The sequence below is a fragment of the Paraprevotella sp. genome, from assembly GCF_986071375.1.
The window spans coordinates 1-57,671 of the sequence record NZ_CFQRNQ010000014.1 but is presented as its reverse complement, the minus strand read 5'-3'; the positions used below and the strand labels follow the sequence as shown (position 1 = coordinate 57,671).

Below are 57,671 nucleotides of genomic sequence, written 5' to 3'. Positions count from 1 at the left end.
TGGCAGAAAGTCGTAACGGCCGACGGGCTTTCCGCCCGCGACTGTGCTTTAGTGGAACCCATGAGCGTGGGCTTCCATGCCGTGTCGCGTGCTCAAATTACGGACATAGACACGGTCATGGTCATCGGCTGCGGCATGATTGGCTTGGGGGCTATTGTCCGTGCAGCCCTGAGAGGGGCAAAGGTGATTGCCGTGGATTTGGATGACGAAAAGCTTGAGGTGGCGCGTTCCTTGGGGGCTACCTGCCTTCTCAATTCCAAAACGGAGGACGTGCATGCCCGGCTGATGGAATACACCGGAGGCTTAGGCCCGGACGTAGTGATTGAGGCTGTGGGCAGTGCGCCGACATACGTCATGGCCGTTCAGGAAGTATCCTTCACCGGACGTGTAGTGTATATCGGATATGCCAAAAGCGATGTCTCTTTCCAGACGAAGTTGTTCGTACAGAAGGAGTTGGACATACGTGGTTCGAGAAACGCATTACCGGAAGATTTTCGCGCCGTGGTCCGTTATTTGCAACAAGGACGCTGCCCGGTGGACAAGCTCGTTACCCGTGAGGTCTCCCTTGAACAAGCCGGGAAAGCGTTACAGCAATGGGCGGATGAACCGTCTAAGGTTTTCCGAATCTTGGTGAAGTTTTAAAAAGATTTACATTCATCTAAATGTTGGATTTATGTATAAAAGAAATATTCAATTATATATAATGAGAACCATTTGTATCATTTGTTTGCTAGTACATGTACTGTGCTTTCAAACAGCTTGTACAATTCTCAGTGAGACTCCCCGCGAAACAACCAACATCAATAATACTTGGAAGTACGCCCAAGGCGATTACACAGGAGCTGAACAAGTAGATTATGATGACAGCTGTTGGGAAAACATTGGTATTCCTCATTCTTTCAGCATACCCTACTTTATGGCAAAAGATTTCTATGTGGGGTATGGGTGGTATCGGAAACATTTGCAACTGGATGAAAAGGATTTGACGAAAAAGCTCTTCTTGGAGTTTGACGGTGTGTTCCAAGATGCGGAAGTTTTTGTTAACGGGAAATTAGCAGGCAGGCATGTGGGAGGATATACGGGCTTCTCAATAAATATCTCTGATTGTGCAAAGGTTGGTGATAACATGGTAGCGGTTCGGGTAAATAATTTATGGCAACCGGATGTAGCCCCCCGGGCAGGCGAACATGTATTCAGTGGAGGTATTTATCGCAATGTACGGTTAGTGAAAAAAACTCCCGTACACATTGCTTGGTATGGTACGTTTGTAACCACTCCGGAGTTAGAGGAACAGGATGGAAAAAGCTCATCGGTAAAAATTGAAACGGAATTGTGTAATGACAGCGATGAACCGGGAACCTACCGCTTGGAAACGCGTATTCTCAATGAATGGGGAGAAGAAGTGGCGGTAACGGAAACCACGGGAAGATTGGCCGCTAACGAGTGTAAGGTGTGGATGCAACAGACAGAACCGATTCAGGAACCTAAACTGTGGACACCTCAGACCCCTATCCTGTACAAAGCGGTTAGTTCGCTCTATAAAGATGATGAGTTACTGGACTGTATGGAAACCCCGTTTGGTTTCCGATGGCTCAAATGGACAGCCGACAAAGGTTTCTTTCTAAACGGTAATCGCTTGGTTATTCAAGGTGCCAATGTGCATCAAGATCAGGCCGGTTGGGGAGACGCTGTGACGGAAAGTGCCGCCCGGCGGGATGTGGCGATGGTAAAGGAGGCCGGATTTAACTTTATCCGTGGCTCACATTATCCACATGCTCCGTTTTTTGTTCAGGCTTGCGATGAACTGGGTCTTCTGTTCTGGTCGGAAGCTCCTTTTTGGGGCATAGGTGGATATGGAGAGGACGGTTCATGGAGTAGTAGTGCCTATCCGGTGGATAAAACTCATACGGCTGCATTCGAAGAAAGTGCCTTGCTGCAATTAGAGGAGATGATACGCATTCACCGTAACCATCCGTCCATTGTGGCGTGGAGTGTGTGTAATGAAGCCTTCTTCACCGCCCCGGAGGCTATGGATGGCATGCGCGGATTGTTGCGGAAAATGGTAAATCGAGTTCATCAGTTAGATCCGACACGTCCAGCAGCCATTGGAGGCGCCCAACGTCCTATCGGGGAAGGACGCATTGACCATATCGGAGATGTGGCAGGCTATAATGGTGACGGGGCCATTATTCCTGACTTCCAAAATCCGGGCATTCCCAACATTGTTTCCGAATATGGTTCCGAAATCTCGTCAGACCGCCCTGGAGAATATAACGCGAAGTGGGGATGCATAAAGCAGAATGAAGGGTGGAAAGGGTATCCTTGGCGCAGCGGACAAGTTAGTTGGTGTGCTTTTGACCACGGCAGCATAGCCGGAAGCATGATGGCCAAGTTGGGCATTATCGATTATTTCCGCATTCCAAAACGTTACTGGTACTGGTATCGCAATGAATATGCAGGTATTGCTCCACCGGAATGGCCGATAGATAGTGCGGCTGCAAAACTGAAATTGGAAGCTAGTGGTACGATTGTAAAAACGGACGGCACGGACGATGTACAGTTGTTGGTTACGGTATGTGACGTTTCGGGCAAATGGGTCAGCCAGTCGCCCGACGTGGAATTGCGTATTGTATCTGGTCCGGGTGAGTTCCCAACAGGACGTTCCATCCGTTTTGAGGCTGACAGCGACATCCGCATCATGGATGGGCAAGCCGCTATCGCCATGCGTTCCTACTATGCAGGCAAAACTATAGTAGAAGCCACGTCCGAAGGTTTGGAACCGGCACGGATTACGATTACGTTTGAGGGTGGTGAGGAATATAAAGAAGGAGTAACTCCGATAGTAGAACGTCCCTATAAACGTTATGTACGTGAGGGGAAGACGGAAGTTATACAAACTTTCGGGCGAAACAATCCTACTATTACCAGCAGCAACGCAAATGAACATACTCCCGGCATGGCTTCCGATGGAAATATTCGGACTTATTGGAAGGCTTCAGCGGAGGATAAATCGCCTTTCTGGACAGTTAATACGGAAAAGGGCTTGCAATTAAAGGAAATCCAACTGCATTTCCCCGATGAAGCGGCTCGCCGCTATATAGTGGAGGCATCACATGATAACAACACATGGGAAGTACTCTGTGACAAGAGTCAGAATATGCAAACAGAACAGAACCTGTTGTTGTCATTCTCTGAGGAAGTCCCTACCGGCCGTTTTGTCCGTATCCGTTTTTTGGAAAACGACAAGGCTGCATTGACGGAAGTGATTGTGAAAGGGATTGTTTTGGAATAAGAGAAATACAGGTCAATTAAATAAATGTATCTATGTTGGAATTGAATAAAACAACGGCCTCCAAGAGTGAAAGGCCAGAGAGAATCATACAGTTTGGCGAAGGCAATTTCCTGCGCGCTTTCGTGGATTGGATTATATCAAATATGAATGAGCGCAGTAACTTTAACGGCAGCGTGGTCGTGGTGCAACCTATCGAAAAGGGCATGGTGGATGTGCTCAACCGGCAGGATGGCCTTTACCACGTCAACCTGCAAGGGCTTGAAAACGGGCAGGTGGTAAACTCATACCGCCTGATAGATGTCATCAGCCGTGCGCTTAACCCCTATAGCCATTTTGACGAGTATATGAAACTGGCCGAGCAACCGGAAATTCGTTTTGTCGTTTCCAATACGACCGAGGCCGGCATCACATTCGATCCGGCTTGCAGGCTCGACGACCGTCCGGCTGCCTCTTACCCCGGAAAACTGACGCAACTGCTCTACCATCGTTTCCGTCATTTCCGTGGCGACAAAAGCAAGGGGCTGCTTATTTTTCCCTGCGAGTTGATTTTCCAGAACGGGCATCATCTGAAAAGAATCATCCGACAATATATCGACCTCTGGCAGCTTGGCGAGGATTTTGCGGCATGGTTCGAAGGGGCATGCGGCGTGTATGCCACGTTGGTGGACCGTATCGTGCCGGGCTTTCCCCGTAAGCACATCGAAGAGATTCAGGAAAGGCTGCAATACAAAGACCAGCTCGTCGTACAGGGCGAGGCATTCCACCTTTGGGTCATCGAAGCTCCGGAAAATGTGGCACAGGAGTTTCCGGCTGCGGAATGCGGCCTGAACGTACGCTTTGTGCCCGACGAAGAACCTTACCACCGGAGAAAGGTGACCTTGCTGAACGGGCCTCATACGCTACTCTCCCCCGTGGCATATCTTTCCGGAGTAGACATCGTGCGTGATGCCTGCCAAGACCCGGACGTGGGGCGGTATATCCACAAAGTGATGTTCGACGAACTCATCGAGACGATAGACTTGCCACAGGAAGAACTCCGGACGTTTGCCAACAGCGTGATGGAACGGTTTACCAACCCGTTTGTAGACCATCAGGTCACGTCCATCATGCTGAACGCCTTCCCTAAGTTCGCCACGCGGGATTTGCCGGGACTGAAAGAATACCTCAGGCGCAAAGGCACGCTCCCGTCCGGAATCGTGTTCGGCCTGGCAGCCCTGATTATTTATTATAAAGGTGGCAGCCGCGAGGATGGTACTCCGATTGTCCCGTCCGACTCCCCCGACATCATGGCACACGTGGCCTGCTTGTGGCAGGACGGCGACGAGCAAAAGGTGGCCACTGGCGTGTTGGAACGTACGGATTGGTGGGGTGAAGATTTGAACCGGATACCCGGATTGGGCGGACTCTTGGCACGTTACCTGAAAGACATCCGCTTACAGGGCATGCGGGAGGCACTGAAACACATGTTGGATTCATAGGATTTCTTTATGTTGAAATATATTATCATTCATCCGGCGGACAATGTGGCCGTGGCTTTGCAACCGTTGGAGGAGGGAGAAAGCATCACATACGGGAGCACGATTGTCAAGGTGAGGGAGCAGGTTCCGGCCGGCCATAAAGTCTCGTTCGCCCATATTGCCGCCGGACAGGACGTTATCAAGTATGGCAGCCCCATCGGGCATGCCACGGAAACGATAGAGCCAGGCCGGTGGGTGAACGAGCGGATGTTGCGTACCAACCTGAAGGGGATATCGGATTACCAGTACCGACCTGTACACATCCCGTGTTACCGCCCCGACCGACTGCAGACTTTCTCGGGGTATGCACGCCGGAACGGTGAAGTGGGCATCCGTAACGAATTATGGATTATCCCCACTGTGGGATGCGTCAACGGCGTGGCCGAACGTTTGGCGCGGATGCTCGAAAAGGAAACCCGTGCCGAAGGAATAGACGGCATCAGGGCTTACACGCATAATTACGGGTGTTCGCAATTAGGAGACGACCACGAGCATACGCGCCTCATCCTGCGCGACATGGCACTCCATCCCAATGCCGGCGGCGTATTGATAATCGGCTTGGGTTGCGAAAACAACCAGCCCGACGCATTCCGTGCCTTACTTGGAGACTATGACACGGAGCGCATACGCTTTATGGTCTGCCAACACGAGGAGGACGAGATGGAGAGCGGGATGACGATTCTCCGGGATTTATATGCCCGGATGGTGGGAGACAGCCGGACGGAAGTGCCGATGGGGAAACTGAAAATAGGACTCAAATGCGGAGGTTCCGACGGCTTTTCCGGCATTACGGCCAATCCGCTTTTAGGATGTTTCTCAGACTACCTCGTGGCACAAGGGGGCACCACGGTGCTTACAGAGGTGCCTGAAATGTTCGGTGCCGAAACGCTTTTGATGGCGCGTTGCAAGGATGCGGCGGTTTTCCGGAAGACCGTCTCGCTCATCAATGGTTTCAAGGACTATTTCATCAGCCACGGGCAACCGGTCTTCGAGAACCCCTCGCCGGGAAACAAGGCCGGGGGGATTTCCACCTTGGAAGAAAAGTCATTGGGATGTACGCAGAAATCCGGGACGACTGCCGTGTGCGACGTGTTGGAATATGGAGAAACCTTGTCTTCTCCGGGACTGAATTTGCTGAGTGCTCCCGGCAACGACCTTGTGGCCAGTACCGCTTTGGCGGCCTCCGGATGCCATATCGTGCTGTTCACGACCGGACGCGGCACGCCTTTCGGTACGTTTGTGCCCACCGTGAAGATTTCGTCCCACACCGGATTGGCGGAGAAAAAGTCTAATTGGATAGATTTCAATGCCGGCACGTTACTGGAAGGAGAACCCATGCCACTCGTATTGGAACGCTTCACGTCTTTCGTCCTCGACGTGGCCAGTGGGCGGCAGACGTTGAACGAAGAGAACGGTTATCACGAAATTGCTATTTTCAAGTCCGGCGTTACCCTATAAACCGGAATCATGCTTCCGGAAGATTTTCGCTTTCCGGAAGCTTTCTTTAAAGAAAAGACTTACCTTTGCGTAGTAAATAGCTTGATATGACGGACGACAAAGATAAACAATGGACGGTTTTGGAGAGTGAATACCTCATCCGTCGCCCCTGGCTGACTGCCCGGCGCGACAAGGTGAGGCTTCCCAATGGCGTGGAAAATGACGAATACTACGTGTTGGAGTATCCGGATTGGGTCAATGTGATAGCCTTGACCGAAGATGGAAAATTTATCATGGAAAGGCAATACCGTCATGGATTGCAGTGGACCGGTTATGAGATATGTGCCGGGGTGTGCGAAGAAGGGGAAACGCCGTTGGAATCCGCTCAAAGGGAACTGCACGAAGAAACGGGATTCGGTGGCGGGGTATGGGCGCACTTGATGACCATTTCGCCCAATACGTCTTCCATGAACAACCAATGCCATTGTTTTGTGGCACGGGGAGTGAAACGCATGTCGGCTCCCCACCGGGAAGCCACCGAGGACATCAGCGTGCATTTCCTAACCGTGGAGGAAGTGCGCAGCCTCTTGCAGCACAACGAAATCAAGCAGGCGTTGATGCTCGCTCCGTTATGGCGTTATTTTGCAGAGCACCATCTATGGTAGGTCAGGCTTCATCCGCTTCCGAATGGCAGGACATGCTGTCCGGTCGCCTTCCTATGCGGGAAGTCCGCGCCTGTGGGAAACGCTTGGCATACGATGGCATGTTCCGCGACACGCTGTACCGTATCATGGCGGATGGCGACAGCCGCATGGCGGAAAATGCTGCATGGATTTTCACGTATGCGGATACCGACCTTTTGCCAAGCCTCCCGCCGCACTACGTGGACACGTGGATGGAACGTGCCATGGATACCCGGAGCGAAACGCTCCGCCGCCTGTTGCTCACGCTCATTTCCCGTTCTGTGCTCCCCCACCCGTTCCGTACGGATTTCTTGGACTATTGCCTTATCGGCATGTCTTCTTCCCGGTATCCCTATAGCGTCCGTGCACTTTGTATGAAACTGGCCTATAAATTATGCCTCCCCCATCCAGAGTTGCTGGACGAATTGAAGTCAAATCTCGAAATCATGGAACCGGATCTTCTTCCGCCCTCATTGCGCAGTGTGCGCTGCCGTGTCATGGTTGGTATTGTTTCCCAAAAACGAGGATAAGGCTATTGACAAAATGTCAGTCTTTATCTATACGGGCCGCACATGCCGGACACAGTCCTTTGAGTACATAATTCACCCCGTGCAGGACGAATCCTTCCGGTGCCTGCACCACCGGGACCGCCTGACTCCGGAAACAGAAAGCCCGATGGCATCCTTCGCAATAGAAATGTACGTGTTGGTCGCTCACCGAACAAGTGCAATCGTCGCTGCATACCGCATATTTCAGTGCGCCTGACCCGTCATCAATGGCATGAATCAGGTGATGGTCCAGAAACAGCGAGATGGTGCGGAATATGGTGGATTTATCCACGGTTTGCAGTTTTTCTTCCAAGTCGGGTTGTGACACGGCACGGTTCATTTCCATCATCGTACGGAGAATAAACAGGCGGATGGCTGTGGGTTTCACGTTCCGTAAATTCAGTTTATGCAAATAGATGTCTTCTTCCATAATGTATATGCCTCCAATATAACCATGGGATAAAGGTACGTGCTTTATCCCATAGTATGGCGATGGTTTAATCTTTTTTATCACTCAACAGCCGGACGGCATTCAGAATGGCCAACAAAGCCACACCCACGTCGGCAAAGACGGCTTCCCACAAGGTGGCCGCACCGAAAGCACCCAGTACCAGTACAAGCAGTTTCACTCCGAGGGCACCGATGATGTTCTGCCACACGACGGCTCGTGTGCGGCGACCTATGCGAATGGCTTCGGCTATCTTCGACGGTTGGTCGGTTTGCAGGATGATGTCGGCCGCTTCGATGGCCACGTCGCTTCCCAACCCGCCCATCGCAATGCCTACCTTGCTGACAGCCAATACGGGCGCATCGTTCAGTCCGTCGCCGACGAAAGCCACACGCGCATGTTCTTCTGTTTGGAATTCTTCGATATGCCGCACTTTGTCCTCCGGCATCAGGTCGCCGAAATAACGGGAAATCCCTAATTGTCCGGCCAGTTTGCCCACCAATGCCGACTTGTCTCCGGATAAAATGCAGAGGTTGCGGATGCCCAGGCCATGGAGAGCCGCCACGGCACGGGATGCGTCGGGTTTCGGCTCGTCGGCCAACAGCAGGTAGCCGGCATAGCGTCCGTCGAGGGCCACAACCACAATCGTGTCGGGAATGTGAAGGATGTCTTCGGGATAAGCCACTTGGTTTTGAGCCAATAATGCCGCCTTCCCGACTAAAAGTTCGCCTCGGTCGGTCATGGCGCGCAGACCTAATCCGGCCCGTTCTTCCGTATTTCTTACCGCAGGAAGCGTTATGGCCTGTTGTTTGGCATATTCACCAACGGCACGGGCTATGGGATGGTTGCTTCCGGATTCCGCCGCTGCGGCCCATGCCACCAGTTCGTCGGCTGTGAGGCCGCCGGAAGGATGTATTTCCTGCACCCGGAAGACGCCGCAGGTCAGTGTGCCGGTCTTATCGAATACTACGGCATCTATATGGGTAATGGCATCCAGATAGTTACTGCCTTTGAACAGGATTCCCCGGCGTGAGGCAGCCCCGATTCCTCCGAAATAGCCCAACGGTATGCTGACCACCAATGCACAGGGGCAGGAAATGACGAGAAAGACCAACGCCCGGTAGAGCCATGCATGAAAATCGTAGATGAAACCGGGATGCCATGAGGCATAAAGCCAAGGCAACACGACCAACAGTGCGGCAAGTATCGTGACAGCCGGAGTGTAGACACGGGCAAACCGGCGGATAAACTGTTCGGTGGGAGCTTTGCGTGAAGCCGCATGCTGTACCATGTCGAGGATACGTGACAGGGCGCTGTCGGTATAGCCGCGTACAGTGCGTAATCTGACGACCCGTTCGGTCGGTATCATACCGGCCAGTACTTCTTCGTCTTGTCCAATCATGCGCGGCACGCTTTCGCCGGTCAATGCGGCGGTATTGAAAGCGGTTTCAGGCTCCAACAACACACCGTCCAAGGGGACGCGTTCGCCTGTCTTGACTTCAATCTCCTCTCCTACCCCCACGGTTTCCGGTGCCACCGTCTGCCATTGCCCGTCGCGCCGCACGGTGGCAGTCTGCGGCCGCACGTCCAACAACGACTTGATATGGCTCCGGGCTTTGTCCACCGCACGGTCCTGAAACATCTCTCCCACGGCATAAAAGAGCATGACCGCCACAGCTTCCGGATATTCTCCGATATAGAAAGCGCCGAGCGAGGCCGACAGCATCAGCGTAAATTCATTGAAAAAGTCCTTGTGGCGAATGGTTTCCCACGCCTCTTTCATGATGGGGAACGCTACGGGCAACCACCCCACGAAAAACCAACACAGCCGTACCCATGAAGGGCGAAAAAAGGCAGTGTCCATGCTTTGACATGTGATGCCGCTGATCAAAACTGCGAAAGAAAACCACAGACACAGGTTGGTTTTCCGATTGTTTTCCGTGTGGCAGATGCCGTGACCGCACCCACAGGTATGTGCTTTTGTTTTCATTATATGGCTTTTTTATGATTTCTATGGCAAAGTTATCCGGTTTTCCGTGCAACTTGGTTGCATAAAACATTTCGGCTAATGGAATAGCACACTTCCCATGTATACAAAAAATGCGGCTTTTCACAAAGCCGCATACATTAACCTAAAATTTTAATAATTATAAAAAGTTAACCTGTGCCACGTTTTTCACAAGACATGACACCCACATCTAAAAACATTAAAACCAAGGTATGCGGTTTTCGCAAATCACATACCACAAAATTAACCAATTGTATTACTCATAAAAATCTAATGTCCTTTGTCATTATATACGCGCTTCGGCAATATAGCCCAAAGCCTCTTTACATTTGTCGGTAATGTATTGCCAATTCCCGGCAGCAACTTCTTCTTTCGGGAACAATTTGGAACCCATCCCCACACAGTAGACTCCGGCTTTGACCCATGCGGTCAGGTTCTCTTTCGTAGGAGCCACGCCGCCCGTCACCATAAGCTTGGTCCATGGGCAGGGTGCCATCATCCCTTTCACGAAAGCCGGGCCGTACACGTCACCGGGGAAGAGCTTGCAAAGGTCGCAGCCCAATTCCTGTGCCTTGCCGATTTCCGATACTGTGCCGCATCCCGGACAGTAGGGCACCAAACGGCGGTTGCATACCGGTACGATGTCAGGATTGAACAACGGCCCTACCACGAAGCAAGCTCCTAACTGGATGTAGAGGGCTGCTGTAGGGGCATCCACAACGGAACCTATGCCCAAAGCCAGTTCCGGGCATTCCTTGGCAGCGAATTTCACGCATTCTGCAAACACATCCTGGGCAAAATCGCCACGGTTGGTGAATTCAAATGCGCGCACGCCACCATCATAGCACGCCTTGATTACTTTCTTGGCCGTTTCGGCATTGGAATGATAGAATACGGGAACCATGCCGGTTTCCCCTATTTTTTGCATGACTGCAAGTTTATCGAATTTTGCCATATCTTTTTCTTGTTATCGTTGGACGGGTTTATCTTTGTACACGACCGTTGGCAGAACCTCCGGCCAAAGCTGCCACTTCTTCGGCGGATACCATGTTGAAGTCGCCCGGAATTGTGTGCTTCAAAGCCGAAGCCGCTACGGCAAACTCCAACGCCTCGCCTTGGGTCTTCATTGTCAGCAAGCCGTGAATGATGCCTCCTGAGAAAGAATCGCCTCCTCCGACACGGTCGATGATGGGGTCTATGTCGTAACGTTTGGACACATAGAACTCCTTACCGTCGTATATCATGGCTTTCCACCCGTTGTGAGTGGCCGAGATGGATTCACGCAAAGTGGAAATGACGTACTTGAAACCGAACGTGTCCATCATGCCTTTGAAAATGCCTTTGTAACCCTCGGCTTCCGTGCTGCCCCCTTCTACGTCCGCATCCGGCTTGAAGCCCAGACAAAGTTCTGCGTCTTCTTCGTTGCCGATGCATACGTCCACGTATTGCATCAGAGGCTTCATAATGCTTTGGGCTTTCTCCGATGTCCAAAGCTTCTTGCGGAAATTGAGGTCGCAGGAAACGGTCACGCCGTGCTTTTTGGCTGCAATACATGCCTGGCGCAAACATTCGGCACTGGCATCTGAAATGGCCGGTGTGATACCGCTCCAATGAAACCAGTCGGCACCTTCCATGATGGCATCGAAATCGAAATCGTCCGGGCAAGCCTCTGCAATAGACGACCCTGCACGGTCGTAAATGACTTTGGACGGACGCATGGAGGCTCCTGTTTCCAGATAATATATTCCCACGCGCTGACCGCCACGGGCGATGAAATCAGTGTGTACGCCATAACGGCGCAAGGCATTTACGGCAGCCTGACCTATTTCATGCTTGGGCAGTTTGGAAACAAAGTAGGCCTCATGTCCATAATGGGCACAACTTACGGCTACGTTGGCTTCCCCGCCCCCGTAATTAATATCAAATGTGTCTGTCTGTACAAAACGAGATTGTCCGGGTGTAGACAAACGGAGCATGATTTCTCCCATCGTTATTATTTTTCCCATACCTGTATTTTGGTTATTGTTAGCCTTGGTTTTTACTGTTAACCCACACAATTTATTTTTTTGATATGCAAAAATAGATATTTTTTCCGTAAGGCGTTCTTTTTTACGGAAAAATAAATCAAAAAAACGAGTTTTTGTTTTTTTCATACCTTGCGTACCATTAAAATAACGTATCTTCGTACCATTTCGTTTCTCGAATAAGAAAGAGTATTATGTGGGAAGTCCATTCGTCAGATAAAATCAGAATCAAAGATATAGCCGAACGTTCCGGCGTTTCGGTAGGTACAGTAGACCGTGTGTTGCATAACCGTCCCAATGTCTCGGGTAAGGCGAGAGCCAAAGTGGAAGCTATATTGAAGGAAATCAATTATCAGCCTAACATGTATGCCAGTGCCTTGGCATATAACCGTAAATATACGTTTTGCTGCCTGCTTCCCGGTCACGACAGGAATGCTTATTGGACCAACGTGGAAAAAGGGTTGCGGCAGTGCATTCTTAATCGGGGCGATTTCCACCTTTCGTTGATTACGGAGTATTATGACCAGTTTGAAGGTAGTTCTTTTGCCTCTGCCGCCGAGCGTATTTGGGATAAAAAGCCGGACGGGGTGGTCATTGTCCCACAAAATTTCGATGTGACCCAGACGTTTTGCCGCCGGTTACAGGAACAGGACATTCCATTTGTCTTTTTGGATTCCAATGTTCCCGAGGTAGAGCCGTTGGCTTTCTTCGGACAAGATTCCTTGAAGAGTGGTTATTTTGCCGGGCGCATCTTCATGATGCAGGCCGGCGGACACGCCCGGCGCATTTTGTTGATGAAGCTCATGTCGAAAGGGCGTGTGGCCTCCCGTCAGCAGGAATACCGCGAGGTGGGTTTCAGGGAATACATGACGACATATTATCCGGATTGCGAAGTAGTGGAGCTTTCCCTGCAACTTGACGGAGAGGACGGATACGAAAGCAGGATACGTGCATTTTTGGATGAACATCCGGACATCCGGCATTGCATCACGTTCTGTTCCCGCGCATACATTTTGGGAGAATACTTTCAACATAACAGCTTGAAAGATTTCCATTTGTTTGGCTACGACATGGTGGGACGGAATGTGGAATGCCTCAAACAAGGCACTATCGATTTTCTTATTGCCCAACATCCGTGGAAACAAGGCTACAACAGCGTGAAGGCGCTGTTCAACCATATCGTGTTGAAGAAAGCCGTACAGCAATGCAATTACATGCCGCTTGAATTGTTGACGGCTGAGAATTATATTTATTATACGGCCGACGAGAAATGACCGGCCGTCCACATGTAAACGTTGCGAAATGTCTATAAATGGAAAAAGTGTGGCAGCCATCAGTCCACTGCTCGTTTTCGTGCTCCTTTATCTCGTGACTAGCATTATCGTTCGTGACTTCTATAAAGTACCTATCACGGTGGCTTTCATGGTGTCGTCCGTCTATGCGGTCGCGACCATGCGTGGCGTTCCGTTGGAAGAGAGGGTAAAGGTATATTCCCAAGGAGCCGGTTCGCCGAACCTTATGCTGATGATATGGATTTTTATCCTTGCAGGAGCTTTTGCCGCATCGGCCAAAGCCATGGGGGCTATCGACGCGACGGTGAACCTTTCCCTGCAACTCTTGCCGGAGAACCTGCTGTTGGGAGGCATTTTTCTGGCAGCTTGCTTCATCTCGCTTTCCATAGGGACTTCTGTCGGTACGATTGTGGCGTTAACGCCTTTGGCGGCAGGTATAGCCCACGAGACAGGGACAGGTCTTCCGTTGTTGGTAGCTATCGTAGCCGGAGGAGCTTTTTTCGGCGACAACTTGTCGTTCATATCCGATACGACTATTACGGCTACCCGTACGCAAGGATGTAAGTTGAGCGATAAGTTTAAAGTCAATTCACAAATCGTCATGCCTGCAGCCGCCATCGCGTTCGCATTGTATATATTTATGGGAGTACATATCCACGCACCGCAACAACTGCCTGAAGTGGACTGGATTAAGGTGGTTCCTTATATGGTGGTGTTGGTTACGGCCGTTGCGGGAATGAACGTCATGATGGTTTTAGTGCTCGGGTTGGTATTGAGCGGTGTGGTTGGCGTTTTTACGGGTACATACGATTTGTTCGGTTGGTTTGCTGCCATGGGAGAAGGCATCACCGGAATGGGGGAACTGATTATCATTACGATGATGGCGGGCGGACTGATGGAAACCATCCGCTACAACGGAGGTATAGATTATATCCTACACGCACTGACCCGGCATATACGTTCCAAACGCGGGGCGGAATTAAGCATAGCGGCATTAGTGAGCGTTATCAATTTGTGTACGGCTAATAACACGGTAGCCATCATCACGGCAGGCCCGTTGGCCCATGACATAGCCGGAAAGTACGGAGTGGATAAGCGCAAAAGCGCAAGTATCCTGGATACGTTTTCTTGTTTTACGCAAGGGCTGATTCCATACGGGGCACAGCTCCTGATGGCTGCCGGGTTGGCATCCATCAACCCGATAGACATCATACCTTATTTATATTATCCGTTCATCATGGGGGCTTGTGCGCTGCTGAGCATACTGTTCCGTTACCCGAAAAAGTATTCCTGACGTGGATGAATGCCCAGTTGGATTGTGGGGAAAAACTATCAAAAAAAAGAAAAAGCCGATGAAATTTGAATTAAAGGAAAATGCCGGCCTTCCGGCGCATATACTGTGGACATTGGCCATCGTGGCCGGCATCTCCGTAGCGAACCTGTATTACAACCAACCTTTGCTGAACCTTATGCGGGCTGATTTGGGCATCTCGGACTTTCAGGCTAATCTGATTGCCATGATAACGCAAGTTGGGTACGCGCTTGGTTTGCTCTTCATCGTACCGCTCGGTGATTTATATCGCAGGAAAAGAATCATATTAATCAATTTCATCCTGCTCGTCTTTGCTTTGTTGGCCATGGCGGTGGCTGAAAGTATTTATACGGTTTGGACAGCTTCTTTAGTGACGGGTATTTGTTCCATGATTCCTCAAATATTTGTTCCTATAGCTTCCCAATACTCCCGTCCTGAACATAAGGGGCGCAATGTAGGAGTGGTCATTTCCGGCCTGCTTACCGGCATCTTAGCCTCCAGAGTGATCAGCGGTTGGGTGGGAGAACTGTTGGGATGGCGCGAGATGTACTTTATTGCTGCCGGACTGATGTGCATCTGTGCCTTCGTCGTCCTGAAGGTACTTCCCGACATACGTCCTACGTTCGAGGGGCGATACAGTACTTTGATGAAATCCCTGTTCCACCTTCTACGGGATTATCCAGCTCTTCGTATTTATTCCATACGGTCGGGATTGGCCTTCGGATCGTTTCTGGCGATGTGGTCATGCTTAGCTTTCAAGATGGGAAGCGCGCCGTTTTATGCCGACAGCGATGTGATTGGCGGACTGGGGTTATGCGGAATCGCCGGGGCACTCACGGCTTCTTTCGTAGGGAAATATGTGAAACGTGTAGGCATACGTAATTTTAATTTCATCGGTTGCAGTCTGATTCTGTCGGCATGGGCTTCATTGTATTGGGGTGGAAACAGTTATGTCGGTATCATTGCCGGAGTTCTGCTTATCGATATCGGCATGCAATGTATCCAACTCAGCAATCAAGCCAGTATCTTTGAACTGTGCCCCTCGGCCTCCAATCGTGTCAATACCATTTTCATGACCACTTACTTTGTAGGCGGTTCCATGGGGACTTTTCTGGCCGGAAGTTTCTGGCACATCGGCGGATGGGCAGGTGTGACCGCAGTCGGCGTTTTGCTGACGTTATGCTCTCTTTCCATCACATTGCGTTCCAAGAAATAATAAGGAATTTCATCCGTAGGATTATTCTTCCAACCAATCATCCGAGGGGCTGAAAGCCTTGTCGGCAAAAAGTTCTGCCAACCCCGATATTTGTTTCAACCGCAGAAGTTCGTCCTTGTCCATCCCTATATTGCGTATGATCCAACTGTCCGACATTCCGGATTTGGTCAGTTCAGACACGATATGGCTCATTAATTCCACCGAATGCATGCCGCGGGCCCGGTTGTGCCGTATGGTAGATGCCATGCGTTCCGAAAGGTCTTTGTCGATAACGGAAACAGGAAGCAACCCCTTCTCCCGTTCATAAATGCGTGGTGAAGTTTTCATGACTTGGTAACGATGGAATCCGTCTACGATTTCATACACGTCTTCTTCTTTCCGGTAATAACATACGCAGGGCATGGTGTAACCGTCTTCCCATATTGAGAGTTCCAGAAGTTTCATTTCGGGAGGGGCCACTATGTTGGGATTATATTCGTTTGCCACAACCTTTTCGATAGGCACCGCAATAATATTGTATACCGGGCTTTTATATTTGTCCATGTTCTAACGATTTATATTTCTTCATTACTCTTTCGCGCAGTTCTTTTTCCTGCTTGGTTTGTGCAAATCCCATGTATTTACACGTATGGTCGTTTTTCAATATACAGATACACATACGTTTATAGGTCGGTATCTCCTTAAATTCAGGGATGTCGATGTCATCCAGATATTCCATTCTTACCGGTTGTTTGTCCGTATGGTAGGCCGTTTTCTCTCCGAGGGCAAACTCCACACCGGCTTCGCGCAACTTTTGTATCGTCTCTTCACTCAAGCATCCTCCCCGCTTACGCCAGAAACGGATGCTTACGTCCAGTTTGTTGAGATAGTTCTGCCGAGTGGATTCCGGGAGCGTGTCTAAGAGGAAATACATATATTCTTGCCAAGAAAAGCCGGGAGGACATTTAATCATCCTCCACCCCATTGCCATGGTACGGCCATACATACCTGCGAAGTTTACTCCGTTGACTCTGCCTAACATTTTTCCCCAAGTGTCCGGGTCGATGATGCGATAAACTTTCAACGCCGAGATGGCTTGGGAAATAAACGGACTGGCCACACGTTGGTGAGCGATAGGAATTCCGGCTTGATAGTATAAGTCATACAAATGGTTGTACGTCCATTTGAATTTTCCGTTGGCCGTCCAGATATCTGTGGTTTTCCAGTCGTAAATGGGATATGCGTTGTATATGTGATGGTCGAGCCTGTGAGTCCATTTATAATAGGCCAAACGTTTGTAGTTTCTGTCACTGTGGATGCTTCTCCATCGGTTAAAGCTCTCTTGCGTGCGTATCCCCACCAAGCAACAGACACGCTTGCATTTCTTTTGCATACGTAACCATGGGGCAAAAAGGTGTTGGAAATCATAGTCCCATAGTTCCTCGTTGAAAAACTCGAAGTCTTTGGCCGTATAGCAATCTTTGGGCTTTTCCCGAACCCAGATGTCACGCTTGCTCTCCTCCCACGGACGCCAATAAGATTGGTACATGGAAGTACAAGTGGAAACTTTAAAAGGAACGCAACAGTGGTATACCTCCAGCATATCAGGATGGGAAGCCATGGTTTGTTCCACATATTCCGTAGTTTGCCGGTACTGTGCCTCGTAATCCATGTGGAATACTCCAAGCTTCCGGCCCGGTTCATGCTTTCGAAGGTAGTCGATACATAAGTTTAAAAGCACGCCACTATCCTTACCTCCGGAAAAGGATACATATACATAGTCGAAATAATCAAAAATGATTTTTAATCTCCGTTGCGTGGCTTCGTATACATTTAACTGGCGTATCATATTTCAGGGACAGGAATATACTCCATTTTATCATAAAGAGTCAGTTGCTTATCTGTTCGGAATTGATTTTGCCGGAAAGCTTCCGTATGACGTTTATGCACTAAGGCCGTCAGTAAAGAGTCGGCTTCCAAATCGTCGATGACATGATGTAACAAAGCATCAATCGTTTCCGTACGGTCTCCTTGTATGTAATAATTATCTATATGGTAATTCTTTTCATTTTTCTTCAAGGGGATGAATCCGACGATTACTCCGTCCGATATGGCGATATACCACAAGTAGCGGTTGGAGGTTTTAAAGGGATAATTATTATTCTGTCTTAAAATGGCCGGGTTCATGACCAGAGGTCCCACAAGTGGATACAGTCTGGCATCCACCCCGTTCAAACGCATTATCTCCATGCTTACAGGTAATTTTGTCCGACGTTCACTTATTTCCTTTTATTTTCATTCTTCCGACTCGAAAAAGTCGATATCTATTCGTTTCACCTCAAAGGTGTTGGCAGTAAACACCCCGATATTATAATCTATCATGTATTCACACAGTTGATTCCCATCTATCAACACGATTTTGATATTGTTCTGCGGTTTAAATTCCCGTGCTCCCCGACTGAACGAGGATGTGGTAATGAATATCCCTTTGGTGGCTCCTTTGCCGGCCAAAGCACCGACAAATTTTTGTACTTCGGGGCGTTCCACTACGTTATTCCAACGTTTAGCCTGGATATAAATGTTGTCCAGACCGAGTTTATCTTCTTTGATGATACCGTCTATGCCTTCATCCCCACTCTTTCCTACCACCATGCCCGCAGCCTCGTTTAAAGAACCGCCGTATCCCATCGCTACCAGTAATTTGATAACCAAGGCTTCGAAGAAGCCCGGGTCTTTTTTTAAGATACGCTCCAACAAATCTTGCGCCAATATATTGCGTAACTTCTTATATTCCTCTTCCATGATGATGTCCGGTGTCTGTATGGCACACTCAGATTCCTGTCTGGAATTCCGTTTCGGTTCACTGTTTCTGTTGGATAAAGCAATCCATTCCTTATAAGCCGGATAGTTGAAAAGCAATTTCATATTAATATGCTCCGGACGAGTTTGCAACAGGTGCAATCCCGCCTCCGTAATTCTATATTGTGCACGTTGAGGAGTTTCTAGCAAACCGGCTTTTTGCATGTGGGTTTTGGCCCATCCTACGTTACTTCTGAAACGCGTGGTCCTATTGCTGGGTAACATTTCCTTTACATCGGTTTCCGTCAGATGAAACTCTCTGATAAGTGCGTTTTGTATTTCTGTCATTGAATGGACGCTGCCGTCTTCTAATTTCCGAAGAAAAGGCAGCATGCAGGATTGGAAGTCCGGTATCATTGTTTATCGCTTGTTATATAGTGTCCAAAAGTACGAATATTTTTTCAGAAATCCATCGTATTTTTGCTACAAAAAGCATTTGTCTTATGATTTATCGGTAAAAGCGATATGTTGCGTAAAAGGCGGAAGCCGACAAGAGGTAGCCCGGTACAGTTCCATCAGAAAATTGCGTTTTCATTTGCCTCTGCGCCCGCCTTTCACTACCTTTGCATTCATAACAGGCTTTTGGGATGAAATACGGAAAGATGAGTAAATATATATACGGCCTTGCTTTTGCCATGGCTTTTTTATGTGCATGCCGAGGTGAAGATGGAAGTTGTTCGTTGTCCTTTCAGCAATTAAAAGTTGAGAAGACCATACCATTGGACAGCAGCGAGCACTCGCCTGCATGTAGAGTTATCATAGAGGCGGATGAGATAAACGACACGACCCGTGCCGCCCGGAACATGAACCGAACCATTGCCTTTCATCTGTTTGGAGGGATGCACCGTTCGTTCGCCTCGACCGCCGATTCGTTCTGTCTGACGTACGCGGAGCAATACCGGAGAAATTTGACCGATTTATACAAAGCCGACCGGCAAAGCGGCATCAACTCCTCGTGGTACGATTACAAATATCGGATAGCCACGGAACACAAAGACGGGCTGAACGGATATTTGTGTTATCTGATTCATAAAGTAAAGTACGAGGGAGGAGCACGCGACTATCGGGAGGAACAATGTTTGAATTTCGATACAGAAACGGGTGAGTTGGTGAAGTTGGAGGACGTGTTGCCCCCTGCTTCCTTGGCCTTGCTTCCTTCCTTGTTGGCAGACGAACTCCTGAAAACGTACGGTTGCCGCAACCGGGAAGAACTGCAGGATAAAGGCATACTACGGCTTACCGACATTTACATTCCCTTGAATTATGAACTGGGAAAAGAAGGTATTACTTTCATTTACAATGCCGACGAGATAGCTGCGTATGAAGTCGGGGCTATCAGGCTGACTTTGCCGTACAGTAGGTTGGAAACCCATACGAAATAAAAAATAAAGATATATGGAGCTGATTTTAAAATACTTTCCGAAACTTTCGGAAAAACAGACAGAACAATTCCATCAGTTGGACGCGCTCTATCATGACTGGAATGCTAAAATCAATGTCATTTCTAGGAAAGACATCGACAATCTGTATGAACATCATGTATTGCATTCCTTGGGAATTGCCGAATTCACCCGTTTCAAATCCGGCACTGAGATTATGGATTTGGGGACGGGAGGCGGATTTCCGGGGATACCCCTCGCCATCATGTTCCCCGACTGCCATTTCCATCTGGTGGACAGCATCGGTAAGAAAATCAAGGTTTGCATGGAAGTGGCTAGGGAGCTCGGGTTGGAGAATGTGACTTTCCGCCATTGCCGGGCAGAGGAAGAGAAGGCCAAATTCGATTTTGTGGTAAGCCGTGCCGTCATGCCGTTGGCAGATTTGGTCAAAATTATACGCAAGAATATTTCTCCCGTGCAGCACAACGCCATCCCCAACGGCCTTATCTGCCTGAAGGGGGGCGAATTGGAGAAAGAGACGAACCCGTTGAAGAACCGCACAATGGTTACCCCGTTGAAAGAGTTCTTTACGGAAGAATATTTTGCCACCAAGAAAGTGGTGTACGTTTCACTTTAAAGGATAGGAAAGATGCTAGACATAAAAAAAATTCCGGTAAACATGTTGGAAGAGAACTGCTACGTCGTGAGCGACGACACCCGTGAAGCCGTAGTCATAGATTGCGGTGCCCTTACCGACGATGACCGCAGGCAGATTATGGATTATATTGAAAACCGTCGTTTACAGGTCAGGCATCACCTTTGCACCCACATGCACTACGACCACTGTTTCGGGGCCGCATTCATTTGGGAGACCTTTCATGTCGGTCCGGAGTTCAACCGGGCAGACGAACCTATATATAAAGGTATGGGAGCGGAGATATTCGGACCGTTGGCACAGGTGATGAACGAAGGGCTTACTCCTGCGGCAGCGCGTTACCTGACGGAGGGAGATGACATCTCGTTCGGACATCACACGTTAACCGTCCTGAATACTCCCGGACATACCCCCGGGGGCATTTGTTTTTACTGCGCTGCAGAAAAAGCCGTATTTGTCGGCGACACTTTGTTCTATTGCAGCGTTGGACGAACGGATTTCCCCGGCGGGGACAGTGAAGTCTTGTGCGAGAGCATCAGGAACAAGCTGTTTACTCTGCCGGAAGATACCCGTGTCTATCCCGGGCACGGGCCACACACTGAAATCAGATTCGAGAAGACTCACAATCCATATGTATAAACGAAAAACTCTCTTCCGACTCACGTCGGAAGAGAGTAACAACACAAACACAAAATAAAACACGACAAAACTATTGTGCACACTAACCTGTCTTAAATTATTCAAAGCGTGATATTCCCGACTATTCACATATTGGAAATACCAACTGGATTAATGCGCAATTACGCATAAAGCGTCTTCTGTGTCCTTTATTTTATTTACATTATTCCTTTTTCGCGCAATACGCATTGCCATTTCCAAGCGGAGGCCAACACGTCCTCCAATGGAGTTTCGGCTTTCCAACCCAACACTTTATTGGCTTTGTCCACATTGCCCCACACCTTTTCGATGTCACCGGCACGGCGTCCTACGATCTTATAATTCAATTTCACACCGGTAGCTTTCTCAAAAGCATTAATCAATTCAAGCACGGAAGTACCCGTACCCGTACCGATGTTGTAAACCTCCACCGGTTCGGTAGTCTGGTCTTCCATGATGCGCGTCATGGCGCAAACATGTGCCTTAGCCAAATCCACTACATAAATATAATCACGGATGCAAGAGCCGTCCGGCGTGTCATAATCGTCTCCGAACACACTTAATTCCTTACGGATACCCATGGCCGTTTGTGTCAGGTAGGGAATCAGGTTCTGAGGCACGCCGTTCGGCATTTCTCCGATAAACGCTGTGGGGTGCGCACCAATCGGGTTAAAATAACGCAACAAGATGGCTTTTATCGGAGAGCCACTCTTGATGGTGTCCGCTATGATTTCCTCGTTAATCTGTTTGGTATTGCCGTATGGGCTTTCCGCCTTTTTGATGGGGGTCTCCTCTGTGGCAGGTAGCACATCCGGTTGGCCGTATACGGTACATGACGAAGAGAAGATGATACCCTTCACATCATACTTCGGCATCAACTGCAACAGATTAATCAGGGAAACGATATTGTTATGATAATACAGCAACGGTTTCTGTACGCTTTCACCTACAGCCTTGCTCGCTGCAAAATGAATGATACCGCTAATTTTCGGATATTTTTTGAATACCGACTCGGTGGCGTCGAAATCGCGCAAGTCTACTTTCTCAAAAGCCGGACGAATGCCGGTAATCTTTTCGATACCATCCAATACATCTTCACGTGAATTCGAGAGGTTGTCCACGATGACTACGTCATAACCAGCCTGCTGGAGTTCCACCGTCGTGTGTGAACCGATGAATCCGGTACCGCCTGTCACTAAAATTGTCTCTTTCATATTAGTAAGCTTCGATTTTTTGTTTTTGTAACAATAGCAAATGTACTAAATTTAATTATATGCTGTATGATTTTTGACCATAAAAAAACGATACGACCCGCATTTTCTTTGCAGGTCGTATCAGTTTTGAAAAAACGTGGCGGATTAGAGGCTAAGAAATGCCTTCAATCCGTTATCTACTCCGCTGAATCCCATGAATGCCATGGCCAATAAACCAGCGGTGACCAACGCGATACTCATGCCCTGCATCCCTTTAGGTACGGACACAAGGTTGAGTTGCTCGCGTATGCCGGCAAATATAACCAATGCCAGTCCGAAGCCCAACGCAGTGCTCAAGGCATACCATACCCCCATCATCAGGTTGAATTCCTTTTGTATAACCAGGATGGCCACACCAAGCACAGCACAGTTAGTGGTTATCAGAGGAAGGAATACTCCCAATGCCTGATAAAGTGCCGGGGATACTTTTTTCAGGATGATTTCCACCAACTGCACCAATGCAGCAATAACCAAGATAAAAGCTATGGTCTGCAAATAGCCGAGTTCGAGCGGGTTCAAAACATAATACTGCAACAGGTAAGTCACCAATGTGGCGAGCACCAAAACGAACGCCACAGCACCTGACATGCCTAAAGCCGTATTGATTTTCTTGGATACGCCGAGAAACGGACAAATACCAAGAATTTGCGACAACACGACGTTGTTGACAAATATGGCGGTGATGAAAACGATTAAATACTGATATATTGCTTCCATATTGTTCTAAGTTTACAAATTTACGCTTTTTTCAGTTTGTTCACAATGGCAATCAAGTACCCCAATACGATGAAAGCCCCGGGAGCCAACACGAACATCAGCATGCCGTAATCTTCCGGCCAAACCTCCAGACCGAAGATTTTACCCGTTCCCAAAATCTCTCGTACAGCTCCGAGAACAGTCAAGGCGATTGTGAAACCTAACCCCATTCCTACTCCATCGAAAAACGAAGGTATCACTCCGTTTTTACTGGCAAATGCTTCGGCACGTCCCAAAATGATACAGTTCACTACAATCAAGGGAATGAACAAGCCCAATGTGGCATAGATGTCAGGAACGAATGCCTGCATGCACATTTGCAAGGCGGTTACGAAAGACGCGATGACGACAATGAATGCCGGAATACGCACCATGTCGGGAATCAAATTCTTAATCATGGAAATAACCACATTGGAACATACGAGCACGAAAGTCGTGGCCAATCCCATGGACATACCGTTCAATGCCGAAGAAGTCGTACCCAAAGTGGGACACATACCCAAAAGAAGTACAAACGTCGGGTTTTCTTTGATGATACCGTTCATCAACACTTTAAAATTATTCATATTACGTCCCTCCTTTCTTTAATGAATAGAATCACTTCCGGTTCCGGTTGCGCTTTCCACCCGTCCGGCCTGTACGCTAGCTCCGCTCGCTGCATCGCTGGTATTTCCTTTCAACGCCTGATAAGCAGCATTCACGGCATTCAGGAAAGCCCGGCTAGTAATGGTAGACGCCGTGATGGCGTCGATGTCTCCGCCGTCTTTGGATACGGCCAGTTCCTTCTCTCCCGGATTCCGCCCGATAATGTCGCCCTTACCGCCTTTCTGGAACCACGTGTCGGCTTTCACACCCAGTCCGGGAGTTTCTACCGTAGCCAGAATCGTATAGCCCAGAATGTCACCAACCTCATTAAAACCAACCAGGACTTCAAGCGGTCCGCCGAACCCATTGGTTACAGCCTTCACGGCCGTTCCCTTGTCGGTTTTATAGAGAGTATAACCGTTTGATTCTACCGGTTCTTCAACTTTTAAATCACCGGGTTGACCTCCCAAAATCACTTTTTTGATGCCATCCTGCAAATTCTTTGCGTTGATTTCGGCAATGGGGCCTTGTGTCACCTTATTAATATAAGCCAAAGTCCCCCCGGCTATGAGGGAAATGGCGGTCAGCACCAGGACCATATTGAGTAATGAAGACTCTAACTTTTTCATTTTTTTACGACCTCCCCGAATCTTTTAGGTTTACAATAGGTGTTAATCAACGGTGTAAAGGCGTTCATGATTAAGATTGCGAACGACATACCTTCAGGATATGCGCCGAAAGTACGAATGACTACGGTGAGCATACCTATGGCCACTCCATAAATAATCTGTCCCTTTGCCGTCATGGGCGAGGTCACATAATCCGTAGCCATAAAGCAGGCCCCTAACATCATACCACCCGTGAGCAATACGGACACGGGAGACGCATAAACGGGATTAGACAGATGGAGCAGTCCGGCCAACACAAAAACGGTAGCCAAAATGGAAACTGGAATGTGCCATGTCACGATACGCCGGGCCAACATATAGGCCAGACCTATCAATAAGGCCAAAGCGCTCACTTCGCCCAAGCATCCTCCGGTCTGACCTACGAGCATGTCAATAGCGTCTGGCAATCTTTGAAGTACGGAAGCGTCTCCGCTCTTGATTGCTTCCTTCATGACAGCCAACGGAGTGGCACCTGTTTCGGCATCGAGATAAGCTACCATTTGTCCGGGCACAGGCCATGTGGTCATCTGCACCGGGTATGAAACCAGAAGGAACACGCGCCCCACCAATGCCGGGTTGAAGGGATTACACCCTAATCCGCCGAAAGTCATCTTACCGATACCGATGGCTACCAATGCTCCTATGAGGATAATCCATATCGGCAGATTGGAAGGCAGATTGAACCCCAACAGCAGTCCGGTCAGGATGGCCGAACCGTCTGTTATCGTTACTCGATCGCGTTTCAATACATATTTCGTTATAGCCCACTCGAAGAACACACAGGCAGCCACGGACGTAGCCAATACGATAGCGGCTCCCAACCCAAAGAAATACAACGAGGTTAACAGGGCCGGTATGAGTGCGATGCACACTCCATACATATTTCTTTGTACACTATCCCGTCCATGCACATGGGGCGACAGCGATACAATTAATTTCTTTGCCATAATCTTTCTCTTTTATTTTGTATTACGAGCCCGGATGAGGGCCATTACAGTAGTCTTGCCCATACGGATATTATCTAACATCGGGCGTGTGGAAGGACAGGTAAACTGGCACGAACCGCATTCGATGCATGACGTGATGTCGTTATCTTCCGCCAACTCCCAGTTGCGCAACGCGGAAGCCGTGGCCAACAAATAGGGCTCGAGCCCCATCGGGCAGGCACTGACACATTTGGCGCAACGGATGCAGGGCTGCGGTTCCGCGCGACGAGATTCCCGTTCACTCATGAGCAGGAGGCCGGAAGAACCTTTGCATACCGGCACGTCGAGGTTCATCAGCGCCTTTCCCATCATCGGGCCTCCGCCAATTACTTTTCCTGTGTTTTCTGGCAAGCCGCCGCATTCCTCGATGAGTTGGTTCATCGGCGTGCCGATACGGGCCAACAGGTTAGAAGGGTTTTGCACTTCCTTACCCGTCACGGTGATGACACGTTCAAACAGGGGTTTGTTTTTCATTACCGCTTCATAGATGGCAAAAACCGTACCTACATTTTGTACCACTGCTCCTACGTTAATGGGCAATGCCGGAGGAGCCGGGACTTCACGTCCGGTAACAGCGGCAATCAACTGCTTCTCTCCTCCCTGGGGGTATTTCACTTGCAATGGCACGACCTCAATATGCGGATAAGCTTTCGCTTTCTCCGTCAAGAGGGCGATGGCATCCGGTTTGTTGTTCTCGATGCCGATATAACCCTTGTCCACACCCACTGCCTTCATGATTAAATCCACTCCTACCAGGATTTCGTCCGGTTTTTCCAACAGCAACCGATGGTCGGCTGTCAGGTACGGTTCGCACTCCACAGCGTTGATGATGACGCATTCGGCTTTTGTCCCCTTGGGAGGAGTCAGTTTCACATGACAAGGAAACGTGGCACCGCCCATACCGACAATGCCGGCCGCTTTCACCGTGTTCACGATGTCTTCGGCTGTCAACTCCGGCTTTTGAGCCAATGTCACCAAATCGGGGGTACGGTCGATTGTCTCGACCCATTCATCTCCCTCCACGTCTACAAAGATAGCCGGTCGGCGGTAACCGCTGGCATCCACAATCGCATCTATCTTGCTCACTTTTCCGGACACGGAGGAGTGGACGGGAACGGATACGAAGCCGTCTGCCTCGGCCAACATCATGCCTACTTTCACTTCATCTCCTTTGGCTACAACCGGTTTGGCCGGTGCGCCGATATGCTGATAAAGTGAAAAGACAGCTTGTTTGGGCAATCCGGCCAGGCGGATGGGAGAAGCGGCGGAAAGTTTGTTTTCAGATGGATGAACTCCACCTATCTTAAACGTTTTCACGATATTCTTTTTTAATTTGACAATCTTATGAATTATGCTTCTTTCTTTTCTTCCGGTGTAACGGTGGTTACAGGTTGTGCTGCGGGAGCGGATACCGGTTGTGCCGTCGGCTCGGCTAGTTTCGGGGCTGCTGTTGCGGCCGGTTTCTCCACTTTCGGCTTACGCGGTGGGAAGTGAATGGCATGGATGGATCCTTTCGGGCAAGCTTCCTCACACTTTCGGCACAACTTGCACTTTTCCGGGTCGATATAGGCCAAATTGTTGTTGAGAGTGATGGCCTCGAACGGACAAACCTTCACGCACTTGCCGCAACCGATACAGGAAGCCTTGCAAACCTTGTTCGCCACAGCACCCTTGTCGCGGTTTACGCACATCACGACCATTCGGCGGTTTTTCGGTCCTTTCGGCCGGAGCTCGATGACTCTTCGCGGACAGGTCTTGACGCAGGCACCACAAGCCGTACAGCGTTCTTCGTCTACCTCGGGCAATCCTGTTTCCGGATTGATGGACAATGCACCAAACTGGCACGCCGCCACACAATCACCACCTCCCAAGCAACCGAATGCGCATGCCGTCTCTCCTGTGCCCGCCAACAGCTGCACACGGCAACTGCGCACCCCGTCGTAATCCACCACACGTGGTCGATTGGCACAAGTCCCGTTACAACGCACAACAGCCACTTTCGGGGTGCTGGCCGCAGCTGCAAGCCCCAAAATTCCGGCTACTTTTTCCATAACCGGTTGTCCGCCTACGGGACATAACTTGCCTTCGAGCGAACCACCGTCTGCCGCTTTCACGCAAGCAGCGGCAAAACCGGCACATCCCGGATAACCGCATCCGCCACAATTGGCTTGCGGCAAGACTTCGGCCACTTGGCCAATGCGTTCATCCTCTACGACAGCAAACTTCTTGGATGCCGCATAGAGCATGATGGATGCCACCAACCCCACGACTCCCAAAATAATTACTGCAATCAAAATCACGTTCATAACAATATTTATTTTATGTGTTTAATGGTAAATGAAAATTTTCTTGTCAACCTGTTTTTATTGAGGTAGAGCACAACATAATAGACAACCAGGCTGGCTAATGCTACCAGAGCTGCCAAAGGTTCATCGGCCGTAACTTGCAAGGTGGCTAGCAAAACAGCCATCAATAGCAACAACGGCGCACCGTATGCCCAAAACACGGCTTTCAGTCCCATCTCCACACTTCCGGTCAGGAGAACTTCCTCTCCTACCTGGTAAGAAAATGCTTCGGGGCTGACGATATCGACCAACTTCTCTTTGCTTTCCGACGAATTGCACATTTTTTTAGCCACACAGGATGAACATGCGGAAGCCTGGATTATTTGCACACTAACGTGTTTTCCTCTCACGCTTTTCACGGTACCTCGATGTATGATTATTTGGGCCATTTTGTAAACTCGATATTGCAAATTGCCGCAAATGTAGCATTAATTTGGTAACTAATAGTAGGTATTCGAATAGAAAATTCTCTGTATTTGTTTTTTTTAACCTATCGTTTTTTTCGAGTCATTCACCTCGTCTCATATCCGGGATTTTGGGATAATCGCGGATTCAAAGACAACACCTTGGCAGGGATGGGAAACACCGTAGTGTAGCCTGATGCTTCATCCTCCTGTTGCGGACGGTCTGTGTAAGCTTGCGTATAGGTACCGAAACGAATCATGTCCTGTCTTCTCCATCCTTCCCATACGAGTTCCAGTTTGCGTTCCTCCAGGATATTGTGAAGGGTGGCTGGACGAGGATACATGCCGGAACGTCGCCGCACTTCGTTCAGTTCAGCTGTTCCGTCTTCCCCGTTTCTTATTTTAGCCTCGCTTTTCATTAATAATACGTCGGCATAACGAAACAATACAATATCGTTGTCCGACAATTTACCGTCTTTTGTGCTTTTCAGGTCTACTTCATATTTCTTCATTCGTGCGCCGGCAGATTTTTCGTAAGGTTGTGCCGATACGTCCAAACGTATGCTCCACGGCGAATACTCCAACGTGCTTCCGTCGTCCAGTTTCACTGGATTGCCATTGGGATCCAAGACCGTTCCGGCAAAGAAGCTGTCTTCGAAGCGATGGTCTACCGAATCGGTATCGTAGCCAAATGTGCGTAGGGTTTCAATCGTGGCACTGGTTCCATTTTCTCCACTCAGCCCGTAAGCTTTCCCATGGTTGTAATGACGGGAACGGAATAGATATTGCATTTGGTTTTGCAATGCATGTTTATCCATCGGTATCGTGAAAATATTTTCTTCCGACGGTTCGTTGTACACAACGAAATTATCTACCATGCGCGAAGATAATTTGTATCCCATAACACGTATCGAGTCGCAATACGCTTGTACGGCCTGCCATGCGTTCAGTGTTTGAGATCCTATATTCACTTGATATGCTTTTCCGTCAGGATGGTTTTCGTCCGTCCAATCGTTGTCCGTATAAATCTCTATATTCAGGAATAGTTTGGCCAACAAAAAACAAGCTACCGGACGGGTCATCCGGCCATAATATTCTCCTTTTTGGTTGCTGTGCGCTTCATTCAGATAAGGCAATGCCGCCTGCAATTCGTTTACAGAAAATTTGAATACTTCCTCACGTTCGCTTTGGTTGACGTCCTTCATGGGGGTGGACGAAGATAACACCAAAGGCACACGCCCGAACATATCTAGCAAATAATAGTAGTACATCGCCCGAAAGGCTCTGACTTCCGCCACATAATTTTTCAATTCTGCAGGAGCATCCTTGCGGTTCTGCAATTCCGTCAGACGTTCTATCGACTTGTTACTAAGCACAATCACTTTGTATAGATACTCCCACGAAGCTGCTATCACGTCATTATTGACTCCCCAATCGTGCAAGAACAATCCTTGCCAGAGTCCGCCATCGTACCAGTCTCCTCCGCGAGTTGGCAACAAAGCTTCATCAGTGGTCAGTGTGTTCAAGTCATATACACCTCGGCAAGTACCCTGTAGCCCTTGACTGTCTTCGTATCCACCCACATAGTTATAGAGGGTAGCCACCGTGTTCAGGTATATATTGGCAGGCGTGTCATAAGCGTCCTCTTCGGGTAATTGGTCTCGTGGAGCTTCATCTAAGAATCCTGCACAACCATAACAGCAAACAAGGGTGTATCCCGCCCATAAAATCCACTTTTTCATGTTGTCATGCTTTAAAATTGAATAGTTAATCCCAAGGTATAAGAACGATATACCGGATAGTTCCGTTTGTCGTCCACTCCGAGTGTGGCATCTACGATGTAACTGTTAATCATTGGGGTCAGTCCGGAATAGGCCGTAATGGTAGCCAGATTGTTCACCGACGCCGATAAACGCAGATGCTGCACGTATTTGCCCCATTTCTTCAACGGAATATTCCAACCGATAGTCAAATAATCAAAATTCACGTAGTTTCCGTTTTCAAGCCAGTAATCTGTAGCAGTCTGGTCGTAAATATTACGTTGAGGGGCGGCTGCCAGTACGTTGTAATCGGGAAAACTTCCCATATTCATATAAGCCAAGGCCGTACCATTATAAATTTTATGTCCGAAAGCACCATTGATTTGTAACGATACGTCCACATTCTTATAACGGAAGCTGACGTTAGAACCCAATAGAGTTTTGGGAGTGGCCTGTCCTGCCACGTAACGGTCCCCCCCGTCTTCCAGGTCCACGCCTCCTCCGTCAAGGTCGGCTATTTCGTATGCGTATGTTCCGTCTTCGCGTTGGATGAGTCCTGTACAATGGGGTAAATAAAAGACACCCAAAGGCTGCCCTACAATCTGGTATACAATATGATTATATCCGCCATGAAAGCCCGCACCGGTTAAGTCGGCAATCGGCGTATATTGTGGAGCCGACATATATTCTCCATTATACATTCCACTTAGAGAAAGTAACTTATTGCGTTGGAACGTGACGTTGACGTTGACGTTCAGTTCCATGTCTTTTTTACGCAAAGGAGTGAAGCCGAATCCCAATTCCACTCCGCTGTTACGCATGGAACCTAAATTGGCCAACAATTTATTATAGGCAAATGGCGGTACGCTTACATCGTATTGGTACAGCATGTCATCCGTGACGGAATGGTAATAATCAAATGTGAAAATAGCCCGTCCGTCCCAAAAAGCAGCATCCAGTCCAACGTTCATCGTACGTTTTACCTCCCAACGCAAGTCAGGATTGGCATTGCGTATCAAACCCATTGTCACCGTTGGGTCACCAGCAGAAGATACTACTCCATTAGGTTTCACCAACTGGAGGGAATTGTAAGAATCAATGGCATCCTGATTACCAGAGTACCCGTAACCGACTCTGAATTTGAGGTTGTTCAGCCAATAGAGAGATTTCATGAAATCTTCCTCGCTCAGAATCCAGGCTGCGGAAAGCGATGGGAAAAAGCCCCAACGATGGTTACGTCCCACCTTGGATGAAGCATCGGTACGCATGTTTACGGTAGCCACATAACGATCGTCGTATACATAATTGACACGTCCTAAAAAAGATGCCAGACGAGGATTCTCATAATAAGAGCCTGTCCCCTCCCATAGTCTTACGGCTCCGGCCTGCAGGTTGTGAAAACCGAACTTGTCGGTTGTGAAATTCGTAACAGTTGTGTGGAAGCCGGACATGATACGTTGTTGCGCTTCTCCCAATAGGAGAGCGTCCAGTTTATGTTTTCCAAAAGCTCGATTGAAGTTCAACATCATATTTCCCAACACATCTTCCACCTTCTGTTCGCCTCGATAAGCTTGTCCATGTGCCCATACGGTAGTAGGAAGATATTGTCCGTTATCTATGACATTGTACAGGTAAGAACCAAAGGCGGAAAGTACCAAATGTGGGGTTAAAACCAACTCCATTTTCAAATGGGCATTAAAATGCGCATTCGATTCTTCGTCGCTTACTTCCATCCAGGCCAAAGGGTTGGTAATCCAACTGGCAGTTGTCACTTGATCCCAACCGCCCGTCGCATTCTTGTGGGCCGGAAAAGTGGGATTGAAAGCTGCTGCTGAATAAAATGTCTTTTGTATATCTACCAAATTGTTGCTCTTACGTACCGCCCCCATTACCCCCAGATCGAAACGCAGGCGATCGTTGAACGCCCGTTGCGTAATATCTATTTTGGCCATGTAATTCCGGTAGTCTGAACTTTTCACCACGTCTTTTCGATCCAAAAGCGCCAGAGAAGCACGGTAATAAGAGGATTCCGTACCACCTCCAAAAGCTACATGATGATTTTGCACCCATCCCATGCGCGTGATTTCCTCTGGAAAATCCGTGTCATATCCCAAATCCAGAATTGATATGCCTCGTTCGTGTGCCACGTTCCTGAAAGCCTCTCCAGAAAGCATTTTTATGTTTTTATAAATAGACTCGACACTAAAATTACCGTCATAACTCAAACTGAAACTTCCGCTGTGTCCTTGTTTGGTACTTACTTTTATGACACCCGAAGCACCTCGTGCGCCATATTGAGCCGTTTCTGAAGCATCCTTGAGAATAGTGAAGCTTTCGATGTCCGCAGGAAAAATCATACTTAGCGTGCTCAAATCAGCAAATACGCCATCAATGATTACCAAAGGATCATTCCCCCCCGTCAGGGAGGTTGTACCCCGGACACGTACGGAGTTGAGCATGGCCTCCCTTCCCGGTAACATACTGACACCGGCCACTTGCCCGTTAATAGAGTTTAAAGGATTGGAAATCATGCCTTTGTTCATTCTATTTTCAGAAACCTGATCTACAGAACCTGCTACGGTTCTCCGGTCTCCTGTGGCATAACCGATTTGCAGCACATCCCCTTTCATTAATGAATCCGATAACATCCAAGGAATGGAGTCCGGCAGAATCACTTTGTTCTGTGCTGCAAGAGGATATATATGGCATAACGCCAAAGAAAGGGGTAATCCCATTCGCCCCAACCATAAAAATGTCCCTTTTTTCATAAGCAAAGAGATTTAAGAGTAAATGTTGGTATAGTTTGAATATTACATGGGCAAATATACAGAATTTCTTTTAAATAAACTCTTTTTTAAGGGAAGAAAAATAGAGAAAGAAAAAAATGTAATAAAGTTGGATAACCCAAATAGAATAATAAAATTCACCAATAAAAATATTGGTTTTAGCGACTGCAAGTTTTTTCGCTTTTATGTAAAGTGGAGTATACAGGACTCGAACCTGCCACCTTTTGACTGCCAGTCAAACGCTCTAGCCAGATGAGCTAATACCCCAACCTTTTTGACGATGCAAAGTTAGATATATTTTTTGAAACGCAAAACTTTTTTGCTGTTTTTTCTTCTGACTTTGCTCCTTTATAATCAGAATTTATATCCTAATGTAAAAAACACCTGATGAGTATTTAGGTTTACATCCACTGGAGTAAGACGAGTACCGGTTTGTGTGATATAAGTATCGTCGAATGCATAGAAATCTCCCGACTGTACGCGGCACTTATAAGCCATATCGGCATAAAAATGCTTTCCGTGGTAACCTAAACCGGCTGTGAATATATTCACGTCGTCTTTATTCATATAATCTGTTGTCGTTTGATAACCGAAAGCCGGAGAAGGCCCCGTTTGATCTAAAGTCGCTTCTTCCTTGAACATGCGGGAATAATAATTATACCCCGCACGAAATGCGACATTATCCGTCAGATTCAATTCCATACCGAACTTGAAAGAATGGCTTCCGCGTAGCGTAGACTTGTGCAACGCGTCCATATCGCGGTCGTGTGTCGTTCCTCTGGAATAACCATAGCCCCAATAGTCGTAGTCCCAGTCTTCATACCCCTGTTTCGTTTTAGAGTAATCAGCGTATTCATATTCAGCTCCTATAGCCAGATAAGTTCCAATCGTATGTCCTAACGAAACCCGAAATTTCCACGGTGTGGTAATTTTCATGTGCAAGTTAGCCAAATCCACCTCCGGAAGATAATTGGTATATATAAAATTACCGTTTCTGTCTTGATTGATGTAGATGTCATAGTTCTCATCCTCCATCATGGGAGAGTCTATGCTATATGAAGAATAAGATTCCAAATGATAGAAGGTCGGCGTTTCTACGGCCAGACCTATGCGGAAGGGGGAATTTCCGATGGGACGGAATATACCACCCAACTTCACATTGATTCCATATCCACTTACATGTTGGGTATTATATAAGGAATAATTCTCGAAATCGCTGTAAGAGTTACCTTGGCCGTCCGAAATCGTGCCGAACTCCCGATAAGTGCTGTAACTGTAATAGTCCACGTCGTTCACGCCTAAAGTGAAACCTAAATACACTCGATCTTTGATGTTCATCGACAGGTTGAAATCATATCCTACGATACCGCCTTCCGTCGTACGGTCGTAATTATTCCGATCTGACTCTAAAGCATTATAAGAATCGTATAAGGGATTCCCCTCTTGGTCTACCTGCACATTACCTTGGTTATCCCGTATGTATTCCGGATTCACAAGGCAGGAATTATACATCAGGTCTGCCAAAGGAGTGGAATACTGGGTATGGTTCAGAATGTCTGCCATTTGTTGCGTCTGAGACAAACCGTTCAAGGCTCCGTTGTCTGCGATAAATGACTGGTTGAAGTTGGCTCTTTTCTGATAATTGACTCCAAAATTAACATACCTTACGCTTTTGGCCATAACCGGGATACTTACCACGAATCCCATCTGGTCAAAAGACAAATGAGTCATGTCTGCATTTAAATCCGGTTTTTCCTGTTGGGTCAACACGCTGAATGATAAAGCTGCATCGCTTCTGCGGTAAAGCCCTAATGCTGCCGGATTGGAAGAAGCGGTAGACAAATCAGCACCCAATGCCCCTAATGCACCGCCCATACCTACATAGCGCGCACTTCCGATTAAATCGGTCGGCATATAATTCTCGTTCATATATGGTGTCTGTGCCATCATAGACTGGCTTGCTAGCAATGCGCTTACAAATATGAGGTTTTTTCTTTTCATTATTTCTTCCTTTTATGGTTTATCTTTGTTTGTTAACGTCGACCGCCTCGTGCTCCTCCGCTCCTGGATGGGGAGAAACCACCTCCGGAACGGCTGGGGGAACTTACCGACGGACGGAAAGTGCTTCTTGTAGTCGATGGCGTGAAATTAGAACTTCTCGACGGTTGAGTGTTACGTTGAAGAGTTGAAGTCGTACGTGTGCGAGGAGACTGCCTGGTAGTTGTTGAAGAACGATTTGGAGTAAATCGTGCAGAATTCTCCGAAATGGTTTGCCGGTTGGTGTTACCTGTGTTTCGTATGGTTCTTCTGGCAGAAGAACTGTTTCTTACATTAGTGCGGGATGTTCCTCTTGCCAGGGAACTATTCTCCCGATATCTTACACTGGGACGAGTAACCGGTCTTGATGGATACCATCCATGACCGGGATGTCCCCAATGCGGATGATGCCAGTGCGGTCCCCAATACCAAGGATCATACCATCCGGCATACCAAGGACCTCCCCACGCCCAATAAGGATTGTATAATCCCCATCCCCACGAGTAGGAGAAGGTAGGTCCCCAATACCAACTGCTAGGATAAGCGTATGCGTAAAATCCATCATCATATACATCCCAATATATGGAATTGGGACCATAACGTAAGTCCCAGTATAAAGGACTGCTGACCGCAACGCCGATGGTCGGGGTGTTGAAACGAAGAATTCGTTTCGTATATTGATAGTCTCCCCCTTCTTCCCGGTTGTTATCGGTTGAAGCACTATCTTGACCTGCCACTTCCTCTTCAGCGGCAGATATACTATCATTATCCCAACGATATCGTCGGTTATATTCATCTACATCCCTGATGCTTCCCTGAGCATATCCTGAGCGGGTGTCCACTGCCGTATTTTCTGAAATCGTACGTACCGAAGGTTGCGGTTGGGGATGCTTATCCTCATTCACTTTCGTCTCTTTTTGAGGGACGAAATACATATCATCTATTTGTGCAAAGCCAAAAAACGGAATCACTGCAACGATGAGTGAAAATAATATTCTGTTTTTCATTGTCTTTTCTCCTTTACCTATATTATATGCAAATATAACTTTTTCTCGGTTGACGGGCAATACGGAAACGCGAATAAAGTTTAGTATATAACTCTTTTTTTGCTATTTTTGCAGAACCAATAGATTCTCGACACAAAATAAACAGTATGAAATATTTGGAATTGGATTTCATTATATCCCCTTATAGTAGGGATGCAGCCGACATCCTGATAGCCTTGGTGGCCGATGCCGGTTTGGAAAGTTTTGTAGATACTCCGCAGGGGGTGAAAGGATATGTGCAAACCGGACTTTTCGAGCAATCCGTATTGGATAACCTGCTAGATTTCTTTCCCATAGAGGATGTGAAAGTAACCTACCGGTTGGCGGAAGCGGAAGATAAGAATTGGAACGAGGAATGGGAACGTAACGGCTTTGAACCAGTCCGAATCGCCGACCGTATTCTGATTCATAGTCCGGAGCATCATAATCTGTCTCCTGCCGAATATGATATCGTGATAAATCCCCATCAGGCTTTCGGTACCGGTACGCATCACACTACAGGCATGATATTGGAACGTTTGCTCGGGATGAACCTCGGACATAAAACCGTATTGGATGCCGGGTGCGGTACTGGCGTGTTAGGTATATTCTGTACGTTGAAAGGGGCGAAATCGGTGTGGGCCTACGATATAGATCGTTGGAGTGTAGACAATACGAAAGAGAACATGCAACTGAATGGTGTGAAAAACATGGAAGTGGTTGAAGGGAATGCCTCCATATTACAAGGAAAAGACGCTTTCGACTTGATTTTAGCCAATATCAACCGGAACATTCTTTTAGCCGACTTGCCATCGTTCGTATCGGTTATGCATGCAGGAAGCCAAATGATTCTCAGCGGTTTTTATGTAGAGGATATACCCTTGCTTGTGCAAAAAGCGGAAAGCTTGGGACTGAGCTATCTCAACCATACGGAAAAGGAGAACTGGGCTACGCTTTTATTCGAACGTTTATAATAAGCGACATGAATCCAGAGCTGCCGGTAATGCCTGTAGGACTTCCGGCGGCTTTATTCCTGTCTATAATGAATCTTCAGGATAGGTATAATCGTCTTCCTGTTCCGGTATGGTCAGGTTCATCAAATCTTCAAACGACCCATTGAAGATATTACAGTCTACATTACCTTTGATTCCGGTAACTTTCCCACAGTCCGTATGTTGCCAGAAATTCCATTTTCCTTTATATTCTAACTTCTCCACATAATAATGCGCTATCCAATAAGGATATTCATTGAATGCAGGAGTATTCAGATAATGCAATTTGAATTTGTATCCTGTATAAATAATGGGTTTCACACCATATTCTTTTTCTACAATATCCAACCAAGTCTTTACAGCTTTTTGGAGCTGTGTTTCCGTCAGCTTTCCGGCCTTTTCCACATCTAAAACAGGAGGGAGGTCACCAGGTTCCAAATGCACTTGCTTTAAGAAAAACCGGGCTTGCTTTTGGGCATCCACATCCGGCAAAAAGAAATGATAAGCTCCTCTTATAAAGTCATTTTGCTTTGCTTCATAAAAGTTTAGGTTGAAATTTTCATCCAATAGCGTCGTGCCTTCGGTTGCCTTGATGAAAACAAAACTGACGGGAGATGAATTCAAACTGGCGTTGCGCAAACGCTCCCAGTCTATGTTTTCCTGATAATGAGAAACATCAATGCCATGTACATCAAAACCTTCAGGATATACGGGATCTCCGTAAATGGCCTTCCAACGGAATGAATAAGGCCCGACAAAGAAATAATAAAAGAAAAGTATATAAGCTACTCCCAAAGACAAGGCCCCGACCCATATCGCCCACGACGGCCAACGTTTGAAAAACAACCATTTGCTTCCCCCTTTCTTCTTTTGCTTCTTGCATAAGGCAGTTTTCCTCTTAGGACTACGTGACGTGGGAATGTTATCCACTTTCTTACGGTTTCCCCTCTGAACAGTCGTTTTTCTGTTTTTTACAGTTTGCGGCATTTGTGCACACATGATAGAAACGGTCTCTCTTTTCCCCTTTATTCAGAAAAATAGCAAGTCCCTTTATCAATGGACAAAGGGACTTGCATGTCTATAAATGAATTACTTAGCTTGTTCCAATTGTAAAGTCTTGGTTGCTTGGTCACAAACTTCGGTCGGACCGAAATACTGTATCGGACCAGGATATACGAAACAAGTTTCACGAGCCCATTGGTTGCGTCTCGATGCAAATTCCTTGAACGGGGCACCGTCCAAACGAACCAATGCCTTTTTAATTACCGGTTTCATTTCGCCATTACGCTTCTCCATATTCATCATCATGGTGATGGGCACACCACCGGCAATCCATTCAGCAGCCGGTGCCGTCGTGTTCTTCACAATAGCCATATAACCGGTCTTGCCGTTAGCCATCAACATGGCGGCACTTGTACCCAAAGCATAACAATAATCAGCATCGTAGTTGGAAGGAGCAGCACAACGTCCTTCATAGCCGAAGAAATGGTGCAACGCCGAGAACTTACCGTTGAACTTACCTTCTTTCTTCCATGCAGCCAACTTGTTGGCAACCATTTCAGACAACAGTTTTTCCGTTTCAATCAATGAAACCTGCACGTTTCCATGCGGATCACGCTCCATAGTCAACTGGGCAGCTACTCCCAAGGGAAGAGATTCATATACAGCCTTGTTTGCTGCAGAAAGTTTATTCAAAATCCATTCGCGTTGTTGGTCCTTAGCCAATGCAGCACCTTCCGGAGTTGCCAACAAGTCGTTCAATTCTGCAATCAAAGCCTTCATCGCCGGGATGAACTCAATCAAGCCTTCCGGAATCAATACCGTACCAAAATTGTTTCCATCGGCTGCACGGTCGGCTACAACCTGAGCAATATAAGTAACGATATCATCCAAAGTCTGGTTTTTGGCTTCCACTTCTTCCGATACGATACAAATGTTGGGTTGGCACTGTAAAGCGCATTCCAAAGCGATGTGCGAAGCCGAACGTCCCATCAACTTGATGAAATGCCAATATTTACGAGCGGAGTTCGCATCGCGTTGAATGTTGCCAATAACCTCTGCATACGTTTTACAAGCCGTATCGAAACCGAAAGAAGTTTCAATCTGGTCGTTCTTCAAATCACCGTCGATGGTCTTCGGACAACCGATAACCTGCACACCGCATTTTTTCGCAGCATAATATTCAGCCAAGACACAGGCGTTCGTATTGGAGTCGTCACCACCAATGATGACAATGGCTTTAATACCCAATTCCTTGATGATTTCAAGCCCCTTTTCGAACTGTTCCTCTTTTTCAAGTTTGGTACGTCCGGAACCGATCATGTCAAAACCGCCTGTATTACGATATTGGTCTATGATGTCAGCCGTCAACTCCATGTATTTGTGATCCACCAATCCGCCAGGTCCCAAAATAAAGCCATACAACTTGCTTTCTGGGTTCAGTCTTTTAATACCGTCGAACAAGCCGCAAATGACATTATGCCCGCCGGGAGCTTGGCCACCGGAAAGAATTACACCGACGTTGAACGGGGCGTAAGATTGAGCCTCGCCCGGAACGAACTCAATGAGAGGCATTCCATAAGTGTTCGGGAATAATTTCTTGATTTCCTCTTGGTCGGCCACAGACTGCGTGGGTGCGCCTTCCTTTACAGATACGTTACCCTGCAATCCTTTGGGTAACTTGGGCTGATAAGCCGCTCTTGCAATTTGCAATGCACTTTTTTCCATGTCGTGTTACTTAATAATTTGTTGAAAAAGAATTTTCTGCATGCAAAATTAATGTTTTTTGTCGGAATGAAGAAACTCTCACCCCAAAAACATACGGTTTATTTTCTTCTATAAAATTTCCCGATATCACCAACTTTGCGTACCTTTGTCTATAGTTACTGATTTACATCATTATTTGAAATCAAAGAATATGGCTAAAAGAAAGACATTAAAAAAGAATATCAACTATATCTGTAGTGAACTGTTTGCGGAATGCGTAGCGTTGACGCATTACAAAGTAGATATAAAACAAGAAGATGTGGACAACGTAATGGTCCGCATATTGTTGATGCATGATGAATTTGTCAGCAGGATCAGTCATACGGAACCAGGAAACGTAAAAGGATTCTACAAGAAGCTGCGTATGGATTTCAATGCACAAGTCAGCGATATCATCAGCACAATCAGTCAGCTTTGTTAAATGAGCCGGCATTTTTGCAGTTTCCTCCTGTTCAGGGTGATGGGATGGAAAGTAGACGTGACGGTCCCCATGGGAGATAAGTATATCATTGCACTGGCACCTCATACAAGTAATTTCGATTTCGTGCTAGGAGTGCTTTATAGCCGTGCAATGGACTTCCGTTGCGACTTCTTAATGAAAAAGGAATGGTTTTTCTGGCCTTTGGGAATCTTAATGCGATGGTTGGGAGGAATCCCAGTATACCGGAACAAGAAGATGAGTATGACGGATCAGTTGTCACAAGTGGCCCGGGAACGGGATAATTTTCACCTTTGCATTACTCCGGAAGGCACTCGTTCACGTACGGAAGAATGGAAAAAAGGATTCTATTATATCGCCTTGAAAGCCGGGCTGCCTATTTTACTGTATGGAGTTGACTATCCAACCAAAACTATACGTTGCACTCAGGTAATCATCCCCAACGGAAACATAGATGAACAGATGAACGACATTAAAACATACTTCAAAGATTTCACAGGACGACATCCTGAAAAGTTCGCAACCGGATTAAAATAATGATAAGTATGAAAAAAAGGCTTATGGTCCTGGCGGGAGCATTCTTGCTAGGACTTTCCGTATATTCACAGAGTGGTGAGAAAATAGTAAAAGCCAAATTGGGTGATTATTTCTCTGACTATCAGACATCTTATACCACAGCTACCGACCGCTGTCGGATAGAAATGGTCAGGGTAGATGCTTCTGCACGGACGGCAGAGATTTACCTGAATGAACTCTTTGCCGGGCAGTCTTTTAGCAGGGATAAGGTTGATGAAATCTATCGTGACGTAAAACGTTTGCTTCCTGCGCCATACAACGCTTATACTATTATTATATACGGTAACGGAATCCCCATAGAGCATCTTGTTACGGACATGAACGGAGCTTCATCGAAAGTGCAAAAGAAATGGGGGAAGGCTTTGTATCACGGGGCGCCGTGGGTGGAACGGATGCAACGCCCCTATCCTATCACTAAAGGTATGCAACAACGCCATTTGTCTGTTTGGGCCAGCCATGGACGCTATTACAAGAACGACCAAAAAGAGTGGATGTGGCAGCGGCCGTATTTATACTGCACGACAGAAGATTTGTTCACTCAAACGATAGTCATCCCCTACTTAATCCCCATGTTGGAAAATGCCGGAGCATACGTCTTTACTCCCCGTGAAAGGGATTGGCAGCCCCACGAAGTGATAGTGGACAATGACACCCGGGATTCGGGCGGAACATATTCAGAACATGAAAACAAATACGTATGGGAAAACGGAGGTATGGGATTTGCACCACTCAAACAGACTTATCTCGACGGCGAGAACCCCTTTACGGATGGGACAGTCCGCAGTACCCATACGGTAACTCGAAAAAGCCAGGCTTCCGAAATACGTTGGACGCCAAATATGCCTGTGTCCGGACGCTACGCCGTATATGTATCATACGTGACCTTGCCCACGAGTGTTTCCGACGCCCATTATGTGGTTCGCCACCAAGGTGTGTCTACGACCTTCAAAGTCAACCAACAAATGGGAGGAGGAACTTGGGTTTATCTCGGGACGTTTGATTTCGACAAAGACCAACCCCATTCCAATTATGTCAGTTTAAGCAATCTGAGCAACCATCGCGGAACGGTGACAGCAGATGCCGTACGATTCGGAGGCGGGATGGGAAACATTGCCCGTGGAGATTCTTTGCAGGAAGTCGTAAGCGGTTTCCCGAGGTACTTGGAAGGTGCCCGTTACAATGCACAATGGAGCGGCATGCCTTATTCCGTATACAGCGGTAAAAACGGGACAAACGATTATAGCGACGACATCAATGTCCGTTCATATATGACGAACTATCTGGCCGGAGGTTCTTCTTATTTTCCGGCCGACAGCGGATTGCATGTACCGATTGAACTGGCCATCGCGCTTCATAGCGACGCCGGCATAGCCCCCGACAGCACTTTTGTCGGTACATTAGGCATTTATACCACGGATTTTAATGAAGGGACGTTTGCGACCGGAATGTCGCGATTGGCCTCACGTGAGCTATGCGATGTGGTCATGACACAAGTGAACGAGGATTTAAATGGCCTTTACGGACAATGGAAAAGACGCCAAATGTTCGACCGGAATTACAGTGAAACGCGCGAACCCCAAGTCCCGGCCATGATATTGGAAATGTTATCCCACCAGAATTTCCGGGATATGGCTTTGGGACACGACCCTGCATTCAAATTCAATTTGGCACGGGCCATATATAAAGGAGTACTGAAATATACATCCTATCAACATGAGGCAGGTTATGCCGTACAGCCCCTTCCCGTTACTTGTTTCCAGACTCGTTTAAACCCGGATGAAAAGGAAATAACGCTATCCTGGCTTTCCCAACAAGACGAGCTTGAACCCTCTGCAACTCCAAAAGGTTACATTGTGTATACCCGGCAAGGAGAACATGGTTATGACAATGGCACATTTGTACATGAGCCTCGGTTCTCGTTCCGTGCGGAGGAGAATGTGGTTTACTCGTTCAAAGTGACAGCCGTGAACGACGGTGGAGAAAGTTTTCCTTCGGAGGAACTGTCGGCCATGATAGCCAAAAATGCCTTTGCCAAGGTCCTGATTATCGACGGCTTTCAGAGGCTGGCCGGGCCACAGGTTATCCAGACGGATTCGACCCGGGGATTCGACCTGTCAGCGGACCCCGGTGTTCCTTATATGCGTTCTCCCGGATTCTGCGGTCGGCAAATCGTATTCAACACAGAACTGAACCCCAAAAGCGCGTGGGGCTTTAGCGGGAATGAACTTGAAGGCAAGATGATAGCGGGAAATACATTCGACCATAGCCGCATGCATGGTGAAGCCATAGCCACCGCAGGCAAATACTCGTTTGCATCCGCTTCCCGTGCGGCAGTAGAGGCACAAATGGTAAACCTGAATGAATACAATATAGTGGATTTGATACTGGGACTGCAAAAAAATGACGGATACAGTACCCGACCGTATCCGTCATTGACACCTGCTTTATGTAGTGCGTTACAAGAATTTACCCGCATGCGCGGCAGCCTGTTGGTGAGCGGTGCCTATATTGCCCGCGACCAGAAACAAAAGGAAAATGCAGACTTCCTGCGCAATACGCTGAAAGTAGACGCATACGCTCCGGTCACCTTGGATGCCTATTCTCAAGCCACGGGCATGAATACCACCCTTCATTTGTACACGGAACTCAATTCCCAACATTATGCCGTCACACATGCGGACTGCCTGATACCCCTTCCCGAAGCATTTTCCACCTTATTATATACGCCTACCAATTATTCGGCCGCCGTAGCCTACCAAGGGGAAGACTACCATGCGATTACCTTGGGATTCCCTTTCGAGTGCATCAAATATGCCGCCGACAGGGATAAGGTCATGGGTGCGTTCCTGAGTTTCCTGCTGTCAAGGTAAGATAGACTTCCTCTACTTGCGTGGCAATCCGGTTCCAATCGTATTTCGACATGTCGTAGCCAACATGTTTTAAAGGTGAAGCAGCTATCTTGTCCAATTTTTGTGCCAAAGCCCCAACGTCTCCTACCGGGAAATAGCAATCCTTGGCCAAGCCGACTTCAAGGTTTGCAGGGATGTCGCTGACTACGACTTCCACGCCATAACTCATAGCTTCAAGCAAGGCTATCGGAAGCCCCTCGTGGCTTGACGGCAAACAGTAGCAGCGGCAGTGGGTCAACAAGGAATGGAGCTTGCGCCCTTTGACAAAACCAGTCAACACTACCCCATTTGCTTTGGCCGTCTCTTTCAACGACCGGGAATAGTCGTCTTCAAAATCAGTATCACCGGCAAGAACCAACTTGATACTTTCGTTATTTTCCATTTGGATGAACGCCTCTACCAGATGGTGCAAATTCTTTTCCGGCACAAAACGGCACATGCCTAAAATATATTTTCCCTTCTCGATTCCCAATTCTTCAAAATATTCAGGCTCATCGCAAATTTCCGGTTGGGATACCCCATTATATATAAGGTGTACACGGCTTGTCCGTCCGTACTTTTGCCTTACCAGGTTACGAATCACATCGGATATGACGATGACATCGTCTGCAAACATGCACCCCATGCGTTCGCCGAGTTTCAGCATCGTTTTGGCCGCAAGCCCCCACTTGTCCCGGTCGTAATCCGGCCCATGATGGGTAAATACCACTTTCATCCCCAACATCTTGGCATACGGTACGAGCAAGGCGGGACCGATGGCGTGGACATGTAAGATGTCAGCCCCCAACCTCCGGGCTTCGTTGATGGCACGGAAAGTATGGATGATGGCCTCAAACGATTTTTTCTTGGGGGAAGGAAGCGTGACGAGCCGGACCCCCTTCCACTCCTTCAGGCCATCCTTCACATAATCGGAACGGCGCACCACCGTCACATCCCATCCCTGTTGAGCCAGACGTGGGAACAATTCCTCACAATGCGTCTCCACCCCACCCATGACACCGGGAATGCCACGAGTTCCGGTTACTACTATTTTCTTCATTTTACCATCCGCATTGAAAATAATTCATTACTTTTACATGCAAATACCACAACTTCGAGAACTCATGAGAGCATTTGCCACCCGAATCAAAGAAACACTCCAATATGTCGGCATCCTATCGTTGGCGTGCCTTTCTGCCCTTTGGCTTTGGCTGACGGGTAAAGGAAAGCATTAGTGGGTAATCTCATACCCTTGCCTGGCCACATCGGCATTCACAATATCCTCACCCCGTTTACCCTTCAAGGCAGCTTTGGAATCATCGGAAAGACCGTTATTGATTTCCGCATTCACGTCACACGTAGACAAACGGTCAAGTTGTTCTTTAGTCACTTTCCCGTCGCGGTAATCACAGCATACAGGATTCTCATACATGGAATACTTCATGCCTAAAAGCGACTTCAGCTTATGTTTGGCCACCCATAAGGCCGGAGTTGCGATATACTTGTGCATGGCCGGAGACACCGAACCAATCATCCAACAGTTACGGTTGCAGCAACGTACTTTTCGACGCACTTTCTCCGCTTCGGGGCTGTTCCACAAATCCTCCCACATCTGCCGGTTCAGGTTGCCCATCACCTCCTTGTCTTTCGTCCCGTTACAAGGCATCACGTCGCCATACGGGTCAATGAAGAACGTGTCGAAACTCATGTCGCAAGGCAACAGGCGCTTCTGACCGTAGATGTAATTGATAAGCCCATGGTTGAAATAAGCACGGAACCACTTCTTAGGCGAATTAGACTTCAACAGTTCATTGACCAAGTTCTCAAAATTCTTCGCCACCATCGGACGGTCGTGGATGATGTTCTTAGCTTCTACAAAATAGAACGAGTTATGCAGGGAAGCCGTGGCAAACTCCATCCCCATCTTATTGGAGAGCTCATACAGCGGCACCAAGTCCGGCGCATTCTTGTCCTGTACCGTCATGCCGAAACCCACATCCTTCATTCCCATCTCGCGGAGTTTCTTCAAGGTATTATAACCACGACGGAAACCATCGTTCAAGCCACGGATTTCATTATTGGTCTTTTCCAACCCCTCAATGGAAATGCGGATACCGATCTGTGGAAACTCCTTGCAAAGTTCGATGATACGATCCGTGAAAAAGCCGTTGGTAGAGATGACGATACGGTCACTCTTCTTATACAGTTCACGTACCACCTCCTTCAAGTCCGTACGGATAAACGGCTCCCCTCCGGTGATATTCGTAAAATACATCTTCGGGAGCTTCTTAATCGTCTCGATAGAGATTTCCTCCTCCGCCTTCGAGGGAGCTTTATAGCGGTTGCACATGGAGCAACGCGCATTACATCGGTACGTCACGATGACCGTACCGTTCAGTTTCTTTTCTGCCATAATGTTTTATGAATTTATTTTGAATACACTTTAACCATGTGGTTGTAATAGGATTCCGCATCATATTTCCTTTGTGACACCTCAGCCAACTGCTGATAATCGAAAGGCGTATTCCACATTTCTTCTATTTTTCCTTTCAAATCAGTCACATTTCCGCTAATGAAAGTTTTGTCGGTCAGTTCCGGAATGCCACCGATCCGGGCACCGAGTACCGGAGTACCCAAACATTGCGCTTCTATTACGGACAACGGATTGTTTTCATACCACTCAGAAGGTACCACAGAAAAACGAGCTTGTCCCACAAGTACCTTAATTTCATCCCAATCCTTATGTCCTAGGAATTCAATGTGACTATGTGCAATGGCTTTCAACTCGCCAAAGAGCGGCCCATCACCGATAACCTTCATTTTATACGGAAGTCGGTTGGCAGCCTCTATTAACGTTTTCACCCCTTTCTCTTGGCTTAATCGTCCGATATAGCAATAGTAATCCCTTTTGTCGTAATTATCCCTTCGACACCTTTCCGAATCAATAAAATTACAGAGCACAACCATCTTTTTCTCATCAAATCCTCCCTCCGCCATTTTGTAAGACATGAAGCGGCTGGGACAGACAAACACATCCGTTGAAGCTTCCAATCGCTGCCGGTTCCACACGTTTGCTTCACGAAAACCCACGAAAGAAGCCAGTTTGGAACCTTTCATGCACTTGTTGTCGAGGCATGATTTCTTACCCCCCTTGAAACAAGCTTCACATATCGTATCTCCGCTGAGCAGGCAGTCATAGCGCGGGCACAACAGCTTATAATCATGCAACGTCCATACCACCCTTATGCCTCGCCCGTGTGCCAATTCCGCAAGCACGGGCGACAGTTGGGTATGGATATTATTCAGATGTACCACGTCCGGCTTAAAGTCGTCCAACAGCCTATTGAATTTACCCCTTACCTCTCTTGAACCGAAAGGACGCGTGAAAGCCATCCATTTACTCATCTTCTTAGGGAAATACCGCTTCCATTCCGTGTCTACATTCTCCGGATAGTCCATGGCGAATACGGCCACTTCATGTCCGTGCTTCCTCAACGACCGCTCCAGATTGAGTACGTAGACGCAGTCACCGCCCCGGCGGTAATAGAACTTATTGGCTAATAAGATTTTCATTGTATTGAAAGAAAGGATTTAATCAAATATGCTTTTGAGTGCTTACTCACTTTGTAGTGGCGATTGAATCAATCGGTATTTGTATTTCTCGTTTATGTATAAAATGGTCTTCTGATAAAGACAATAAAAACTCCCGTTTTCCGGCATCCGTCATTTGGCCTGATTGAAGATCATAAACTAGCATCCTTTCATAAAATTTGTTCGTGTAACAAATAAAACGGGCCGGATTTCCACCAACAACGACATTGTCTGGAATGCTTTTTGTTACAACAGTGCCAGCACCCACAATAACATCGGAACCAATAGTAACACCTGCCATAATCTTAGCCCCTTCACCTATAAATGTTCTATCTCCTATTTTTATCTTTCCAAAAAAATCAAATTTTGGATTGTTATAACGTATTCTTAAACCATAAATTCCTCCATGGGTAAAAAAATCCACGTTTTGAGAGATACGGACGTTATTCCCAATTTCAATTAAATATCCCTCTTTTGCATCTAACTTACATGCCCGAATATGGCATCCCGTACCAATCTTTACCCCTTTCTTCTTTAGATATTTTTCGGGTGTAGCATATACGCCAGCCAACAAAAATTGCTTAATCTTTTGTCTATTAATTAAAGCCATAATCTAATATTATTTAATGAACTGAAAATCAAATTTTAGTAATAGAAACATAACATTTCAGGGCAAAATACAACAATCGGTATTGTTTACCTATAATACACCAAAGAACAAACAAGTCCTTAATAGGAATCACTTTGTGAAACTTATGCCATAAAATACGCGTATAGGGTATATGGAGTTCTTTCATTTCAGTCAAGAAAGGCGTTTTCAATAAATCAGCTTTAATAGAATATACTGCATACACACGTAATATCCTTGATAAATTTCTATAATATAAAATGTTATTCTTCGTCATGTCTATATGAAAAGAATCTGTTAAAGCCATAAAGTTTTTAATATGAGTCTTCATACCATACAATGTTTCTTTATGGATTTTGGCAGAAGTACTTAACATCTTTCGTTGGATATGTTCATATAAGACCTCTTTACTAGAGACGAACACCTCTACATGCTGTAACATCATTAAGTTAAAGTTAATGTCTTCATGCCCTTTTGTATAATCTTCATTGAAGTAGAATATATCTCTTAATTTCTCAGCATTATATAATTTGTTCCATATTGTTGATATATGTAAATAGGTAATATCCAAGATATGGTTCTTCAATTCGTTTTTATTATGACATACCAACTCCATTTGGATTAATTCAGACTTCTGTGAAACATCAGAAACAGTCTTGTAACCAACATTTACAATATCTGCATTATAATGAATTGCCAAATTATATTGGACTTCCAACTTTCGTGAAGCATATAAGTCATCATGGTCACAGAAAGTCAAGTATTTAGCTTTTGCTATTCTTATTCCTGTATTACGAGCTGCGCAAATTCCTGCGTTTTTCTGGTGTATCACAATCACGCGTGCATCTTTTGCAGCGTACTCATCACAAATTTTTATGCTCACATCATTGGAACCATCATCTATAATGATTAACTCGAACTCCTTAAAGGTTTGAAATAATATGCTATCCAATGTCTTTCTCAATATTTCGCCTGTATTATACACTGGCACTATCACTGATATTTTGGGTGTCATGGGAGTTGTTTTATATAGTTCCTATTCTTTATTCTATATACAGAAATTAAATAAGGAAATAGTTTTGAAAGATAATACTTTGAGTTAAAACGTATACTTTTCCACAACAAAATTACTTTATCCAAGAAGCTAAATTCATATTTAAACATCGATTTGCGTTCTACATATATTTGAATCATAAATTTTCCATTATGTGAGGCTCCTCCATTTCGATCATCAAACACAGATATGGGAAAGCCTACATATTTAAGTTTATGATTTCCTGTCATGAACACTTTATAAGTGGTATGATAATCTGCGCCCAAGGGAAAATCCAAACAGAATTTAACTCGTTGTAACTGTTCTGTTTTAGTAAATAAACTTTGATGAGAGAAGCCTTGGGATTTGAATACCAAATCGCGAATCGTGAATGGACGTTCATATATGGCATGAGCTTGCCTTTTCATATATCCCAAATCGTTTAACACATAGTCATCACCATAAAGCAGGTTATCATCTCCGTCATAATTTTTAAAAATATCAGAAACGACATGTTCATTTGCAAAGGTGTCACCTGCATTCATGAAAAGCACATATTTTCCTGTAACATAGTTTAGCGATTTGTTCATCGCGTCAAATATACCCTTATCTGGTTCTGAAAGTATTTTCGTAATAGAATCTTGATATTTTTCCACTATATTCAAAGTATCATCCTGACTTGCACCGTCAATTATAATATACTCCAGATTCGGATAATCTTGTGATATTACACTTTTAATTGTCTGTTCAATTGTGCCCACACAATTAAAGCACACAGTGACTATGGAAATCTTTTTCATACATAAATATTTCTTGTTTGTTCATGATTACACACCCTATTCCAAAGAAGAAAAAATAGTTAAGTCCTGTAGCAACAACTAAAGCAATCATTGTGACCAAGGCTAATAATTGATAATTTACTTTTCCATTTTTATAAGGTCGGCTATATTTGTAGGATTGATAAAATAACATATAATACATCAAGTAGCCTAAAATTCCGAATTGACATACAGCTGTAGATAGTATAGTTTCAAAACCAAATAATACAGGATGCAACTCATATTGGTTTAGATACCATGAACACCACCCAAATCCCTTTCCAAACAATATATTGTCCTTAATCTCTATAAAAGGATAGGCTACTTGAAGAATTCTTAATTCCCAACTTGACCCTCCAACATCTTTTGCAGCCAATAATTTATCATCCCAAAAAAAGAAAGAGGTCTCAATCATCGATCTTATGCTTTCTAATGCCGGAATCATAAAAACAGCAAATAAAGCTATCATTACCAACAAGAATACTTTCACATATAATAATACATTCCATGTTTTTCGCTTCAAGTACATCCACAATATAAGAAAAACACCTATTGAAACAATTGGCGAACGCTTCTTGCACAAGAAAACATTAATGATTAAGAAAACTAATGCTATAAATATAGTTCTTTTATTGTATTGACCTGTACATTGAAGATATACCAATAAGGGTATCGACATAGATATAAAATATCCAAATCCATTTGCATGTAAAAATGTCCCAGACGTAGAAACTCCACGGCCAGTTGTATACCATACTTCTTCTCCTAACGATGTATCTCTCCACCCAGTTATTGCCTGAAAGTAATTCACATACGGATTATTTTGTATAAGATACACAATTATAGCATAAACACAGCATAATATAGTTGACCATACAAAGGTCTGCACTACTATTCTTAAGTCACATTTTGTCTTAACAACACCAATGGCTAATATAACAGGAAGTATGTCTGTAAAAAAATATTGTATTAATGAGTTGTATTGGAATTGCAAATCCTCATAATCAGAGAAAGGTAGAAGCACAGCACATGAACATATAAAAAACATAAGAATTTTAAAATATGAATCCTTAACCAAACGTACATAAGTCTTAGCAAGGCCATTAACCAATACACTTATAACAATAATGAGTATTAGTGTGCTATTAAAACTAAGTCCTTCAAAACCTGGGGTCCGGACAACTTCAGGTATTAAAATTCTTGCAGATATGAAACACGCTAATCCATACGAAGGACGAATTAAGGTTGCTACTACTGTGAATGCTAATATAGCAAACAACAATATATTTAACATATTACTTTCTTAAGTATTTTTACAACTTTTGCCGGATTTCCAGCCACTACACAATCTTCTGGTACATCTTTAGTTACTACACTTCCTGCGCCTATAATAGAACGTGCTCCAATATGTACCCCTTTTAGAATTATAGCATTAGCTCCAATTAAAACATCATCTTCGATGACAATCTCTTTATCTATCCTGTTTTTTGCATCAGAAATTTCATTTCTACGATCTTTGAAAGAAAGTGAATGGGCATCAGTGTCTATCAACGTAGTGCCTCCCCCTATTTTCACATTGTTTCCTATTTTTATATGTTTTGCAACCCAAATTACGGTGCCACTCATTCCGACATTCTTACCTATTTCAAGCACTGCATTATCCATTATAAAGATACATCCATGAGCATTAGTTGTTAAGGGGTTATAAGTTGATCCGGATAAAAATAAAAAGTTCTCTCCCGTAGAAAATATCGCATTTTTACCTTTGTGAATATGAATCTTTCCTAATATTTTAAATCGTCCTTTGGGTTGTAATCCTGTTGCTTTTGCATATAACATATTGTATCTCCAAGAAATGGACATACTTACTTTTTCCTTTAAAGTAACTATTAGACGTATTATATTATATACTATTCCACTTTCCATAAAAAGTTAGCACTATAAAATTCCATCATTTTTCATTCCCACTAATACAGACGTTCCAATGATATCGTCAAATGAACTCGCTGGAGATTGGCAAAAAAGCGCAGATAGTTGTTTTCGTATCCAACTTTGCCTTTTTTCATGCTCTCCAATCATATTTACAATTCCATCATGATGTATTTTCATTTGGTTATGCAGGCAATATATGGGTAGTAAGTATTCAGCAAAATATCCATAAATACGGTTGTACCTCGAATATGGTAAGGGTTTTACATGCTTTTCGCATTCTTCCAAGATGGAAAACTGCCATTGGCAGAATTGATTGAAAGCTTCTTTTCTCATAATGAACATGTTATAAGGTATATCCGCATTTCTTGACAAGTATTGCAATGTTGTTTTTTCATACTCAGGATATAGTTTACGTATTGACATAAAAAATATGGCATAATCTTCAGGTACAATGTTCATTTTTAGTTTGTTCAACATCGTATCCCTAACCCCACTGTAAATAGGCCTTGGTAATATTACATCATATTTAGAAAAGAGTCGTTCCAATAGTTCATCCGTATAAACGGTTTCGAAATACCGCCTATAATGACATAAACCTATATACCGACAATCTACATTCTTCCAAGCCCAGTATTGGGCCGTCAGTTCACAATAACTTGGGTTCTTTTGGCTGATGTTATCCCCTGTGTCATCTCCGATAATTCCCAAGTCATATTCAGATATGGCCTTTCCAACCTGAATGGGAGTGTATATTCCCTTGTTATACATGTTACAGGGTTTGTGGCAAGCTACCAATATCATAGATTTCATCTTTCTTCCTTTTTTTATTCATTTAATTTATTTATAAGTTCATTCGTGCACTCCTTGATTCTTGTTTCAAGTTGTGGATACACTCTTTCATAGGGGACGGGAGACAAATAATCCGCACAGTTTGGGTTATATATTTTAAATTCCAGTCCAAAAGAGGCAAGGAAATCATACATACGTGAATTCTCGGATTTTTGGTCTTCTTTGCAGCGCATAAGTGCCACAAAATCCTTTTTCAGTTTTAAACTCATGGCCGCATTATGAAAAGAATCTGTCACGACATAAGTCGCGTGATGTAAGAACCATACAAAATCATAGATGTCTGCCGACTGCAAATATTCATATCCTTTTATCTTGCAAGTCGGAGGAGCCACGCTGAATACAATAACCCGATTAATCCCATATTGCTCTTTTATTGTTTTCAAAGCCTTCCATTCAAAGTCCTTGTCACCAATGAAATAACAGAATATATAAGGTATGGAAACGGATATTCGATTCACGAGAGACCCCTTGTGGGAGAATTGTATCCAACTATTTTCATCGAGTAAAAGAACCGGATCTAATACCGTTTTTACTGTTTTTCCCGTAAGGGCAGATAACATTTTTGACCCTGTTTCTTCCCTGCAAAAGATTGCACTGAAAGAAGAAAGATATTTTTTGTATAGGTTTTGTTTCTCTTCTGGAATCCTACTAACCGCTATGGAAGAGGAATAGGCTATTTTCTTTTGATTTTCTTTCACGAAATCAAGCATGTAGAACGTATCAAGATTATATGGATTCCATATTTGGTCGCTTCCCGTGAGGAACTTATCGTATTGCTTATTCAATAATTCAATATCCTTTGGACAGGTAACAAGAGGAGTAAAACAAAATTCATTTTTCAAGAATTTCATAATTTTCGTTTGACGGACTTGCTCTGGTTTTCTTATACCTAATACTTTTTTAATTAACGCAACACATTTGGAACGGAGTTCCCTTTGTTGTCCAGGATATTGGTGAAACTTTTTCCGTCCGCAAAACGGTCTTATCATGTCCACATGAATCCCCTTGGAACGAAGCACTGTATAAAGGGCATAGGCTTGAAGATTGGTACCGTAATTATTGCTGCCGTACCATGTCACAAGGCATACTTTCAGTTTTTCCTCTGCATTCTTCATATATACTTTCCTTTTTATTTTTTGAATATCTTTTTGAGTATGCCATAAGCTTCTTCACCTACCACCTTCTTTACCATTTCTTTCGATTGCTCTTTATTGGATTGCTTGATAGTTGACATTATTTTTAAGGCTGCGTTTTCGTTCACATCCTTAGTAAAAGCTTCCAATAAAATGGGCTTTTCGGATGATGGGTTTAAAAAATCTGGCAAGAGTTTTTCATATTCTTCTTTGTTGGAAGCAGTGAGGTAAATAAACCCCAAATCTTCGGCATAATGACGTACCAGTTTTGGAGACTGCTTTCCATAATGTCCTTCTGCACAAATATACGGGTAGGCTTCTTGTCCTAACATTGATCCCATATTCATGTGATGAGTAAATTCGCATCCTTTTCCATTGTTAACTAATAAGATTCTTATGTTTTTGCCCACATGTCTGTTTCCGAGTGAGTTCATGTCATAGAAGAATGATAAGTCACCCACCACACCCAAATATAACTTTTCGGGATGTGCCCATGAAGCCCCTATAAGGGTAGACATATTGCCATCGATACCGAAACCACCCACATTGGAGAATGAAGTAACTCCTTGAGGCAGTTTGAAGAAATTCCATGCTCTCAAAGAGGTTAGGATGCCCAAATGCAATACGGTTCCGTCCGGTAATTTTCCAGAAGTTATTGAAGCCATCCAAATATTGGAAAAAGGCAAATCCGGCAAGGATTGCATTATATTTTCGTATTCCTCTTTATAAGACGGATATTCGTCAATGGAATACGCGCACTCTTCTTGTGCATAATGATCAAAAAAGAATTTTTCATCCATTTCAAAAACATTTACCAACTTCTTGAAGGGGTCTCGGATTTCACCATCTTCGCTCACGCGCCAGACTTCTTGTGCATAAGGACTGATATTGAACATATCCCCGGAAATTTCTCCTAAATGTATCAGTAGTTTCAACGAACGTTTGATTTTACCACTCTGTAACTGAATGAGAGAGTAATTCATTTTGTATTTCCCATAATATCCACTGGTATGGTCACAAAATACGATGGCATGATGCTTTTTACAGAAAGCCTCAATGCTCGCTTCTTCTTGCTGGTTGAACTTTTTATGCGAGCCGATGAAGATTCCTATCTGACCTTGGGGTAACGATAGAAGTTCGTTTTTATGGCTGTACCTATGGATAACTCGAGTGTACGGAAGTTCAGTTATGGAAAAATCCGGGTTATAAGAAGTAATCAGATTGATATGTGCCGGTCCTCCTCCATGTCTTGTAAGTTCAAGTATGGCTTCATTGATTTTATTTATTGCGTTCCATTCCTGTCGTTCGCAATGAATCTCATCCACCTGAAAACTCTTTTTTACTATATCAGCCGGTAACTGTATGCGATTGGTTACCTGATCCTTCAAATTGCCTATCCATTCCGAATATTGCGAAGAAGTTACCACAAGAATGGGAAGCTTACGATAATAGGCTTCCGTCAATGCCGGCATATAGTTGCGAGATGATGTGGCACCCGTGCAACTTAGCATTACCGGTTCTCCGCTTTCTGCTGCCAGTCCACATGCCATATAGGCCGCACTGCGTTCATCAACTGAAGAGTAAATCTTGAAATATGAATCATGTTGGAGGCTGGCTACAAGTCTTAAATTCGTTGCTCCTGGAGAAGCTATGATATTACGTATTCCATGGGCTTTTAAGAGTGATATCAGAATAAGAGAATTTTTCTCTGCCGTATAATGTAAATCCATATTATTATTGTTTTCTTCGTTTGAGTTTATTTTTAACCATGTCACACACTGTGATTCTTTCTGAACGCGTCATACCTATATAGTACATCGCGGGGATTGCTGATATGACGCTTACCATACATGTCAGTATAAGTCTTCCAAATGAAGGAGGCAGAATCTCAACAATCGAAATAGGAGGAATAAAGCAAACAAGCAGAACTATTAAAACAATACTCAGTACCTCATTTACATATCGACGGACAGGGAATTTCACCATCCTTTTTAAAAGGAAGAGTCTGACAAATATGAGGAGTATATTGTCTAATATGTAAACAATGTAATAGATTTCGGGATTGCAACCTAATTTAAATAGCAACCATGTGACAGGGAATACCAAACATCCAAATCCTCCCACGTAAAGATAATAACGTTTGATGTCTCCTGTACCTAATGCCAGAGTAGTGAGTGGTGCACCTGGCAAATCTGCCAAAGCTACAAATAGTGCTAATCTCAGAAATAAAGGAGCATAAGAAGGAACTTCTTTCAACCACAGCCCTAAGACATAGTCGGCTTCCAACACCAATGGTATTAAAAAAAACAACATGAGAAAGAATGAGAACTTTGCTCCTTTGAACACCAATTTGAAAGATTCTGTAGCATTTCCTTCTGCGTATGTCTTGATGATTTGAGGGTTCAATGCTGTCGTGAAATTACTCACAAACATCCGGACCGCCGAATCCACCTGAGTAGCCACTCCACGTGCCGCATTGAGTACCACTCCAAAGAAGATATTGATAATAAGGTTCACTCCTTGGGTATTGAATATATAAGCACTTGTTCCAAAAAGGTACCATCCTGCAAAAGCTCCGATTTCCTTAAAAAGAGATTTATCGAGGATAAAGTGGTAACGGCATTCTTCAAAATGTTTTTTGCAGTAAACTCCATATACCAATCTTAAGAGTAGTGCTATGGAGGTCAGAAGAATAGCATATAGAATAAGCTTGTCCATTGCAAACAGCACAAGCAGGTAAACAGCTCCAAGTTTTAGTAGAGATTCCCATAAGCCAATATAGGCAAAGGTTTTCATGTGCTCATGGGCAACAATGAGTGCGTTGTAGGGGACGCTGATAAGTCCAAGTATAAAAGACAATAATGAACATTGAAAAACCCATAAGGCTGCAAATTCTCTTCCTTCAGGAATATTCATTTTTGTGTAAATGAACCATGCGCCTACCAATTCAGCTAATATAATAATGATGGCTGAAAGGACTATTTGTATATTAATGCTGGTGCAGAAAATTCTGTTTAATCGTATTTTATTCCCTCGTCCTAATTCAAAAGTAATGAAACGGGAAATAGAGTTAGTAAGTGATGCTGAAACCAATGCGAACATGGCTACAAATCCACCTACTACATTATATATTCCATAGTCCTCTATACCCAGTGTGGAAAGTACCACTCTAGAAGTATACAGACTGATGACAAGAGATAAAAATGTCCTGAGATATAAAAAGGCTGTATTTTTTATAAGCCTTGTTCTATTATTGCTTTTTTCCACCTTGTCTGTTAATTAAAAGGTATATGGGATATCATCATAGATTATAATACCTGCTCCTCCTGACATTTGAATGGTATCAATGCTCTATTATCCAGAAGGTTAATGTAAAAGTTATCGCTTTCCATTCCGAAAACAAGAAGCAATGACCTTATGGATGATTACAACTTCTTCCTTCCTATACAGGAGTTTTCCAAAAAACATCCTTCATCTTTCAGGATGTATGCTAATATGCTCATTACTTATATGTTATGGGCTGAAGGATGTTTCAGCTATCCTTCAGCCATGTTTCATTTCCTTTGGAAGAGGACGGAAAATCAATCTGCGGAGAATGAAAAATCGTTTGGCTTAGATTGAAAAATCATTTGGCGCAGAACGTTTGACGGCTTTCTGCCATGAAAGGGAACTGAAAGATGAGATTTTATCGTTCAGTTCCTAATGTATTGTATGATAGATGTTTACCATACATCCTGAAGGATGAAGGATGTTTTTGAAAATTCCCTTGGGTGTATTTTAGTTAGTGATTACCCAATCTTTCAGGGTGTGCCGTTCCATGTCGAAGTTGATGCCGACTTTCACCACGGGCAGGCCGCACAGGGCGAAGCGTTCGGGATAGTTTCTCAGGTCAATCTGTTGCATGGCGGCTGCGGCCGATTGGTTCAGTTTCAGTTCCACGACGTAGAGCGTGGTGGCCGTGCGCATCACCATGTCCACCCGTCCCATCGGGGTACGTACTTCCACGTCTACGTACGCACCGAGGAGGCTGAAAATGATGTAGAGCATCTGTTGGTAATGCCCTTCGTAGTCCGTGCGGTCGCAATAGGGAACGGTGGAGAGGAACGTTTGCAGCA

Annotated in this window: 51 protein-coding genes and 1 tRNA gene (1 of these 52 running past the window's edge); 16 read left to right on the top strand and 36 right to left on the bottom strand. The window is 45.6% G+C overall.

What is annotated here, in order from left to right; all coding sequences use genetic code 11:
- From AC5RDV_RS08975 to AC5RDV_RS08950, 6 genes are all read left to right on the top strand, one after another.
- A protein-coding gene (locus tag AC5RDV_RS08975; RefSeq protein WP_130892883.1) for a zinc-binding alcohol dehydrogenase family protein crosses the window boundary here: on the top strand, positions 1-642 show its 3' portion. The gene continues 375 nt to the left of window position 1, outside the view; 642 of the gene's 1,017 nt are visible here — the last part of the coding sequence; its start codon lies beyond the left edge, outside the window; its stop codon occupies positions 640-642.
- 61 nt (positions 643-703) lie between these two features.
- Positions 704-3,292 (top strand): glycoside hydrolase family 2 protein, encoded by a 2,589-nt coding sequence (locus AC5RDV_RS08970; protein ID WP_345894542.1) that lies wholly within the window; start codon positions 704-706, stop codon positions 3,290-3,292.
- 32 nt (positions 3,293-3,324) lie between these two features.
- Positions 3,325-4,770, top strand: a complete 1,446-nt coding sequence (locus tag AC5RDV_RS08965) for a tagaturonate reductase (protein ID WP_282748249.1) — start codon at positions 3,325-3,327, stop codon at positions 4,768-4,770.
- 9 nt (positions 4,771-4,779) lie between these two features.
- Positions 4,780-6,267 carry a UxaA family hydrolase gene (locus tag AC5RDV_RS08960; protein ID WP_008629200.1) on the top strand — a complete coding sequence of 496 codons (1,488 nt, stop codon included), beginning with the start codon at positions 4,780-4,782 and terminating at the stop codon, positions 6,265-6,267.
- A gap of 86 nt (positions 6,268-6,353) precedes the next feature.
- Entirely contained in the window at positions 6,354-6,911 is a 558-nt protein-coding gene (locus tag AC5RDV_RS08955) for an NUDIX hydrolase (protein ID WP_130892879.1), read from the top strand.
- Positions 6,905-7,459: a HEAT-like fold family protein gene (locus tag AC5RDV_RS08950; protein WP_282748250.1), complete on the top strand. Its 555-nt coding sequence runs from the start codon at positions 6,905-6,907 to the stop codon at positions 7,457-7,459. Before AC5RDV_RS08955 ends, AC5RDV_RS08950 begins: the two co-directional genes overlap by 7 nt.
- A 16-nt stretch (positions 7,460-7,475) precedes the next feature.
- On the opposite strand, the gene AC5RDV_RS08945 is transcribed toward AC5RDV_RS08950, so the two are convergent.
- The 4 genes from AC5RDV_RS08945 to AC5RDV_RS08930 all read right to left on the bottom strand — a co-directional run bounded on the left by AC5RDV_RS08945 (position 7,476) and on the right by AC5RDV_RS08930 (position 11,939).
- Complete coding sequence (locus AC5RDV_RS08945; RefSeq protein WP_040603104.1) at positions 7,476-7,907, bottom strand: Fur family transcriptional regulator; 432 nt, start codon at positions 7,905-7,907, stop codon at positions 7,476-7,478.
- A gap of 67 nt (positions 7,908-7,974) precedes the next feature.
- On the bottom strand, positions 7,975-9,915 hold the full coding sequence (locus AC5RDV_RS08940; RefSeq protein WP_428388714.1) for a heavy metal translocating P-type ATPase: 1,941 nt from the start codon (positions 9,913-9,915) through the stop codon (positions 7,975-7,977).
- A gap of 304 nt (positions 9,916-10,219) precedes the next feature.
- Positions 10,220-10,888: a bifunctional 4-hydroxy-2-oxoglutarate aldolase/2-dehydro-3-deoxy-phosphogluconate aldolase gene (locus AC5RDV_RS08935; protein WP_008629215.1), complete on the bottom strand. Its 669-nt coding sequence runs from the start codon at positions 10,886-10,888 to the stop codon at positions 10,220-10,222.
- 28 nt (positions 10,889-10,916) lie between these two features.
- Positions 10,917-11,939 (bottom strand): sugar kinase, encoded by a 1,023-nt coding sequence (locus tag AC5RDV_RS08930; protein WP_040603127.1) that lies wholly within the window; start codon positions 11,937-11,939, stop codon positions 10,917-10,919.
- 212 nt (positions 11,940-12,151) lie between these two features.
- Between AC5RDV_RS08930 and AC5RDV_RS08925 the strand changes: the two genes are divergently transcribed.
- From AC5RDV_RS08925 to AC5RDV_RS08915, 3 genes are read left to right on the top strand one after another with little or no spacing between them, the layout of a single operon-like run.
- A complete protein-coding gene (locus AC5RDV_RS08925; protein WP_282748252.1) occupies positions 12,152-13,231 on the top strand; it encodes a LacI family DNA-binding transcriptional regulator in 1,080 nt (359 codons plus the stop codon).
- A gap of 28 nt (positions 13,232-13,259) precedes the next feature.
- Positions 13,260-14,543: a Na+/H+ antiporter NhaC family protein gene (locus AC5RDV_RS08920; RefSeq protein ID WP_008627602.1), complete on the top strand. Its 1,284-nt coding sequence runs from the start codon at positions 13,260-13,262 to the stop codon at positions 14,541-14,543.
- 58 nt (positions 14,544-14,601) lie between these two features.
- Positions 14,602-15,777, top strand: a complete 1,176-nt coding sequence (locus AC5RDV_RS08915) for an MFS transporter (protein ID WP_040602866.1) — start codon at positions 14,602-14,604, stop codon at positions 15,775-15,777.
- A gap of 21 nt (positions 15,778-15,798) precedes the next feature.
- Here AC5RDV_RS08915 and AC5RDV_RS08910 read toward each other — a convergent pair whose 3' ends face one another.
- Genes AC5RDV_RS08910 through AC5RDV_RS08895 form a run of 4 tightly spaced genes read right to left on the bottom strand, consistent with a single transcriptional unit; the run spans position 15,799 to position 18,948 of the window.
- Positions 15,799-16,320, bottom strand: coding sequence for an IbrB-like domain-containing protein (locus AC5RDV_RS08910; protein ID WP_008627598.1), 522 nt, complete (start codon positions 16,318-16,320; stop codon positions 15,799-15,801).
- On the bottom strand, positions 16,307-17,605 hold the full coding sequence (locus tag AC5RDV_RS08905; protein ID WP_008627596.1) for a DUF3440 domain-containing protein: 1,299 nt from the start codon (positions 17,603-17,605) through the stop codon (positions 16,307-16,309). Before AC5RDV_RS08905 ends, AC5RDV_RS08910 begins: the two co-directional genes overlap by 14 nt.
- Positions 17,602-18,006: a hypothetical protein gene (locus AC5RDV_RS08900; RefSeq protein ID WP_008627594.1), complete on the bottom strand. Its 405-nt coding sequence runs from the start codon at positions 18,004-18,006 to the stop codon at positions 17,602-17,604. Before AC5RDV_RS08900 ends, AC5RDV_RS08905 begins: the two co-directional genes overlap by 4 nt.
- 45 nt (positions 18,007-18,051) lie before the next feature.
- A complete protein-coding gene (locus tag AC5RDV_RS08895; protein WP_494222154.1) occupies positions 18,052-18,948 on the bottom strand; it encodes a restriction endonuclease in 897 nt (298 codons plus the stop codon).
- A 269-nt stretch (positions 18,949-19,217) separates the two neighbouring features.
- Between AC5RDV_RS08895 and AC5RDV_RS08890 the strand changes: the two genes are divergently transcribed.
- From AC5RDV_RS08890 to AC5RDV_RS08880, 3 genes are read left to right on the top strand one after another with little or no spacing between them, the layout of a single operon-like run.
- Positions 19,218-19,997 carry an RsiV family protein gene (locus AC5RDV_RS08890; RefSeq protein ID WP_282748254.1) on the top strand — a complete coding sequence of 260 codons (780 nt, stop codon included), beginning with the start codon at positions 19,218-19,220 and terminating at the stop codon, positions 19,995-19,997.
- A 13-nt stretch (positions 19,998-20,010) separates the two neighbouring features.
- Entirely contained in the window at positions 20,011-20,631 is a 621-nt protein-coding gene (rsmG, locus tag AC5RDV_RS08885) for a 16S rRNA (guanine(527)-N(7))-methyltransferase RsmG (protein ID WP_276786525.1), read from the top strand.
- 12 nt (positions 20,632-20,643) lie between these two features.
- Entirely contained in the window at positions 20,644-21,288 is a 645-nt protein-coding gene (locus AC5RDV_RS08880) for an MBL fold metallo-hydrolase (protein WP_282748255.1), read from the top strand.
- A 197-nt stretch (positions 21,289-21,485) separates the two neighbouring features.
- Here the strand turns inward: AC5RDV_RS08880 and galE are convergent, their stop codons facing one another.
- The 13 genes from galE to AC5RDV_RS08815 form a co-directional block, all read right to left on the bottom strand.
- On the bottom strand, positions 21,486-22,520 hold the full coding sequence (gene galE / locus AC5RDV_RS08875; RefSeq protein WP_008622763.1) for a UDP-glucose 4-epimerase GalE: 1,035 nt from the start codon (positions 22,518-22,520) through the stop codon (positions 21,486-21,488).
- A 144-nt stretch (positions 22,521-22,664) separates the two neighbouring features.
- On the bottom strand, positions 22,665-23,276 hold the full coding sequence (rsxA, locus tag AC5RDV_RS08870; protein ID WP_008627585.1) for an electron transport complex subunit RsxA: 612 nt from the start codon (positions 23,274-23,276) through the stop codon (positions 22,665-22,667).
- A gap of 20 nt (positions 23,277-23,296) precedes the next feature.
- The gene (locus AC5RDV_RS08865; RefSeq protein WP_008627584.1) at positions 23,297-23,881 is read right to left on the bottom strand and encodes an RnfABCDGE type electron transport complex subunit E; all 585 of its coding nucleotides are present in this window, start codon (positions 23,879-23,881) and stop codon (positions 23,297-23,299) included.
- 18 nt (positions 23,882-23,899) lie between these two features.
- A complete protein-coding gene (locus tag AC5RDV_RS08860) occupies positions 23,900-24,529 on the bottom strand; it encodes an RnfABCDGE type electron transport complex subunit G (protein ID WP_008627583.1) in 630 nt (209 codons plus the stop codon).
- Positions 24,526-25,515, bottom strand: a complete 990-nt coding sequence (locus AC5RDV_RS08855; protein ID WP_130892866.1) for an RnfABCDGE type electron transport complex subunit D — start codon at positions 25,513-25,515, stop codon at positions 24,526-24,528. Before AC5RDV_RS08855 ends, AC5RDV_RS08860 begins: the two co-directional genes overlap by 4 nt.
- Before the next feature lie 12 nt (positions 25,516-25,527).
- Positions 25,528-26,874 (bottom strand): electron transport complex subunit RsxC, encoded by a 1,347-nt coding sequence (gene rsxC, locus AC5RDV_RS08850; protein ID WP_282748275.1) that lies wholly within the window; start codon positions 26,872-26,874, stop codon positions 25,528-25,530.
- Between the two features lie 29 nt (positions 26,875-26,903).
- Complete coding sequence (locus AC5RDV_RS08845) at positions 26,904-27,860, bottom strand: Fe-S cluster domain-containing protein (RefSeq protein ID WP_282748256.1); 957 nt, start codon at positions 27,858-27,860, stop codon at positions 26,904-26,906.
- An 8-nt stretch (positions 27,861-27,868) separates the two neighbouring features.
- Positions 27,869-28,288, bottom strand: a complete 420-nt coding sequence (locus tag AC5RDV_RS08840; RefSeq protein ID WP_130892863.1) for a SoxR reducing system RseC family protein — start codon at positions 28,286-28,288, stop codon at positions 27,869-27,871.
- 122 nt (positions 28,289-28,410) lie between these two features.
- A complete protein-coding gene (locus AC5RDV_RS08835) occupies positions 28,411-30,045 on the bottom strand; it encodes a RagB/SusD family nutrient uptake outer membrane protein (protein WP_130892862.1) in 1,635 nt (544 codons plus the stop codon).
- An 11-nt stretch (positions 30,046-30,056) separates the two neighbouring features.
- Positions 30,057-32,798 carry a SusC/RagA family TonB-linked outer membrane protein gene (locus AC5RDV_RS08830; RefSeq protein ID WP_418810957.1) on the bottom strand — a complete coding sequence of 914 codons (2,742 nt, stop codon included), beginning with the start codon at positions 32,796-32,798 and terminating at the stop codon, positions 30,057-30,059.
- Between the two features lie 244 nt (positions 32,799-33,042).
- Positions 33,043-33,116 (bottom strand) — tRNA-Ala (locus AC5RDV_RS08825).
- Between the two features lie 87 nt (positions 33,117-33,203).
- Positions 33,204-34,850: a hypothetical protein gene (locus tag AC5RDV_RS08820; RefSeq protein ID WP_276786517.1), complete on the bottom strand. Its 1,647-nt coding sequence runs from the start codon at positions 34,848-34,850 to the stop codon at positions 33,204-33,206.
- 32 nt (positions 34,851-34,882) lie between these two features.
- Positions 34,883-35,893, bottom strand: coding sequence for a hypothetical protein (locus tag AC5RDV_RS08815; protein ID WP_282748257.1), 1,011 nt, complete (start codon positions 35,891-35,893; stop codon positions 34,883-34,885).
- A gap of 146 nt (positions 35,894-36,039) precedes the next feature.
- Here AC5RDV_RS08815 and prmA point away from each other — a divergent pair, with 146 nt between their 5' ends.
- On the top strand, positions 36,040-36,885 hold the full coding sequence (prmA, locus tag AC5RDV_RS08810) for a 50S ribosomal protein L11 methyltransferase (RefSeq protein WP_008627568.1): 846 nt from the start codon (positions 36,040-36,042) through the stop codon (positions 36,883-36,885).
- A gap of 63 nt (positions 36,886-36,948) precedes the next feature.
- Here the strand turns inward: prmA and AC5RDV_RS08805 are convergent, their stop codons facing one another.
- Together AC5RDV_RS08805 and AC5RDV_RS08800 are read right to left on the bottom strand one after the other, a co-directional pair.
- A complete protein-coding gene (locus AC5RDV_RS08805) occupies positions 36,949-37,902 on the bottom strand; it encodes a glycoside hydrolase family 25 protein (protein WP_008627566.1) in 954 nt (317 codons plus the stop codon).
- Positions 37,903-37,992: 90 nt separating this feature from the next.
- On the bottom strand, positions 37,993-39,630 hold the full coding sequence (locus AC5RDV_RS08800) for a diphosphate--fructose-6-phosphate 1-phosphotransferase (RefSeq protein ID WP_008627564.1): 1,638 nt from the start codon (positions 39,628-39,630) through the stop codon (positions 37,993-37,995).
- A 190-nt stretch (positions 39,631-39,820) separates the two neighbouring features.
- Between AC5RDV_RS08800 and AC5RDV_RS08795 the strand changes: the two genes are divergently transcribed.
- Genes AC5RDV_RS08795 through AC5RDV_RS08785 form a run of 3 tightly spaced genes read left to right on the top strand, consistent with a single transcriptional unit; the run spans position 39,821 to position 43,554 of the window.
- Positions 39,821-40,090: a hypothetical protein gene (locus AC5RDV_RS08795; protein WP_008627549.1), complete on the top strand. Its 270-nt coding sequence runs from the start codon at positions 39,821-39,823 to the stop codon at positions 40,088-40,090.
- Entirely contained in the window at positions 40,091-40,645 is a 555-nt protein-coding gene (locus tag AC5RDV_RS08790; protein ID WP_282748258.1) for a 1-acyl-sn-glycerol-3-phosphate acyltransferase, read from the top strand.
- Positions 40,645-43,554, top strand: coding sequence for a golvesin C-terminal-like domain-containing protein (locus tag AC5RDV_RS08785; RefSeq protein ID WP_282748259.1), 2,910 nt, complete (start codon positions 40,645-40,647; stop codon positions 43,552-43,554). Before AC5RDV_RS08790 ends, AC5RDV_RS08785 begins: the two co-directional genes overlap by 1 nt.
- On the opposite strand, the gene AC5RDV_RS08780 is transcribed toward AC5RDV_RS08785, so the two are convergent.
- The 13 genes from AC5RDV_RS08780 to AC5RDV_RS08720 all read right to left on the bottom strand — a co-directional run.
- The gene (locus AC5RDV_RS08780; protein WP_282748261.1) at positions 43,517-44,632 is read right to left on the bottom strand and encodes a glycosyltransferase family 4 protein; all 1,116 of its coding nucleotides are present in this window, start codon (positions 44,630-44,632) and stop codon (positions 43,517-43,519) included. The two genes, AC5RDV_RS08785 and AC5RDV_RS08780, sit on opposite strands and share 38 nt — an antisense overlap.
- Positions 44,633-44,803: 171 nt before the next feature.
- Positions 44,804-45,985, bottom strand: coding sequence for a radical SAM protein (locus AC5RDV_RS08775; protein WP_282748262.1), 1,182 nt, complete (start codon positions 45,983-45,985; stop codon positions 44,804-44,806).
- A 14-nt stretch (positions 45,986-45,999) separates the two neighbouring features.
- A complete protein-coding gene (locus tag AC5RDV_RS08770; RefSeq protein ID WP_282748263.1) occupies positions 46,000-47,145 on the bottom strand; it encodes a glycosyltransferase in 1,146 nt (381 codons plus the stop codon).
- A gap of 46 nt (positions 47,146-47,191) precedes the next feature.
- Positions 47,192-47,773, bottom strand: a complete 582-nt coding sequence (locus tag AC5RDV_RS08765; protein ID WP_282748264.1) for an acyltransferase — start codon at positions 47,771-47,773, stop codon at positions 47,192-47,194.
- A gap of 28 nt (positions 47,774-47,801) precedes the next feature.
- Positions 47,802-48,806: a glycosyltransferase family 2 protein gene (locus AC5RDV_RS08760; protein WP_282748265.1), complete on the bottom strand. Its 1,005-nt coding sequence runs from the start codon at positions 48,804-48,806 to the stop codon at positions 47,802-47,804.
- A complete protein-coding gene (locus tag AC5RDV_RS08755) occupies positions 48,803-49,624 on the bottom strand; it encodes a glycosyltransferase family 2 protein (protein WP_282748266.1) in 822 nt (273 codons plus the stop codon). Before AC5RDV_RS08755 ends, AC5RDV_RS08760 begins: the two co-directional genes overlap by 4 nt.
- On the bottom strand, positions 49,590-50,936 hold the full coding sequence (locus AC5RDV_RS08750; RefSeq protein WP_282748267.1) for an O-antigen ligase family protein: 1,347 nt from the start codon (positions 50,934-50,936) through the stop codon (positions 49,590-49,592). The genes AC5RDV_RS08755 and AC5RDV_RS08750 overlap by 35 nt, the downstream gene beginning before the upstream one ends.
- On the bottom strand, positions 50,930-51,568 hold the full coding sequence (locus AC5RDV_RS08745) for a DapH/DapD/GlmU-related protein (RefSeq protein WP_282748268.1): 639 nt from the start codon (positions 51,566-51,568) through the stop codon (positions 50,930-50,932). Before AC5RDV_RS08745 ends, AC5RDV_RS08750 begins: the two co-directional genes overlap by 7 nt.
- 12 nt (positions 51,569-51,580) lie before the next feature.
- On the bottom strand, positions 51,581-52,384 hold the full coding sequence (locus AC5RDV_RS08740; RefSeq protein ID WP_282748269.1) for a DUF4422 domain-containing protein: 804 nt from the start codon (positions 52,382-52,384) through the stop codon (positions 51,581-51,583).
- A gap of 14 nt (positions 52,385-52,398) precedes the next feature.
- Positions 52,399-53,538: a polysaccharide pyruvyl transferase family protein gene (locus AC5RDV_RS08735; RefSeq protein ID WP_282748270.1), complete on the bottom strand. Its 1,140-nt coding sequence runs from the start codon at positions 53,536-53,538 to the stop codon at positions 52,399-52,401.
- Between the two features lie 14 nt (positions 53,539-53,552).
- A complete protein-coding gene (locus AC5RDV_RS08730) occupies positions 53,553-55,331 on the bottom strand; it encodes a thiamine pyrophosphate-binding protein (protein ID WP_494222153.1) in 1,779 nt (592 codons plus the stop codon).
- Positions 55,291-56,823, bottom strand: a complete 1,533-nt coding sequence (locus AC5RDV_RS08725; RefSeq protein WP_040602854.1) for an MATE family efflux transporter — start codon at positions 56,821-56,823, stop codon at positions 55,291-55,293. The genes AC5RDV_RS08730 and AC5RDV_RS08725 overlap by 41 nt, the downstream gene beginning before the upstream one ends.
- Positions 56,824-57,333: 510 nt before the next feature.
- On the bottom strand, positions 57,334-57,671 hold a 338-nt coding region (locus AC5RDV_RS08720), incomplete at its 5' end, for a PD-(D/E)XK nuclease domain-containing protein (RefSeq protein WP_494222152.1).

Coding starts and splice junctions, on each gene's coding strand:
- AC5RDV_RS08970 (WP_345894542.1), top strand. CDS start 704: ATGAGAACCATTTGTATCATTTGTTTGCTAGTACATGTACTGTGCTTT.
- AC5RDV_RS08965 (WP_282748249.1), top strand. CDS start 3,325: ATGTTGGAATTGAATAAAACAACGGCCTCCAAGAGTGAAAGGCCAGAG.
- AC5RDV_RS08960 (WP_008629200.1), top strand. CDS start 4,780: ATGTTGAAATATATTATCATTCATCCGGCGGACAATGTGGCCGTGGCT.
- AC5RDV_RS08955 (WP_130892879.1), top strand. CDS start 6,354: ATGACGGACGACAAAGATAAACAATGGACGGTTTTGGAGAGTGAATAC.
- AC5RDV_RS08950 (WP_282748250.1), top strand. CDS start 6,905: ATGGTAGGTCAGGCTTCATCCGCTTCCGAATGGCAGGACATGCTGTCC.
- AC5RDV_RS08945 (WP_040603104.1), bottom strand. CDS start 7,907: ATGGAAGAAGACATCTATTTGCATAAACTGAATTTACGGAACGTGAAA.
- AC5RDV_RS08940 (WP_428388714.1), bottom strand. CDS start 9,915: ATGAAAACAAAAGCACATACCTGTGGGTGCGGTCACGGCATCTGCCAC.
- AC5RDV_RS08935 (WP_008629215.1), bottom strand. CDS start 10,888: ATGGCAAAATTCGATAAACTTGCAGTCATGCAAAAAATAGGGGAAACC.
- AC5RDV_RS08930 (WP_040603127.1), bottom strand. CDS start 11,939: ATGGGAAAAATAATAACGATGGGAGAAATCATGCTCCGTTTGTCTACA.
- AC5RDV_RS08925 (WP_282748252.1), top strand. CDS start 12,152: ATGTGGGAAGTCCATTCGTCAGATAAAATCAGAATCAAAGATATAGCC.
- AC5RDV_RS08920 (WP_008627602.1), top strand. CDS start 13,260: ATGTCTATAAATGGAAAAAGTGTGGCAGCCATCAGTCCACTGCTCGTT.
- AC5RDV_RS08915 (WP_040602866.1), top strand. CDS start 14,602: ATGAAATTTGAATTAAAGGAAAATGCCGGCCTTCCGGCGCATATACTG.
- AC5RDV_RS08910 (WP_008627598.1), bottom strand. CDS start 16,320: ATGGACAAATATAAAAGCCCGGTATACAATATTATTGCGGTGCCTATC.
- AC5RDV_RS08905 (WP_008627596.1), bottom strand. CDS start 17,605: ATGATACGCCAGTTAAATGTATACGAAGCCACGCAACGGAGATTAAAA.
- AC5RDV_RS08900 (WP_008627594.1), bottom strand. CDS start 18,006: ATGGAGATAATGCGTTTGAACGGGGTGGATGCCAGACTGTATCCACTT.
- AC5RDV_RS08895 (WP_494222154.1), bottom strand. CDS start 18,948: ATGCTGCCTTTTCTTCGGAAATTAGAAGACGGCAGCGTCCATTCAATG.
- AC5RDV_RS08890 (WP_282748254.1), top strand. CDS start 19,218: ATGAGTAAATATATATACGGCCTTGCTTTTGCCATGGCTTTTTTATGT.
- rsmG (WP_276786525.1), top strand. CDS start 20,011: ATGGAGCTGATTTTAAAATACTTTCCGAAACTTTCGGAAAAACAGACA.
- AC5RDV_RS08880 (WP_282748255.1), top strand. CDS start 20,644: ATGCTAGACATAAAAAAAATTCCGGTAAACATGTTGGAAGAGAACTGC.
- galE (WP_008622763.1), bottom strand. CDS start 22,520: ATGAAAGAGACAATTTTAGTGACAGGCGGTACCGGATTCATCGGTTCA.
- rsxA (WP_008627585.1), bottom strand. CDS start 23,276: ATGGAAGCAATATATCAGTATTTAATCGTTTTCATCACCGCCATATTT.
- AC5RDV_RS08865 (WP_008627584.1), bottom strand. CDS start 23,881: ATGAATAATTTTAAAGTGTTGATGAACGGTATCATCAAAGAAAACCCG.
- AC5RDV_RS08860 (WP_008627583.1), bottom strand. CDS start 24,529: ATGAAAAAGTTAGAGTCTTCATTACTCAATATGGTCCTGGTGCTGACC.
- AC5RDV_RS08855 (WP_130892866.1), bottom strand. CDS start 25,515: ATGGCAAAGAAATTAATTGTATCGCTGTCGCCCCATGTGCATGGACGG.
- AC5RDV_RS08845 (WP_282748256.1), bottom strand. CDS start 27,860: ATGAACGTGATTTTGATTGCAGTAATTATTTTGGGAGTCGTGGGGTTG.
- AC5RDV_RS08840 (WP_130892863.1), bottom strand. CDS start 28,288: ATGGCCCAAATAATCATACATCGAGGTACCGTGAAAAGCGTGAGAGGA.
- AC5RDV_RS08835 (WP_130892862.1), bottom strand. CDS start 30,045: ATGAAAAAGTGGATTTTATGGGCGGGATACACCCTTGTTTGCTGTTAT.
- AC5RDV_RS08830 (WP_418810957.1), bottom strand. CDS start 32,798: ATGGGATTACCCCTTTCTTTGGCGTTATGCCATATATATCCTCTTGCA.
- AC5RDV_RS08820 (WP_276786517.1), bottom strand. CDS start 34,850: ATGAAAAGAAAAAACCTCATATTTGTAAGCGCATTGCTAGCAAGCCAG.
- AC5RDV_RS08815 (WP_282748257.1), bottom strand. CDS start 35,893: ATGAAAAACAGAATATTATTTTCACTCATCGTTGCAGTGATTCCGTTT.
- prmA (WP_008627568.1), top strand. CDS start 36,040: ATGAAATATTTGGAATTGGATTTCATTATATCCCCTTATAGTAGGGAT.
- AC5RDV_RS08805 (WP_008627566.1), bottom strand. CDS start 37,902: ATGTGTGCACAAATGCCGCAAACTGTAAAAAACAGAAAAACGACTGTT.
- AC5RDV_RS08800 (WP_008627564.1), bottom strand. CDS start 39,630: ATGGAAAAAAGTGCATTGCAAATTGCAAGAGCGGCTTATCAGCCCAAG.
- AC5RDV_RS08795 (WP_008627549.1), top strand. CDS start 39,821: ATGGCTAAAAGAAAGACATTAAAAAAGAATATCAACTATATCTGTAGT.
- AC5RDV_RS08790 (WP_282748258.1), top strand. CDS start 40,091: ATGAGCCGGCATTTTTGCAGTTTCCTCCTGTTCAGGGTGATGGGATGG.
- AC5RDV_RS08785 (WP_282748259.1), top strand. CDS start 40,645: ATGATAAGTATGAAAAAAAGGCTTATGGTCCTGGCGGGAGCATTCTTG.
- AC5RDV_RS08780 (WP_282748261.1), bottom strand. CDS start 44,632: ATGAAGAAAATAGTAGTAACCGGAACTCGTGGCATTCCCGGTGTCATG.
- AC5RDV_RS08775 (WP_282748262.1), bottom strand. CDS start 45,985: ATGGCAGAAAAGAAACTGAACGGTACGGTCATCGTGACGTACCGATGT.
- AC5RDV_RS08770 (WP_282748263.1), bottom strand. CDS start 47,145: ATGAAAATCTTATTAGCCAATAAGTTCTATTACCGCCGGGGCGGTGAC.
- AC5RDV_RS08765 (WP_282748264.1), bottom strand. CDS start 47,773: ATGGCTTTAATTAATAGACAAAAGATTAAGCAATTTTTGTTGGCTGGC.
- AC5RDV_RS08760 (WP_282748265.1), bottom strand. CDS start 48,806: ATGACACCCAAAATATCAGTGATAGTGCCAGTGTATAATACAGGCGAA.
- AC5RDV_RS08755 (WP_282748266.1), bottom strand. CDS start 49,624: ATGAAAAAGATTTCCATAGTCACTGTGTGCTTTAATTGTGTGGGCACA.
- AC5RDV_RS08750 (WP_282748267.1), bottom strand. CDS start 50,936: ATGTTAAATATATTGTTGTTTGCTATATTAGCATTCACAGTAGTAGCA.
- AC5RDV_RS08745 (WP_282748268.1), bottom strand. CDS start 51,568: ATGGAAAGTGGAATAGTATATAATATAATACGTCTAATAGTTACTTTA.
- AC5RDV_RS08740 (WP_282748269.1), bottom strand. CDS start 52,384: ATGAAATCTATGATATTGGTAGCTTGCCACAAACCCTGTAACATGTAT.
- AC5RDV_RS08735 (WP_282748270.1), bottom strand. CDS start 53,538: ATGAAGAATGCAGAGGAAAAACTGAAAGTATGCCTTGTGACATGGTAC.